Origin of the sequence: Streptomyces sp. NPDC002181 (genome assembly GCF_042890485.1) — a bacterium.
Classification (GTDB): Bacteria; Actinomycetota; Actinomycetes; order Streptomycetales; family Streptomycetaceae; genus Streptomyces.
This window is the reverse complement of sequence record NZ_JBIASC010000007.1, coordinates 171599-227070: the sequence shown is the minus strand read 5'-3', so window position 1 is coordinate 227070 and position 55472 is coordinate 171599. Positions and strand designations below refer to the sequence as shown.

Annotated in this window: 50 protein-coding genes (1 of these 50 cut by a window edge); 23 read left to right on the top strand and 27 right to left on the bottom strand. The window is 73.4% G+C overall.

Annotation, left to right across the window (positions count from 1 at the left end; translation table 11 throughout):
- Positions 1 to 66: 66 nt before the first annotated feature.
- The 7 genes from ACFYXV_RS19670 to ACFYXV_RS19640 form a co-directional block, all read right to left on the bottom strand.
- On the bottom strand, positions 67 to 2397 hold the full coding sequence (locus ACFYXV_RS19670; protein WP_389383600.1) for a serine hydrolase: 2331 nt from the start codon (positions 2395 to 2397) through the stop codon (positions 67 to 69).
- 180 nt (positions 2398 to 2577) lie between these two features.
- Positions 2578 to 3615, bottom strand: a complete 1038-nt coding sequence (locus tag ACFYXV_RS19665) for an FUSC family protein (protein WP_389383599.1) — start codon at positions 3613 to 3615, stop codon at positions 2578 to 2580.
- Positions 3616 to 3772: 157 nt separating this feature from the next.
- Positions 3773 to 4582: a class I SAM-dependent methyltransferase gene (locus ACFYXV_RS19660; protein ID WP_389383598.1), complete on the bottom strand. Its 810-nt coding sequence runs from the start codon at positions 4580 to 4582 to the stop codon at positions 3773 to 3775.
- Positions 4583 to 4689: 107 nt separating this feature from the next.
- On the bottom strand, positions 4690 to 5901 hold the full coding sequence (locus ACFYXV_RS19655) for an FAD-dependent monooxygenase (RefSeq protein WP_385470128.1): 1212 nt from the start codon (positions 5899 to 5901) through the stop codon (positions 4690 to 4692).
- The gene (locus ACFYXV_RS19650) at positions 5898 to 6503 is read right to left on the bottom strand and encodes a chorismate pyruvate-lyase family protein (protein ID WP_389383597.1); all 606 of its coding nucleotides are present in this window, start codon (positions 6501 to 6503) and stop codon (positions 5898 to 5900) included. Before ACFYXV_RS19650 ends, ACFYXV_RS19655 begins: the two co-directional genes overlap by 4 nt.
- 106 nt (positions 6504 to 6609) lie before the next feature.
- Complete coding sequence (locus ACFYXV_RS19645; RefSeq protein WP_389383596.1) at positions 6610 to 7392, bottom strand: AAA family ATPase; 783 nt, start codon at positions 7390 to 7392, stop codon at positions 6610 to 6612.
- 62 nt (positions 7393 to 7454) lie between these two features.
- On the bottom strand, positions 7455 to 7889 hold the full coding sequence (locus ACFYXV_RS19640) for a hypothetical protein (RefSeq protein ID WP_389383595.1): 435 nt from the start codon (positions 7887 to 7889) through the stop codon (positions 7455 to 7457).
- A gap of 261 nt (positions 7890 to 8150) precedes the next feature.
- Here ACFYXV_RS19640 and ACFYXV_RS19635 point away from each other — a divergent pair, with 261 nt between their 5' ends.
- Complete coding sequence (locus tag ACFYXV_RS19635; protein ID WP_389383594.1) at positions 8151 to 8294, top strand: hypothetical protein; 144 nt, start codon at positions 8151 to 8153, stop codon at positions 8292 to 8294.
- Positions 8295 to 8358: 64 nt separating this feature from the next.
- On the opposite strand, the gene ACFYXV_RS19630 is transcribed toward ACFYXV_RS19635, so the two are convergent.
- On the bottom strand, positions 8359 to 8811 hold the full coding sequence (locus tag ACFYXV_RS19630) for a nuclear transport factor 2 family protein (protein ID WP_385470138.1): 453 nt from the start codon (positions 8809 to 8811) through the stop codon (positions 8359 to 8361).
- 160 nt (positions 8812 to 8971) lie between these two features.
- Here ACFYXV_RS19630 and ACFYXV_RS19625 point away from each other — a divergent pair, with 160 nt between their 5' ends.
- Positions 8972 to 9544 (top strand): TetR/AcrR family transcriptional regulator, encoded by a 573-nt coding sequence (locus ACFYXV_RS19625; protein WP_385470140.1) that lies wholly within the window; start codon positions 8972 to 8974, stop codon positions 9542 to 9544.
- 65 nt (positions 9545 to 9609) lie between these two features.
- Here ACFYXV_RS19625 and ACFYXV_RS19620 read toward each other — a convergent pair whose 3' ends face one another.
- Entirely contained in the window at positions 9610 to 10725 is a 1116-nt protein-coding gene (locus ACFYXV_RS19620; protein ID WP_389383593.1) for a serine hydrolase domain-containing protein, read from the bottom strand.
- 235 nt (positions 10726 to 10960) lie between these two features.
- Between ACFYXV_RS19620 and ACFYXV_RS19615 the strand changes: the two genes are divergently transcribed.
- Positions 10961 to 11695, top strand: a complete 735-nt coding sequence (locus ACFYXV_RS19615; RefSeq protein ID WP_383349181.1) for a helix-turn-helix domain-containing protein — start codon at positions 10961 to 10963, stop codon at positions 11693 to 11695.
- Positions 11696 to 11787: 92 nt separating this feature from the next.
- On the opposite strand, the gene ACFYXV_RS19610 is transcribed toward ACFYXV_RS19615, so the two are convergent.
- The 6 genes from ACFYXV_RS19610 to ACFYXV_RS19585 form a co-directional block, all read right to left on the bottom strand.
- Positions 11788 to 12594 carry an alpha/beta fold hydrolase gene (locus tag ACFYXV_RS19610; protein WP_389383592.1) on the bottom strand — a complete coding sequence of 269 codons (807 nt, stop codon included), beginning with the start codon at positions 12592 to 12594 and terminating at the stop codon, positions 11788 to 11790.
- A 28-nt stretch (positions 12595 to 12622) separates the two neighbouring features.
- Complete coding sequence (locus ACFYXV_RS19605) at positions 12623 to 13294, bottom strand: DUF4097 family beta strand repeat-containing protein (protein ID WP_389383591.1); 672 nt, start codon at positions 13292 to 13294, stop codon at positions 12623 to 12625.
- A 344-nt stretch (positions 13295 to 13638) separates the two neighbouring features.
- A complete protein-coding gene (locus ACFYXV_RS19600; RefSeq protein ID WP_389383590.1) occupies positions 13639 to 14451 on the bottom strand; it encodes a thioesterase II family protein in 813 nt (270 codons plus the stop codon).
- A complete protein-coding gene (locus ACFYXV_RS19595) occupies positions 14451 to 14825 on the bottom strand; it encodes a VOC family protein (protein ID WP_385470150.1) in 375 nt (124 codons plus the stop codon). The genes ACFYXV_RS19600 and ACFYXV_RS19595 overlap by 1 nt, the downstream gene beginning before the upstream one ends.
- A gap of 167 nt (positions 14826 to 14992) precedes the next feature.
- Positions 14993 to 15469, bottom strand: coding sequence for a carboxymuconolactone decarboxylase family protein (locus ACFYXV_RS19590; RefSeq protein ID WP_385474418.1), 477 nt, complete (start codon positions 15467 to 15469; stop codon positions 14993 to 14995).
- The gene (locus ACFYXV_RS19585; protein ID WP_389383589.1) at positions 15466 to 16185 is read right to left on the bottom strand and encodes a class II aldolase/adducin family protein; all 720 of its coding nucleotides are present in this window, start codon (positions 16183 to 16185) and stop codon (positions 15466 to 15468) included. Before ACFYXV_RS19585 ends, ACFYXV_RS19590 begins: the two co-directional genes overlap by 4 nt.
- Before the next feature lie 150 nt (positions 16186 to 16335).
- Between ACFYXV_RS19585 and ACFYXV_RS19580 the strand changes: the two genes are divergently transcribed.
- From ACFYXV_RS19580 to ACFYXV_RS19560, 5 genes are all read left to right on the top strand, one after another.
- Entirely contained in the window at positions 16336 to 16719 is a 384-nt protein-coding gene (locus ACFYXV_RS19580; RefSeq protein WP_383349184.1) for a MerR family transcriptional regulator, read from the top strand.
- 68 nt (positions 16720 to 16787) lie between these two features.
- Positions 16788 to 17528 (top strand): SAM-dependent methyltransferase, encoded by a 741-nt coding sequence (locus ACFYXV_RS19575; protein WP_389383588.1) that lies wholly within the window; start codon positions 16788 to 16790, stop codon positions 17526 to 17528.
- A 108-nt stretch (positions 17529 to 17636) separates the two neighbouring features.
- Positions 17637 to 18896 carry an FAD-dependent oxidoreductase gene (locus ACFYXV_RS19570; protein WP_389383587.1) on the top strand — a complete coding sequence of 420 codons (1260 nt, stop codon included), beginning with the start codon at positions 17637 to 17639 and terminating at the stop codon, positions 18894 to 18896.
- Positions 18893 to 20113, top strand: coding sequence for a cytochrome P450 (locus tag ACFYXV_RS19565; RefSeq protein ID WP_389383586.1), 1221 nt, complete (start codon positions 18893 to 18895; stop codon positions 20111 to 20113). Before ACFYXV_RS19570 ends, ACFYXV_RS19565 begins: the two co-directional genes overlap by 4 nt.
- A 149-nt stretch (positions 20114 to 20262) precedes the next feature.
- Entirely contained in the window at positions 20263 to 22137 is a 1875-nt protein-coding gene (locus tag ACFYXV_RS19560) for an ABC transporter ATP-binding protein (RefSeq protein WP_389383585.1), read from the top strand.
- Here the strand turns inward: ACFYXV_RS19560 and dacB are convergent.
- Positions 22116 to 23774, bottom strand: a complete 1659-nt coding sequence (gene dacB, locus ACFYXV_RS19555) for a D-alanyl-D-alanine carboxypeptidase/D-alanyl-D-alanine-endopeptidase (RefSeq protein WP_389383584.1) — start codon at positions 23772 to 23774, stop codon at positions 22116 to 22118. The two genes, ACFYXV_RS19560 and dacB, sit on opposite strands and share 22 nt — an antisense overlap.
- 164 nt (positions 23775 to 23938) lie before the next feature.
- Positions 23939 to 25021 carry an alpha/beta hydrolase gene (locus ACFYXV_RS19550; protein ID WP_389383583.1) on the bottom strand — a complete coding sequence of 361 codons (1083 nt, stop codon included), beginning with the start codon at positions 25019 to 25021 and terminating at the stop codon, positions 23939 to 23941.
- Positions 25022 to 25165: 144 nt separating this feature from the next.
- Here ACFYXV_RS19550 and ACFYXV_RS19545 point away from each other — a divergent pair, with 144 nt between their 5' ends.
- The gene (locus ACFYXV_RS19545) at positions 25166 to 25633 is read left to right on the top strand and encodes a hypothetical protein (RefSeq protein WP_389383582.1); all 468 of its coding nucleotides are present in this window, start codon (positions 25166 to 25168) and stop codon (positions 25631 to 25633) included.
- Between the two features lie 9 nt (positions 25634 to 25642).
- On the opposite strand, the gene ACFYXV_RS19540 is transcribed toward ACFYXV_RS19545, so the two are convergent.
- Positions 25643 to 26035 (bottom strand): nuclear transport factor 2 family protein, encoded by a 393-nt coding sequence (locus tag ACFYXV_RS19540; protein ID WP_383349135.1) that lies wholly within the window; start codon positions 26033 to 26035, stop codon positions 25643 to 25645.
- 110 nt (positions 26036 to 26145) lie between these two features.
- Here ACFYXV_RS19540 and ACFYXV_RS19535 point away from each other — a divergent pair, with 110 nt between their 5' ends.
- From ACFYXV_RS19535 to ACFYXV_RS19510, 6 genes are all read left to right on the top strand, one after another.
- Positions 26146 to 26589: a MarR family winged helix-turn-helix transcriptional regulator gene (locus ACFYXV_RS19535; protein ID WP_385474393.1), complete on the top strand. Its 444-nt coding sequence runs from the start codon at positions 26146 to 26148 to the stop codon at positions 26587 to 26589.
- 42 nt (positions 26590 to 26631) lie between these two features.
- Complete coding sequence (locus tag ACFYXV_RS19530; protein ID WP_389383581.1) at positions 26632 to 27384, top strand: hypothetical protein; 753 nt, start codon at positions 26632 to 26634, stop codon at positions 27382 to 27384.
- 141 nt (positions 27385 to 27525) lie between these two features.
- On the top strand, positions 27526 to 28257 hold the full coding sequence (locus tag ACFYXV_RS19525) for a VanZ family protein (RefSeq protein WP_389383580.1): 732 nt from the start codon (positions 27526 to 27528) through the stop codon (positions 28255 to 28257).
- A gap of 9 nt (positions 28258 to 28266) precedes the next feature.
- Complete coding sequence (locus ACFYXV_RS19520; RefSeq protein ID WP_389383579.1) at positions 28267 to 29028, top strand: response regulator transcription factor; 762 nt, start codon at positions 28267 to 28269, stop codon at positions 29026 to 29028.
- On the top strand, positions 29021 to 30100 hold the full coding sequence (locus tag ACFYXV_RS19515; protein WP_389383668.1) for a sensor histidine kinase: 1080 nt from the start codon (positions 29021 to 29023) through the stop codon (positions 30098 to 30100). Before ACFYXV_RS19520 ends, ACFYXV_RS19515 begins: the two co-directional genes overlap by 8 nt.
- 157 nt (positions 30101 to 30257) lie before the next feature.
- Positions 30258 to 30656, top strand: coding sequence for an ATP-binding protein (locus ACFYXV_RS19510; RefSeq protein ID WP_385474385.1), 399 nt, complete (start codon positions 30258 to 30260; stop codon positions 30654 to 30656).
- 8 nt (positions 30657 to 30664) lie between these two features.
- On the opposite strand, the gene ACFYXV_RS19505 is transcribed toward ACFYXV_RS19510, so the two are convergent.
- A complete protein-coding gene (locus ACFYXV_RS19505) occupies positions 30665 to 31327 on the bottom strand; it encodes a DJ-1/PfpI family protein (protein WP_389383578.1) in 663 nt (220 codons plus the stop codon).
- A gap of 120 nt (positions 31328 to 31447) precedes the next feature.
- Positions 31448 to 31816 (bottom strand): nuclear transport factor 2 family protein, encoded by a 369-nt coding sequence (locus ACFYXV_RS19500; protein WP_389383577.1) that lies wholly within the window; start codon positions 31814 to 31816, stop codon positions 31448 to 31450.
- A gap of 71 nt (positions 31817 to 31887) precedes the next feature.
- Here ACFYXV_RS19500 and ACFYXV_RS19495 point away from each other — a divergent pair, with 71 nt between their 5' ends.
- The 5 genes from ACFYXV_RS19495 (at position 31888) to ACFYXV_RS19475 (ending at position 39032) form a co-directional block, all read left to right on the top strand.
- Complete coding sequence (locus tag ACFYXV_RS19495) at positions 31888 to 32763, top strand: LysR family transcriptional regulator (protein ID WP_385474381.1); 876 nt, start codon at positions 31888 to 31890, stop codon at positions 32761 to 32763.
- A gap of 55 nt (positions 32764 to 32818) precedes the next feature.
- Complete coding sequence (locus tag ACFYXV_RS19490) at positions 32819 to 33727, top strand: aminoglycoside phosphotransferase family protein (protein WP_389383576.1); 909 nt, start codon at positions 32819 to 32821, stop codon at positions 33725 to 33727.
- Positions 33728 to 33916: 189 nt separating this feature from the next.
- Positions 33917 to 34699: an SDR family NAD(P)-dependent oxidoreductase gene (locus ACFYXV_RS19485; RefSeq protein ID WP_385474377.1), complete on the top strand. Its 783-nt coding sequence runs from the start codon at positions 33917 to 33919 to the stop codon at positions 34697 to 34699.
- A 114-nt stretch (positions 34700 to 34813) separates the two neighbouring features.
- Positions 34814 to 37717: a BTAD domain-containing putative transcriptional regulator gene (locus tag ACFYXV_RS19480; RefSeq protein ID WP_389383575.1), complete on the top strand. Its 2904-nt coding sequence runs from the start codon at positions 34814 to 34816 to the stop codon at positions 37715 to 37717.
- 121 nt (positions 37718 to 37838) lie between these two features.
- On the top strand, positions 37839 to 39032 hold the full coding sequence (locus tag ACFYXV_RS19475; RefSeq protein WP_389383574.1) for an FAD-dependent monooxygenase: 1194 nt from the start codon (positions 37839 to 37841) through the stop codon (positions 39030 to 39032).
- Between the two features lie 261 nt (positions 39033 to 39293).
- Here ACFYXV_RS19475 and ACFYXV_RS19470 read toward each other — a convergent pair whose 3' ends face one another.
- Positions 39294 to 40367 carry an alpha/beta fold hydrolase gene (locus ACFYXV_RS19470; protein WP_389383573.1) on the bottom strand — a complete coding sequence of 358 codons (1074 nt, stop codon included), beginning with the start codon at positions 40365 to 40367 and terminating at the stop codon, positions 39294 to 39296.
- 122 nt (positions 40368 to 40489) lie between these two features.
- Here ACFYXV_RS19470 and ACFYXV_RS19465 point away from each other — a divergent pair, with 122 nt between their 5' ends.
- On the top strand, positions 40490 to 41224 hold the full coding sequence (locus ACFYXV_RS19465) for a TetR/AcrR family transcriptional regulator (protein ID WP_385474369.1): 735 nt from the start codon (positions 40490 to 40492) through the stop codon (positions 41222 to 41224).
- A 184-nt stretch (positions 41225 to 41408) separates the two neighbouring features.
- Here the strand turns inward: ACFYXV_RS19465 and ACFYXV_RS19460 are convergent, their stop codons facing one another.
- From ACFYXV_RS19460 to ACFYXV_RS19440, 5 genes are all read right to left on the bottom strand, one after another.
- Positions 41409 to 41624 (bottom strand): acyl-CoA carboxylase subunit epsilon, encoded by a 216-nt coding sequence (locus tag ACFYXV_RS19460; protein WP_385474367.1) that lies wholly within the window; start codon positions 41622 to 41624, stop codon positions 41409 to 41411.
- Positions 41621 to 43285 (bottom strand): acyl-CoA carboxylase subunit beta, encoded by a 1665-nt coding sequence (locus ACFYXV_RS19455; protein ID WP_385474365.1) that lies wholly within the window; start codon positions 43283 to 43285, stop codon positions 41621 to 41623. Before ACFYXV_RS19455 ends, ACFYXV_RS19460 begins: the two co-directional genes overlap by 4 nt.
- Positions 43286 to 43589: 304 nt before the next feature.
- Positions 43590 to 44423, bottom strand: coding sequence for a 4'-phosphopantetheinyl transferase family protein (locus ACFYXV_RS19450; RefSeq protein WP_385474363.1), 834 nt, complete (start codon positions 44421 to 44423; stop codon positions 43590 to 43592).
- A gap of 92 nt (positions 44424 to 44515) precedes the next feature.
- Entirely contained in the window at positions 44516 to 46270 is a 1755-nt protein-coding gene (locus tag ACFYXV_RS19445; RefSeq protein ID WP_389383572.1) for an acyl-CoA dehydrogenase, read from the bottom strand.
- Between the two features lie 275 nt (positions 46271 to 46545).
- On the bottom strand, positions 46546 to 47442 hold the full coding sequence (locus ACFYXV_RS19440) for an acyltransferase domain-containing protein (RefSeq protein ID WP_389383571.1): 897 nt from the start codon (positions 47440 to 47442) through the stop codon (positions 46546 to 46548).
- Positions 47443 to 48104: 662 nt separating this feature from the next.
- Here ACFYXV_RS19440 and ACFYXV_RS19435 point away from each other — a divergent pair.
- Both ACFYXV_RS19435 and ACFYXV_RS19430 read left to right on the top strand, forming a co-directional pair.
- Positions 48105 to 48386, top strand: coding sequence for a PqqD family protein (locus ACFYXV_RS19435; RefSeq protein WP_385835651.1), 282 nt, complete (start codon positions 48105 to 48107; stop codon positions 48384 to 48386).
- 129 nt (positions 48387 to 48515) lie between these two features.
- Positions 48516 to 51188 (top strand): BREX system ATP-binding domain-containing protein, encoded by a 2673-nt coding sequence (locus ACFYXV_RS19430; RefSeq protein ID WP_389383570.1) that lies wholly within the window; start codon positions 48516 to 48518, stop codon positions 51186 to 51188.
- Positions 51189 to 51341: 153 nt separating this feature from the next.
- On the opposite strand, the gene ACFYXV_RS19425 is transcribed toward ACFYXV_RS19430, so the two are convergent.
- Positions 51342 to 55472 carry the 3' portion of an SDR family NAD(P)-dependent oxidoreductase gene (locus ACFYXV_RS19425; RefSeq protein ID WP_389383569.1) on the bottom strand. Its footprint extends 12513 nt past the window's final position, so the window shows 4131 of its 16644 coding nt (coding positions 12514-16644); the start codon falls outside the window, past its right edge; it ends in the stop codon at positions 51342 to 51344.

The following is a 55472-nucleotide window of genomic DNA, read 5'->3' as shown; positions in this document are numbered from 1 at the left end:
GCGACGCCGATGCCCGGTACGGGATGTCTTCCGTACCGGGCATCGGTGTCGCGGGGGCGCCGTGGGTCAGCGCAGGCGGGTGACCCGGGTGGTGAAGGAGGGCTCGGCCAGGCTGGTTCCGAGCGCCACGGGGACGCTCTTCGCGCCCTCCCCCGTACCGACCGTCAGGGAGCCGACCTCGGTGCCGGCCTTCGCGGCGTGCGGGGTCCCGGAGGCGCCCGGGTTCAGGGTGAGCTTCAGCTGCTGGCCCGGTACGCCGATCACGTTCAGGTCCTTCGTGGCGACCAGCGGGGTACGGCCGCCGAGGCCGTCGTCCACGTGGCCGACCGTCTGGCCCTTGCGGACTACCGGCGCCGCGTCGAGCGCCTGCCGCACCGACTCGATGATCTTCTTGCTGTTGGCCAGGACGAGCTTCAGGCTGTTCTCGCCGTTGAGGTCCGGGCCGTCCGCGTGCTGGTCCATGAGCGTGCCGAGGATCAGCGGGGTCTCGTCACCGACCGACTTGTACGCCGCCCACATCAGCGTGCCGCCCGCGGGGGTGCTGGAGCCGGTCTTGATGCCGCGGATGCTCAGGCCGTTGGCCGAGAGCAGGGTGTTGTTGTTGATGAGCGCCTTGGACACCCCCTTGATCTCTTCCCTCGGCAGCGCGACCACCGAACGGAACGCCTCGTCCTTCATCACGGCCTCGGCCAGCTTCAGCTGGTCTGCGGCCGTGCTGACGGTCGCGGAGTCCAGACCGCTGGGGTCCGTGTACGTGGTGTTCTCCATGCCGAGTTCCTTGGCCGCGGCGTTCATCTTCGCGACGAAGGCCGCCTCGGAGTCGGCGCCGGCGTCCCAGCGCGCCAGCAGCCGGGCCACGTTGTTGCCCGACGGGATCATGAGCATCTTCAGCATGTCCTGCTGGCTGAACTTCGTACCGGCGACGAGCCCCTCGACCCGGGACTCGTTGTCCGAGTTGCCGTCCGCCACCGCCTTCGCGTCGACCTCGATCTGGGGGCCGGCCTCGCCCTTGCGGAGCGGGTGGCCCTTGAGGATCACGTAGGCCGTCATCACCTTGGCGACGCTCGCGGTCGGGACGGGCTTCTGCTCGCCGAAGCTGCCGATGTCGCCGGTGCCGGGGACGCGTACGGCGCCCTGGCCCTTGGCGGGCCAGGGTACGGAGAACTGTCCGTCGAGGGTGTGCGTCTGCTCGGCCGCGACGATCCGGGGGGCGGGCAGCGGGCGCAGCAGCTGCCCGCCGATGGCCGCGCCGGCGAGGAGCAGGAGTATCGGGGTCCAGATCTTCACGCGCCGCACGGCGGTGCGGCGCGGGGTCTCGGGCGGGGGCGGGTTGTTGGTGAGCTCGGCCAGCAGATCGAGCGGGGGCCGCGGCGGAACCGGCACCTCACGGGTGGGCTCGACGACGCCGGGCGGCACGGCGGACCCGGCGGGGGCGGCCGGGGTCGGATGTACGGCCCGGGGGGCGGCCGGGGTGCGGACCGAGGTACGGCCCGGGGGCGCGGGCGGGGTCCGCTCCGGGGCCGGGGCAGGGGCCGGGGCCGAAGTCGTGCCCGGGGTGGGGTTCTTCGGTACGGCGCGCGGCCAGGGGGACTTCTCCGCCGGGGCGTCCAGGTCCTTCAGGGCCACGAACTGGCTGGTGCGCTCCGCGTCGGTCTCGTCGTCCCGTGCCCAGGACGGCACCGGCCGGTCCTCCGGGTCCGCGTCGGCGTCCGTGCCCGCGTCGGCGTCCGGACCCGCGTCGGCGTCCGGACCCGCGTCGGCGGACTCCTCGGGCGCCTCGTCATCCTGCTCGGGCGCGTCTTCCTCCCGGCCGTCACCGCCGGCCGTCGCGGTGGACTCGGCCGGCTCCCCGTCCGTGACCGCCGCCCGGGGATCGGCCACCTTCCCGCCGGCTTCCTCGGCCTCGGAGTCGTTCTCGGCCTCCACCGCCTCGGGTGCGTGCCTGGCCTCCGTCTTCGCCGCCGGCTCGGCCGGGGCGTCCTCGTCTTCGGAGCCGGCTTCCGCCGCGGCGTCGGCCTCGGCCTCGGTCTCGGTCTCGGCGTCCGCGGCAGCCACGGGTTCGGCCGACGCGTCCTCCTCGGGCGCATCCTCCTCGGGCGCGGTCTCCCGGGTGCTGTCCGCCTCAGGGGCGGTGTCGGGCTCGGGCTCCGGCTCGTCCTCCGACTCCTGCTCCGGCTCCTGCTCCGGCTCCGGCTCCGGCTCGGCCTCCGACTCCTGATCCGGCCCCGGCTCGGCCTCCGCCGCCGGCTCGGCCGGGGTCTCGGGCTCCGGGTGTTCCGCGGTGTTCGAGCCGTCGGCCTCGGGAGGCGTGCTCTGCGTTCCCGGGAGCTCCGTCCCCTCCGCCTCCGCAGACTTCGGAGTGTCCGGGGAACCGCCCGCCACCGCTACCGCCTTCATTCCTGCCCCGCCTTGCACTCACCCCCGGCCGACCCGGCCGGTTCTTGCCGATTCCGTCAGGCGGGGCCTCCGCAGAAGCCCCGCTGACCGGCTAGATGTACGCGGTTCCCCGTCCGTTCCCGGAACCCGATCCTGTGACAGTCCGGTCATACTCCGGGCGGTCGGGGTCGTTCGTACGGTTCACACCGGCGGTGTCCCGCCGTGCGGGGCCTGGTCGGCGAGGGCCTCGTGGGTCAGCTGGAGCCCCGCGCGCAGTACGGCCTCGTGCCCGGCGGGGTGGGCCGCGCGGTGGGCCAGGTCGAGGGCGCGGGCCCGGTCGAGCTCCGCGGTGAAGTCCTCGCCGCGCAGCCCGTCGTCGAGGGCGGCGGCGGTCGCCCGGACGAGCGGCGCGAGGGCGCGCAGGGCGGGCTCGGGGGCGCCGGACGCGCAGCGGGAACGCTCGCGCAGTTCCTCGTTGAAGTACTGGAGGGTGAGGGCGGTCCGGACCGCGAGCACCAGCCGCCCGTCCAGTCCGTCGGGCGGCAGCCGGCCCGCCCGGCGGCCCGGCACCGGCCGGCCGGCCGCCGCCCGTTCGAAGGCGTCCCGCGCGGCCTGCGGCCGCAGCCACATCCGCGCCTGCTCGGGCAGCGCCGACGGGCCCTGCGTCACCAGGCCGCGCTCCAGCCGGCCGGCGATCCCGTCGAGCAGCTCCCGTACGTCGGCCCGGTAGCCGTCCAGCCCGGACGCGGCCGACCGGTACGGGTCCGGCGGCCACAGCAGCGGCCCGAGCAGTACGACCACGGCGATGCCGACGAGGCTCTCCTCCAGGCGGGCCAGCGGGTATCCGGGGACGGCGGTGGCGTACACCATGAGGGCCGTGATGAGCACCTGCTGGTTGGGCGCGCCGGGCCGGCCCATCAGGTACATGCCCGCGCAGCCGGTGACCAGTACGGCGGGGAAGGACCAGGCCGGGTCCTGCAGCCAGTGCAGTACGACGGTGCTCAGCACCACGCCCACGACCACCCCGGCCAGCCGTTCCCACCCCATGCGCGGCCAGGCGTACACGTCTTCGCGCAGGATCAGCACCGCCGGCAGCGCGGCGGGCACCGGCACCGTGCTCGTGCCCCACCACCGGCACAGGTACCAGGACACCGCGGCGCACAGGACCACACGCGCCCCGGCCCGCAGCCGCACACTCGGCCGCCAGGCGGCGTACGCGACACCAAACGAACCGGACATGCCGGACATCGTAGGCGCTCGGCCCCATGCCTCCGCCGACATCGCTCCGGCCGGCCGGCCCGGCCCGGCGCCGGCGCGTCACCGGGGGACGGCTAGGTCGTCGTCGGAGCTCCGCCGGTGACGCGCCGTCATCGGTACGCCCTCCAGAGCCTGTTCCTCAAGGTCTGGCCTCCTGCGTCCCGTTCCATGCGGTCAGCTGGAAGAGCCGCGCGGTGTGCATGTAGGGCGGACGTGCACTGGTGGCGAGCTCCAGCCGCTCAAGGTCGGCGTAGAACTCCGGGTCGTACTTTCGCGCGTCGTCGGTGATGTAGTCACAGAAGCTGCGGATGCCGTAGTGCTGCACGTCGAGACAGCCGAGGTTTTGAAGAAGAGGGGTGATCTCCTCGGCCGTATGGAGCGTCAGCGTTGAATCGAACATCTGGGTCCGGAGGTGATCGGTGCCGAGCGCGGCCAGCGCGGCGGCCGGGTCCATCTCGCGAACGGCGACGTTCAGGGCCGCCGAGTGCCGGTTGATCGCCATCACCGAGAACAGCCCGCCGCGCTTCAGCGGAGCGAGAACGGTGGCGAGTGTGCCCGGCACGTCGTCCACGTACTGGAGGAGGTTGTGGCACAGGACCACGTCGAACTCCCCGTCGGCGAGCTCGGCGGGCAGAGCGGTCACGTCGGCCTGCACGCAGGTGATCAGCTCCGTCAGACCCGCCGCCGAGGCCCGCTCGGTCGCGGCAGCGAGCATGGCGGGCGCATGGTCGACGATGGTGACGTGGTGCCCGCGGCCGGCGAGGCGCATGGCGTCGCCGCCGTCGCCGCCGGCAACGTCGAGTACGCGCAGTGGCCCGCCACCCAGGCCGTCGATGTGACGGGCCAGGTTCGCCTCGGCGATCGCGTAGCGCAGGCGGCCCCAGGGGGCGTCCTGCCATTGCTGCCAGGTGGTCATCGCGGCGTTGAACTTCTCCGGAGCTTCAGACATCTGGTGACGATAGCTCGAACAGCGTCCCGCACCGGCCCGGCGCCGGCGGGCCCCTGGGCTCAAAGAACCAGCGGCCCGCCACCCGCTGCGAGACAACAGGGAACGGGCTAAGGGGCCGGCACCTGTCCGGGGCGGAGGTGGCCCGCCCCGCCGTAGGCGCGGGCGAAGGACTCGCCCTCCCGGCCCGGAGCCGCCAGGCGGGCCACCCGTTCGCGGCGCAGCCGCAGGCCGAAGGCGGACTCCGCCGCGTCTCCCGGCGGCAGGTGCAGCAGGTCCAGCAGCCGGTCGGAGAACTCCTGCGTCGTCCACGCGGCCTGGTGGCGGCGCCGGTCGTAGCCGGCCAGGGCCTCCTCGTCGACGGCGCCGGCGCGGTCGCGGCCCAGCAGGGTGTCCGCGAGATCGGCGACGTCGGCCACCGCCAGGTTGAGCCCCTTGGCCCCCGAGGGCGTCAGCACGTGCGCCGCGTCCCCGGCCAGCAGCAGCCGGCCGGCCCGTACGTGCTCGCGGACCCGGCCGCGCAGCCGCAGCATGCCGACCTCGGTCACCGCGCCCGGCTCGGGGTCCCCCGCCGCCAACTGCAGGCGCAGCGACAGCTGCTCGCGGATGCGCGCCTCGGTCCAGTGCGCGAGATCGGCCTCCGGCGGCACCTGGAGGTAGAAGCGGGCCAGCCGGGGCGTGCGCGGCATCATCCCGGCGAAACCCGCCTCGTGGAGCGCGTACCGGATGCCGTCCACGGGACGGTCCACCTCGGCGAGTACGGTCAGCCAGTCGTACGGGTACCGCCGTTCGACGGCTCCGGCGGCGTCGGCGGGGAACGCCCGGGCGACCGTGCTGCGCGGGCCGTCGCAGCCCACGACGTACTCGGCCTCCAAGGCGTCGTCCGGGCAGCGGACGAGCGGGCGGGGGCCCGAGGTGTCCACTTCGAGGGCGGGGCAGTCGAACCGGACCACGCCGCCGGCGCGTTCGTACGAGGCGATCAGGTCGCGCACGAGGAACTGCTGCGGGTACACCCAGTGTCCGGCTCCGCCGGAGAGGTCCCCGTAGGGGATGCGGATCCGCTCCCCGAGGCAGACGAACTCGCACCAGTCGTGCCGGCCGCCCTCGGCCAGCAGCCGGTCGGCGAGCCCGTGCGCGCGCAGGTACTCGACGACCCGGTGTTCGATCAGGCCCGCCCGGGCCTGCTGTTCGACCTCGGACCGGCTGGAGCGTTCCCGGATCTCGACCGGGACGCCGGCCCGGTGCAGCACGTTGGCCAGGACCAGTCCGGCCGGTCCGGCGCCGACGATGGCCACCTGTACGTGGCGGCGGGGCGCGGTCACGACCGGCCCGCCGGGGCCAGGGGGGCGCGCAGGGCGGCGGGGACGACGTCCGGGTTGAACAGCTCGGTGATGGTGGCCAGCGGCTGCTCGTCGTGCCACAGGAGGTACGCCTTGTAGGCCGCGGGCACGCCTCCCCAGGTGTGCAGGCCGACTTCGACTATGGTGCGGCGCCATCCCGTTCCGACGGCCTGGAGCATCCGGCCGATCGGCGCCGTCGGGTCGGTGAGGCACTGTTCGGCAGCCGCCGACAGGCTGGGCCGGGCCAGGACCACGTTGCGGGAGAGGTCCGTCCCGTCCGAGGCCGCCAGTACGGAGCGCCGCTCCAGCAGGACCTCGTCGGGCCCGGCCTTCAGCAGCTCCGCCGTGCCCGCGGGAGCCTCGCAGGCACTGACGGGGCGGTGGCTCATGCGGCGGACCGAGACGGCGGAGCCGACCCACGCCTCCAGCAGGGGCGTGGTCAGCCCGTCGGTGCCGAGCAGCAGCCGCGTACAGGTGTGGGCGAACCGGTCGAGCTCTTCGCCGGTCTCCCCGGTTCCGGTGGCGGCGAAGCCGTCCGGGAGGGCTTCGGGGGACCGTGGGGATGGCAGCGTGAGCGTGGGCATGGCACCTCAGGTCAGTGTGTGGGAGGACGTGGGCGTGATCACGATTCTGGTACGCCGCCTCCGCCTGCCGGCAGGTGCCCCCCCCTTCCCGATCGCCCAACTCCCTTCAGAGGGAGGGAAATCGCTCCCTCTCGGCCGGTAGGCGCGGCTCCGCTTCTGCTCGATCCGCTGCGGGACCGACCGCCTGGGGCTCGGTGGCCGTGTGCGGCGCCGGGGGTGGGGGCGGGGTGAATTCGACGGCCGACAGGCGTTCGCGGGAGACGTGGTCGAGCAGGACCACCGAAGCCGCTTCCCGAACGGCGGCCGGGCCGTCGAGGCGGAGGGTTTCGAGGAGTCGGGCCAGGCCCCGCCGGTGGCGGGCGAACACGCGGCGCGAGGCCCAGCGGGCCCGCGCCCGCTGGCCGGCCAGCGCCTCGGCGGCTCCGACGTCCAGCAGGACGACGTGCAGTTCACGGCCGCGGCGCCCCGCCGTCCAGGAGAGCCATCGCCGCATCCAGGTCCGGCTGCCGCAGTCGTGGACCAGCAGCGGCCCCCCGGAGCGGACTGCGGCGTACAGCCGATGGAAGTGGCGCAGCCGCGCCCACGGGCGGTACACCGCGTACGGCAGCCATGCGGGCATGACCGTCTCGCAGGCGACGTGGGAGGCCCGGGGGTCGACGACGGGCGCCACGGCCGACCAGCGGCGGAGCAGGGTGCTCTTGCCGCTGCCCGGCAGTCCGGACACCACCACCACGGCGCCCGCCGGGTACGACATCAGGACCGGTCCGCCACCCTGTCCCCGCAGGTCCACCAGCCCGCGCGGGGACATCACCGGTGGGGCCGGCGCCCCGGCGCCTGCGCCGACGGCCTTCGCCCGGTCCCTCACGTCCACGGCGAACACGCCGCTCACCCCTCCCTGTGTGCACCCGACAGGGAGCAATCGCCGTACGTCTGGCCCGTGCGAAGGGCCGCTCACGCCTCCCTGCGGCGGCGCCGGGCCGCGAACACGATCGCGACGACGACGGCAATGACGAGCAGGACGACGAGCACGGTTCCGATGAGAGCGGCGGTGCCCAACTTCTTGAAGAAGCTCTTCTTCTTGCTCTTCTTGCTCTTCTTGTCCTTGCCCTTGTCCTTCTTCTTGTCGCTGTCGACGAGGGTGGCGGAGTCGGCGGCCGAGTGCCGGAGACCGGCGGGGGGCGCAAGGGCCGGTGCGCCCTGGGGCGCGAGCAGCACCGCGGCCGCCGGTGCGGTCAGGGCCTGGGCTTGGGTCTGGGTCCGGACCTGGGCTTGGGCCTGGGCTTGGGCCTGGGCCTGGGCCTGGGCCTGGGCCTGGGCCTGCGGGCTCAGCAGCAGTCCGGCCAGCACGAGTACTGGTATGGCACGGGAGATCCGGCGACTGTTCACTTGCTTCTTCTCCTCTGGCCCGTTGTTGCGTCCACGATCATCGCAGGCCGGTCCGCCGCCCTTTACAGCGGGCTTACATCCATCCGGCGCCGAGACGAGCATCCCGCCGCGCCACCCTCACGTCCATGCCGGCGGGGGAACCGGCCCCGGCCGCCGACAGTGTCTGTGACCGCAGGCATGGGCCGGGGGACACGGGGTGGGCATGGGTACGAGGATCCATCGTCCGGGGCGGCCGGAGGACCTTCCGGACGCGGCCCTGCTGTGGGCGCGCTGGGCCGCGTTCGCCGTGGCGACCCGGGACGCCGAGGGATCGAGTGCGTCTACTGGTTCGAGGACGGTTCCTGGCACCGCGCCCCGTACCCCGACGACCTCGCCGCGATGACCGCCCTGGTGCGCTGGAGCTGACGGCCGCCGCGGCCCGCCCCGGCCCGGCGGCCGCGGCCGGGACCGCGGCCGCCGGGCCGGGGGCCTACTCCTCCCGCTGCCCTGCCTCCAGCGCCTGCACCAGTCGGGGCAGGTGGCCGCCCGCCATGACGAGGGCCAGGTGGTCGTGGTAGTCCCGGCTGGAGACGATCAGACCGTCGCGGACGCGCAGGACCTGGATGTTGGCGGCCTCGAAGGTCCGTCCGGTCACCCGGTGGCGGACCTTGTAGTCCCACTCGGCGACGACCACCTCCGGGTCGTCGGTCTCCCGTACCACGACGTTCTCCGGGGTCAGTTCCACGGGCGAACCGGCCGCTACCGCCGCGAAGCGCTCCTCGACCACGGCGCGGCCCTCGAACCGGCGCGGCCCGACCGGCTCGAAGACGGTCTCCACCACGGCGTCCTCGGCATAGAGCTCGGCCAGCTCCGAGTACCGCCCCTCCCCTATACGCTCCAGCAGCGTCCGGGAAACCTCTCGCGGTGACAGCGTTTTGGGCATGGTCGACCTCCGGTGGGATCGGTCACTAGAATCGGACTAGCGGCTCCGTTTTCGACGATACGGACTGGCGACTCCGGTTGTCCAGTGATCCGCCGCATCCGGCATCCGGCGTCGGTGACGGCGTCGGGCGGCAGGGCAGGACAGGGAAGGCGGAAGAGGGATGAGTGGCGCTCAGGAACGCCCGCTGCGGGCGGACGCGGCCCGCAACCGGGCCAGGTTGCTCGATGTCGCCACGGAGGTGTTCACCACGCGCGGCGTCGGCGTACCGACCGAGGAGATCGCCCGGGCCGCCGGGGTCGGCGTCGGCACGCTCTTCCGGCACTTCCCGACCAAGGAGGCCCTGCTGGAGGCGGTGATGGTGCGGCGGCTGGAGGAGATGGCGGCCCTGACCGCGCGCCTGGCCGACCGGACCGATCCGGCCGGTGCCTTCTTCGCCTGCTTCCGCCTGGTGGTGGAACAGTCGGCGGGCAAGAACGAGTTCGCCCACGCGCTCGCGGCGGCCGGTGTGGACGTGCACGCGGCCCTGCGGGCGCCGACCGAGGAGATCCAGGCCCGGCTGGCCGGACTGCTGTCCGGGGCGCAGCGGGCCGGGGCGGTCCGCCCGGAGCTGCGCCTGCCGGAACTGTTGGCCCTGCTGGTCGGTACGGGCACCATGCTGGAGCAGCTCGGCGAGGACCCGGCAGCCCGGGAGCGCATCTTCGAGGTGGTCTTCGACGGCCTCCGCCCGCACTGACCGGCCCCGGCCCCCGTGATCCGCCGGGGCCAGGCCCGGGGTCAGGCCCGGGGTCAGGCCCGGGGTCAGGCCCGGGGCCGGACGGGGGTGAAGACCTGCTTGACCAGGGCATCCAGGGCCCGGGGGAAGGACTGCGCCGGGTCGGTCGGTGAGTCACCCGTGGTCAGGCCGGCGGTCAGGGTCTTCGCGCCGTCGGGCGTGCTGTACATCAGGGCTCCGTAGCCGCCGGGGGCGCCGCCGTTGTGGTGGTAGACGGTGCCGCCGTGGTCCGGGCCGAGGTCCTGGACGAACAGGCCGAGGCCGTAGCCCAGTTCCCCGTGCGGGGTGCGCATCTCGGCCAGCAGCGGGGCCGGCAGCAGCTTGCCGCCGTTCAGCGCGGAGAAGAAGACGTGGAGGTCCCGGGTCGTCGTCATCGCGTCACCGGCGGCGAACAGCATGGAGGGGTTCTGCCGGGAGACGTCGGCCACCTTCCACTCCCCGGCGTCCTGGTAGCGGTAGTAGCCGTGCGCGTGCGGTTCGGGGAGCTCGGATTCGCCGGCGCCGAGTACGGTGTCGCGCAGTCCGAGGGGCCGCAGGATGCGGTGGCGCACCTCTTCCCCGTACGAGCGGCCGACGGTCCGCTCGACCAGCAGGGCGGCGAGGGTGTAGTTGGTGTTGGAGTAGCCGAAGCCCGCCCCCGGCTCGAAGCGGGCCGGCTTGGACAGCGCCAGCGCCACGAGCTCGCTCGGGTCGTAGGCGTGCAGGCGGTTGTCGAACCACTCCTTGCCCGTGGCGGGTATCCCGGGCACGACCGTGCCGTCCTCGTGGTACTCGCCGGTGTAGCTGAACAACCCGCTGGTGTGCCGGAGCAGCATCCGCGCGGTGATCCGCCGGTCGAGTCCGAGCTCGGGCAGGTGGTCGGCCACGGGGGCGTCCAGCGCGATCCGCTCCTCGGCCACCAGTTGCAGCACCACCGTCGCGGTGAAGGTCTTGGCGACGCTGCCCGCCCAGAAGTGCCCGTCCGCCGGCGGCTTGGCGCTCCCGCCCAGTGCGCGCACTCCGGCGCTGCCGACCCACTCGCCCCGCTCGTCGTGCACCCGCATCTGCACTCCCGCGAAGCCGGCGTCGACGAACGCCTCGATGGCCTTCTGCAGTTCCGGACGTTCCGGGTGTTCCGGTGCGGCGGTGTCGAACTTCTGCATGACGGGCTCCCGTTGCTTGCGACTGTGGTTTCTGACAGAGGAAACGCTACGTAGCGTTCACATAATGCGCAACGTGTTCGTTGCGCATGGATGGCATATATACAGCTCAGGCACTGGACATCGTTGCAACGGTTCCGTTTTCAACGCAACGTCAGATATCGCATTCGTTGCGTTGGATGAGCAGTGAACGCTATGCTGGAGGCACCGAGGAACCGTGGTGGAAAAGGAGGCCGTGATGCCGGGAGGCAGGCTCACCCAGCAGGAACGCCAGCAGATCGCGCTGGGGGTGGCCGACGGGCTCGCCTACGCGGAGATCGCCAGACGTCTCGAACGCCCCACCTCGACGGTCACGCGCGAGGTGATGCGCAACGGCGGCCCCACCGCGTACCGCGCCGACCTGGCCCACCGCGCCACCGAACGCCGCACCCACCGGCGCCGAAAGGCCGCCCCCCAGGGACCGGGGACGTCCGCGCAGGCCCACGGCCGCGACGCCGAGGCGGTGCGCGAGTACGAGGAGGTGTTCGCCACCGTCTTCATGCAATCGGGGCTGCCGAAGATGACGGCCCGGGTCCTGGCCGGCCTCTACACCACCGACGCCGGCAGCCTCACGGCCTCCGAGCTCGCCGCGAGCCTCCAGGTCAGTCCGGCCTCCGTCTCCAAGGCGGTCACGTTCCTCGAAAGCCAGGGCCTCATCCGACGCGAGCGCGACGAACGCCGCCGCGAGCGCTACGTCGTGGACGACGACGTCCTGTACCAGTCGACGATGGCCAGCGCCCGCGCCACCGCCCACCTCGGCGACATCGCCCGGCAGGGCGTCACCGTCCTGGGCCCCGACTCCCCGGCCGCCGCCCGCCTGGAGAACATCGCCCGCTTCGTCGACTTCATCTCCGAGAGCATCACGCGCGCCGCGGACCATGCCCGCGAGATCCTGCACACGAAGCCCGAACCGCCCTCGGACGACAAGGCCTGAGCGCGGGGCCGACGCGGTCGGGCACCTGCGCGAAGGCTTCAGCGGATTCATCGGGTACAGCGGGGTCAGCGGCTCCCTCGGGGTCAGCGGGGTCAGCGGCTCCCGCGTTCGAGGGCGGCGACCTCGCGCACGGAGTCCGCGATGGCCCGGAAGTCCTTCTTCAGGATCGCTCCGTGGTTGCTGTCGACCTTCGCGCCGAGCCGGATGTTCGGGTTGCGCTCGAAGACCGGGGCGAGCCCGGCGCGGATCTTCTCCTGCTCCTCGCCCTTGCTCCCGAAGGAGGTTCCCGAGGCGAGCACGTACCGCACCGGGACGGTGATGCCGTCCAGGACGGGGCCCAGTTCGCGCTCGCGGGAGAGCCTGCCGAGCTCGATGTTGCTGTCCGCCTGTTCCTCCGCGGTCATCCGCGGGGTCAGGCCGGTCGGGCGCAGCAGCGGGGCGAACCAGCCGATCCGCCGGAAGAGCTTCCGGATCCGCTGCTCCATGGCCTCGTCGAGCCAGTCGTACGGGGCCGCGCCGTCGACCAGGACCGCGCCGAGGGCCCGGCCCGGATTCCGGCCGGCCCAGTGCGCGGCGACGACCGCCCCGTAGGACCAGCCCACCACCAGCGCCCGGTCCACGCCCCTGGCCGCGAGGACGGCGTCGACGTCGCGGACCGCGGCCTCGAAGGAGTAGTCGGCGGAGCGACCGGACTTCTTGCCGCGGGCGCGCTCGTCGTACGTGATGTGCCGCCAGTCCGGGCCCAGTTCGGTGATGACCCGCCGCCAGTAACCCTGGGTGGCGAACTGGCCGTTGAGGTAGAGCACGGGGATGCCGGGACCGCCGGTGTCGGTGACGGCGAGGGCGGTGTCGTCGACCGACACCATGCCGGCCCATGCCGGAGTGCTGTTCTTCGCCATGACGGGTGCTCCTTCGAGGGGTGTCGGGTCAGAGGGTGCGGGCGGTGATGTCGCCGTAGGCCGTGGTGGCCCGGATGTTCAGGGCGGCGGTGGCGGCGTCCGCGTTGCCGAGCGCGTTGTGGATCCGGCCGTACGCGGTGCCGGCGTCCAGGGCGGCGGACACGCCGCGGGCGGCGCCGACCTCGATGTCGCCCGACTGGGTGACCAGTACGACCGCGCCGCGCACGGCCTCGTTGATGCGCAGGTCGCCCTTCTGGGTGCTGATGTCGGCCGGGCCGACCAGGCGGCCGATGGCCACGTCGCCGGCCTGGAGGACGATGCGGGCACCGGCGGCCTCGTCGATCTTGACGAGGCCCTGTGCGCCCTCGAAGGCGATCTCGCCGAGCCGCCCGACCCCGCGGAACTCGACCGCGGCCGTCTTCGCCTCGACCCGGGAACCGGCGGGGAGTCGGACGGTCACCTCGACCGACCCGGAGGGGCCGAACATCCGGTGCTCGGCGGCCGGGGTCCCGATCCGCAGGACGCCGTCGGCGTACGAGACCTCGACCTCCTCGGCGGCCTTCACGTCGCGGCTCTTCGAAGCGTTCGCGGGCCGGACCTCGACCACCGTGTCGGTGCGGTCGGCGGCGATGAGCTGGATGCGTCCCGCGGCGACGTCCAGGACGGCGGCGATCGGGGCGGCGGTTTCGAACTTCTGCATGACGGGCTCCCGTTGCGTGCGATTGCTGTTTCCGATGAAGGAAAAGCTACGTAGCGTTCACGAATCCCGCAACGAGTTCGTTGCGTCGCATTGACATCAATGCAGCTCAGAGCCGCAATATCGTTGCAACGGCTATGCATTTAACGCAACGTCAGTCATGCATTCGTTGCATTGGATGGTGAGTGAACGCTATGCGCGGGGCCCCGGGCCGAGCCGCAGCGGCTGCCGCGCGCGGCGCGACGCCTCGCCCGCGCACAGCCGCCGCGAGGCGGGACTGCGCGCGGGCGAACGCGGACGGACGCGGGCGTACGCGGGCGAACGCGGGCGGACCCGGTCCGCTTCGGCTACGGAGCCGGCCTGCCGGCCGGGGCGCCCAGGGCCCCGGCCACCAGGGCCGTCAGCTGCTCCTCGCGCCCCTGCAGGTAGAAGTGGCCCCCGGGGAACACTCGCGTGGTGAACTCCGCCGTGGTCAACTCGCCCCAGCCCGCCAGCGCCTCGGGCGGGCAGCCGGCGTCCCCGTCTCCGCCGAACGCGGTGACCGGGACGTCCGTGCGTGCGCGCTCGCGGACCCCTCGGTAGTCGGTCAGCAGGCGGAAGTCGGCGCGCAGCGAGGGCAGCAGCAGCTCCCGCAGCTCGGGTATGTCGTACACCTCGGGCTGGGCGCCGCCCTGCCGGCGGCTGTAGGCGATCAGCGACTCGTCGTCCAGCGCGGGCAGGTCCTCGTGGTCGCGGTGCGGGGCCGAGGCCCCCGAGACGAACAGGTGCACGGGGGCGGCGTGCGGAGCCTGCCGGCCGAGCCGCACGGTGGTCTCGTACGCGACGAGCGCGCCCATGCTGTGTCCGAAGACGACGGTGGGCAGTACGGGCAGTTCGGCGAGGGCCGCGGCGGCGGCGCCGGCGCTCTCCTCCATCGTCTCGCTGCACGGCTCGGCCAGCCGGTCCTGGCGGCCGGGGTACTGGACGGCGAGCAGTTCGACCGCCGCCGGGAGGTGCCGGGCCCAGCCCTGGTAGGCGGTCGCTGCGCCCCCCGCGTGCGGCAGGCAGACGATGCGGGCGCGGGCGGGCTGCGGGGACGGCGCCCCGGGGACGGTGAGGCGCTTGAGCCACCGCGATCCCCCGGTGGCGGCGCCGCCCGCCACAGGATCGGCGTGCCCCATCAACCGAGCTCCCCGCGCTCCACGCAGAACTCGTTGCCCTCGGGATCGGCGAGGACGACCCAGCCGCCGCCGTCGGGGCGGGTATGGTCGGCGACCAGTCGGGCGCCGAGGGCCTGCACGCGGGCCACTTCCTCCTCGCGGGTGCGGCCGTGCGGCTTCAGGTCGAGGTGGATGCGGTTCTTGGCCTCCTTGCCCTCGGGGACCCGTACGAACAGGAGGGTGGGACCGCCCTGCGGGTCCTCGATGACCGCTTCCGGGTCGCCCGGCTTGTCGTCGTCGGCCAGGGGGCGGCCCAGCAGGCCGCTCCAGAACAGGCCCAGGTCGTACGGGTCGCCGGTGCAGTCGAAGGTGATCGTGCGGATGCTCGGGTACATCGTGCTCTCCGTGGCGCTCGGGGTGGATCGGGCGTCCGGCCCAGCACCGGACGCCTCCTGGAACCCCCTAGGATGCCCCGGCCGGAAACCCGGCCCGGGCGTGGGGGGGCCGGTTGCCCCGCGCCGGGCGGGGGCTCTCTCCCCTTGCCTGCCACGGGAGTTGGGCCTCAGAGCCGCTTGCCTGACTGAGCTTCGGCTTCCGCTTCCACGTGTGCTTCCCCGTGTGCGTCCGCTTCTGCTTCTGCTTCCGCTTCTGCTTCGACGAGTCCGGCGATCGTCTCGATGCCGAGGGCGTACGCCGGGACCCCCGCGGTGATGAGCGCGGTCTCGGCGACCCCGATGAGGTCGGCGACGCCGGCGCCCGCGTGCAGCGCTCCCCGGGCGTGGATCCGTGCCGGATCGGCCCGGCCGAGGGCCAGGAGCTGCCCGAAGTGGACGAGTTGCTGCACGCGCGCCCCGAGCGCGTTGTCCGTCAGCACGATGTGCCGCAGCTCGGCGAGCGCCTCCTCCGTGTGGAGCCGGCCGTGGGCCAGGGCCAGGCCCAGGCGGGCCTCCACTCCGGCCGGGACGGCGCCGAGCGTGGTGCGGTGCCGGTCGCGTACGGCCTCGGCGCGACGGGCGAGGTCCTCGTCCGTCCCCGTCACGACGCCACCCGCGCGATCGACGCCCGTACGCTCTCCAGCGCGCCCGCGGGGAAGTCCACGGCCCCGCCGATCGCGGCGGCGGAGAGCTCCGCCTCGGCGCTCTCCTCGATGGCCACCACGAGGTGGGCGGTGTCCGCCGGGTCGGGGCCGAACACCAGCAGGCCGTGGTTGGCCAGCAGGACCGCGGCGGTCGTCGGGCTCTGCGTCAGGGCGTCGACGACGCCCCGTACGGATACGTCCGACCCGCGCGGCCCCCACGGCACCACCGGCACGTCCTCGGCCTGGCCGAAGCGCAGCATGGGCTCGGTGCGGCAGGGCAGCGGCCGGTGGGCCACGGCGAAGGCCGTCGCCGAGGGCGAGTGGGTGTGGATGACCGAGCCGGCCTGCGGGCGGGCACGGTAGACGGCGCTGTGCATGGCGATGATCTCCGTGCTGACGGAGCGCAGTTCCCCTTCGAGGACCTGCCCGTCGAGGCTCACGGTCGCCAGGTCCTCGGGCCGCAGATCGCGGACGAAGCCCGGGGTCAGCATGAAGCGCTCTGCATCGAGCCGGACGCTGAGGTTGGCGTGGCCGGAGTGCGACATCACCCCGGCCTCGAAGAGCCGCCGGGAGGCCTCCACCAGCTGGTGTGCCTCGTCCCGGACCGGGCGTACGTCCGTGGTGGCGGCCGTGGTCGCAGTCGTGGTCGTCGTCGTGGTCGTCGTGGTCGTGGTCATGTCCTCGTCTCCCCATGCCGTGGCCGGCGGCCCCGGATGGGCGGCCGTCCCGTACGCGGCCCACTCTTCAACTTGAACTAAGGTTCAAGTCAAACGTCGGCGCACAGAGGGCCGGCGACCAGGGCGGAAGGGGCGGGGGCGGACGTGCTCATGACCATCGGGCAACTCGCGGAGGCCTCCGGGGTGCCCGCTTCGGCCATCCGGTACTGGGAGCGCCACGGGCTGCTCCCCCAGCCCGAGCGGCAGAGCGGGCAGCGGCGCTATCCGGCGGGCGCCGTGGAGCGGATCGTGCTGCTGCGCAAGTGCCAGCAGGCGGGCCTGACCCTGGCCGAGATCCGCGAGCTGCAACAGGACCGGCCGCGCCGGCAGGCGATGATCCGTACGAAGGTCGCCGAGATCGAGCAGCGCCTGGTCGACCTCGACCACGCCCACCAGCTGCTGACCCACGCCCTGCAGTGCAGCAGGACCGACATCGTCGGCTGCCCGAACTTCCGGGAGCAGATGGCCGCGTGGCGTGCGCCCTCCTCCCCCTGACGGTTCTGGCCGAAGGCTCCTTGAAATCGAAGTGCGCTCGGCGGGTTCCGCTGAGAGGCTGCCCCCCAATGAACCGTGAACAGATTTCCGAAATCGCCCACAGCAACCACCCGATCAAGGCCCCGCTCGACGACGAGTCCGTACGCCGGCTGCTGGACCGCGCGCTCCCGCGCGGCGACGAGCGCGTCCTCGACCTCGGGTGCGGCAGCGGAGAGTGGCTGCTGAGGGCGCTGGCCGCCAAGCCGCTCGTACGCGCCGAGGGCGTGGACATCTCCCCCGAGGGCCTGGCGCTGGCCGGGAAGGCGGCGCGCGAGCGCGGCCTCGAGAAGCGCCTGACCCTGCACCGGACGGAGGCCGAGGCGTTCACCTCCGCGCACCCGTTCGACCTGGTCCTCAGCGTCGGGTCCACGCACGCCTTCGGCGGGCTGCTCCCCACCCTGGCGGCGGCCCGCGAGCACCTGGCCCCCGGCGGCCGCGTCGTCATCGGCGACGGGTTCTGGGAGCGCACGCCCTCCCGGGAAGCCGTCGACATGCTCGGCGAGTTCGCCGACCTCGCGACCACCGTGGACCGGATCGCCGCCGACGGCTGGACCCCCGTCGAGGGGCACGTCAGCTCGCGGGCCGAGCTGGACGCGTACGAGTGGTCCAACTGGGGGTCGCTGGCCTCGTGGGCGCTGGACCACCCCGACGATCCGGACAGTTCCCACGTGCTCGACACGGCGGGCACGCGCCGCTCCGAATGGCTGCGCACGTACCGGGAGAGCTGGGGTTTCGTCACCCTGGTCCTGCGCCGGACGCCCGGCCGGTAGTACCGGCTTCTCCCGCGCGGCGCGTCTTCGCCGTTGACGTCCGCGACGCCGCGGGTGCGGTATACGTCCTGAGGGGCTTATCCGATGCCGGCGAAGGGAGTGGTTGCCGTGGAGCGTACGGCCTGCTGTGTGGTGGGAGGCGGGCCCGCCGGAATGGTGCTGGCCCTGCTGCTGGCCCGGGCGGGGGTGGAGGTCACCGTGTTGGAGAAACACGGTGACTTCCTGCGCGATTTCCGCGGCGACACCGTGCACCCGTCGACCCTGTCGCTGCTGGACGACATCGGCCTCGCCGAGCGGTTCGCCCAGCTGCCTCAGCGGCGGGTGACCTCGGTGCAGCTGCCCATCGGGCCCGACCGTTCGCTCATCACGGTCGGGAACATCGCGGCGCTGCACGGCAAGTACAACTACATCGCGATGGTGCCGCAGTGGGACCTGCTCGACCTGCTCGCCGACGAGGCGCGCAAGGAGCCGGCCTTCCGGCTGCACATGAACACCGAGGCCACCTCCTTCCTGATGGAACGCGGCCGGGTCGCGGGCGTGAAGTACCGCACCGCGGACGGAACCACCGGTGAGCTCAGGGCCACGCTGACCGTGGCCTGCGACGGCCGCGGCTCCTTCGCCCGGGTACTGCCCGAGCTGGGGCTGGAGAGCTTCCCGTGCCCGATGGACGCCTGGTGGTTCCGGCTGCCGCGCCACGAGAGCGACCCGAGCGGGCTCGTGGGAGGTCTGGGCGAGCGGTTCTTCAGCGCGCTCATCGACCGGGGGGACTACTGGCAGTGCGCGGGGCTCATCCCCAAGGGGACCGACGCCGAGCGCCGCGCGGAGGGCCTGGACCGGTTCATGGCCCAGTTCACGGACGCCGTCCCGTGGCTGGCCGACCGGGCGCACTCCGTCGCCTCCTGGGACGAGGTCAAGCTCCTCGACGTCCGGCTGGACCGGCTGCGCCGCTGGCACCGGCCGGGTCTGCTGTGCATCGGCGACGCCGCGCACGCGATGTCGCCGGTCTTCGGCATCGGCATCAACCTGGCCGTGCAGGACGCGGTGGCCGCCGCCCGCCACCTGGTGCGCCCGCTTCGCGAGGGGACGGTGGGGCTGCACGACGTACGCCGCATCCAGCTCCGCCGCATGCCCACGACAGTGGCCACCCAGGGCATGCAACGCCTGGCACACGCCCAGGTCATCGGGCCGCTGATGGCCGGCGAGGCCCCGTTCGGCCATCCCCGGCGGACGAAGCGGCTGACCGAGCTCGTCACCGACTCGCGGTGGCTGAACCGGGTCCCGGCCTACTTCATCGGGTACGGGGCGCTGCGCGAGCGGCCGCCCGCGGAATCGCTGCGCGGCGGCTCCGCGGTGCGGGAGGTGTCATGAGCGAGGGGCAGACCCTTCTCCCGTACGACGACCCGGCCTTCCTCGCGGACCCGTTCCCGCTGTACCGGCAGCTGCGCGAGGACGGTCCGGTGCGCCGGGTCGTCATCGCGGGGGCCCTGGAGGCCTGGCTGGTCACCCGCTACGAGGACGGGCTCGCGGCCCTGTCGGACGCCCGCCTCAGCAGCGACGTACGGGACGCCGCGGACACCCGGCTCCTGGAGCAGCTGCCCGGCACGGAACGCGAGTCGATGCTCGGCAACATGCTGCGCAGCGATCCGCCCGACCACACGCGGCTGCGCCGGCTGGTCTCCAAGGCGTTCACCGCCCGCCGGGTGGCCGAGATGCGGCCGCGCGTCCAGGCGGTCACGGACCGGCTGCTGGACGCGGTCGTTGCGGCGGGGAGCGCCGACCTCGTCGCGGACTTCGCGCTGCCCCTGCCCGTGACGGTGATCAGCGAGCTGCTCGGCGTACCGGTGGACGAGCGGCACGAGTTCCAGCGCTGGACCGACCGCATGCTCATGCGGGGTGCGCAGCCGCCGGACCCCGCCGTGGTGAACGAGGCCTGGCGGCACATGCGCGCGTACGTCACCGGGCTCATCGGCGCCAAGCGGGAGGAGCCCGGCGAGGACCTGCTCAGCGCCCTGATCACCGCCCGGGACGAGGAACAGCGGCTCTCGGAGGACGAGCTCGTCGCAATGGTGTTCCTGCTGCTGGCCGCCGGCTACGTCACCACCGTCAACCTGATCTCCGGCGGCATCGCCATGCTGCTCGCCCACCCCGACCAGCTGGACCTGCTGCGCTCCGACCCCGCCCTGCTGCCGGGCGCGATCGAGGAGTTCCTGCGCTACGACGGCCCGGTCAGCCCCGGCATCGCCCGCTTCGCGCGGGAGGACGTGGAGATCGCGGGCGTGCGCGTCCCGCGCGGTGCGACCGTGCTGATCGGCTCGGCCGTCGCCGACCGCGACCCGGGCCGGTTCCCGGACCCCGACCGCCTGGACATCACCCGGGCGGACAACGCCCACCTGGCGTTCGGGCACGGCATCCACTACTGCCTGGGGGCTCCGCTGGCCCGCCTGGAGGGGCAGATCGCCATCGGCACCGCCCTGCGGCGCCTGCCCGGCCTCGCCCTCGCGGTCCCGCCGGCGGAGATCCCCTGGCGCCCCGGCGGCCTGCGCGGGCCGCTGGCCCTGCCGGTGACGTTCACGCCGGGAGGCTAGGCCGACGGTTGCCACCGACAGCTGTCACCGACGGTTGCCACCGGCGGTTGCCACCGTTGGTCGTCACCCACACGGAAAACGCTTGGACGGCACGAAGGGCGTCGCGGGAGACTGCGGGTTCCGTAACCGAGCGACTACGTAGGGTGGCCATGAAAGCGTCCGCATCACGAGGGGGTCCGCCAGGCAAGGGGCCGGTGGTCCTCGCACTCCGCTACTACGGACGGGAGTTGGCACGGATGCGGTGGCTGACCGCGCCCGCCATGCTGCTGCCCGCCATCGGCAACATCGGCATCAGCTACATCGCCCCGCTGGTCGTCGCCAAGCTGGTCGGCCGCATCGCCGACGACACGGCCGGAGCGGGCACGGGTACGGGCCTCGGCGTCACGCTCCCGTACGTCCTGGGGTTCGGCGCCGTCCTGCTGCTCTCCGAGGGCGCCTGGCGCCTCGGCCTGCACTGTCTGAACCGGGTCGACGCCCTCGGCATCGAGCGGCTGTACGTCACCGGCATGGACGAACTGTTCGCGAAGGACGCCGCGTTCTTCCACGACAACTTCGCCGGGTCGCTGACCAAGCGGGTGCTGAGCTTCGCCTCCCGGTTCGAGGAGTTCGTCGACGCGCTGACCTTCTCGGTCGTGGGACGGTTCGTACCGCTGCTGTTCGGGTCGGTGGTGCTGTGGCGCTACGAACCGCTGCTCGTCGTGGCGCTCCTGGCCATGATCGCGGTGACCGGGGGCTGCGTGTTCCCGCTCGTACGGCGCCGCCAGGCGCTCGTCGACCGGCGCGAGGAGGCGATCGCGCGGGTGTCGGGGCACGTCTCCGACAGCCTGATGAACATGGACACGGTCCGCGCGTTCGCCGCGGAGGAGCGCGAGGCGGCCGAGCACCGGTCCCGGGTCGCCCAGTCGCGCGCGCTCACGCTGCGGTCCTGGGACTACGGCAACCTGCGCATCGACACGGTCGTCGCGCCGATGTCGGTGGTGACCAACGCGCTGGGGCTGCTGATCGCCGTCACGGTCGCCGGGCGCGGCGGCGGGGGCGGGCACGGGGTGGAGGCGGTCGTGGTGGCGTTCACGTACTTCTCCAACGCCACCCGGATCATGTTCGAGTTCAACCAGATCTACCGCCGGCTGGAGAGCTCGATGACGGAGGCGGCGCAGTTCACGCAGCTGCTGCTGACTCCGCCGACCGTACGCGACCCGCAGTCCCCGGAGCCGGCGCCCGAGCCCGCCCGGGCCGGCGAGGTCCGCTTCGAGAAGGTGGACTTCGCCCACGCGGGCGCGGAGCCCCTCTTCGAGGGGCTGGACCTGGACGTGCCCGGCGGGGCGAAGATCGGGCTCGTGGGCCGGTCCGGCGGCGGCAAGACCACGCTCACCCGGCTGCTGCTGCGGATGACGGACATCGACGGGGGCCGGATCATGATCGGCGGCCGGGACATCACCAGGCTGCGCCAGCGCGATCTGCGCGGCCTGATGGCGTACGTGCCGCAGGACCCGGCGATGTTCCACCGCACCCTGCGGGAGAACATCGCGTTCGCCCGGCCCGGTGCGAGCGAGGCGGAGATCCGGCGCGCGGCGGAGGCGGCGCACGTCACGGAGTTCGCCGACGCGCTGCCCGACGGCCTCGACACGATGGTCGGCGAGCGCGGGGTCAAGCTCTCCGGCGGGCAGCGCCAGCGGGTGGCGCTGGCCCGGGCGATCCTGCGCGACGCGCCGATCCTGCTGCTGGACGAGGCGACCAGCGCCCTGGACTCCGAGAGCGAGATCCTCGTACAGGAGGCGCTGTGGCGGCTCATGGAGGGGCGGACGGCCCTCGTGGTCGCGCACCGGCTGAGCACGGTGGCCCACATGGACCGCCTCGTCGTGCTCGACCGGGGCCGCATCGTCGAACAGGGCACGCACCACGAGCTGCTGGCCTGCGGGGGCACGTACGCGAAGCTGTGGCAGCACCAGTCGGGCGGCTTCCTCGACGAGGCCCCCGCACCGGCCTCACCCCCCTCACCGCGTCAGGGGGATTCCTGGAGGTAGGCGGCGATGAGGGCGAGGTCGTTGGAGACGGAGAGGATGTCGTCGAGGTCGGCGGTCGGGGTGGCGGCGCCGGTGACGCCCGCGTAGAAGGGGTCGAAGCGGCCGCCGCCCTTGTCGAGGTAACCGGCGATGGTGATGCCGCCGACGGCGAAGCGGTCGTTGAGGGTGTCCCCGCCGACGGCCGCGCCCGTCTTCGCGAACACCTTCCCGCGCGCCGGGCAGCTGCGGCAGTTGTCGGCCAGCAGGCCGTCGACGCCGAGGACGGGCAGGGCCTCCCGGAAGAGGCGCGCGTCCGGGGTGCGCTGCCAGTACGCCAGCATCTGCACGAGCGCCTGCGGCGTGGCCCGGTCGTTGGGGTTGCCGCCCCGGCCGTCCATGAGCTCCACCTGCCTGCGGTCGACGCCGGCCCGGTCCAGGAAGGCGGCGAGCACCGGGAACCCGTCCTCGCACTGAGTGCTGCCGGCGGAGACGGCCATCAGGCAGACGCCGAGGTTGGCGCCGAGGTTGTGGCTGACCTTGAGGATGAGTTTGGCGTACTGCTCGTACGGGGGCGAGGTGTACGCGGCCACGCGCGGCCGGCCGTCGTAGTCGCGCGGCAGCCGGCCCGCCGGGTTGGGGCCGGCCGGATCCGCGGTGACCCGTACGCCGGCCCGGGCGAGGGCCTCGATGAGCGCGCTGCGGCCGAACGCGGCCGGATCCGTGACGGGCGCGGTGCGCAGCAGCGGCCGGGCGTCCGCGGCGATGGTGCCGGAGAGCCGGATCCGGGCGCCGCCGTCGGCGGTGGTCACGGTGATGTTCGTGGGCTTTCCGGCGGCGACGGTCTTGACCGTGGAGGTGACGGCGTACGGGGCGACCTTCGGCCGCCAGTCCAGGCGGGCGTCGGCGCCCGCGCGGTCCCCGGGCATGGTGAGGAGGTCGATGAGGTTGTCGTTGACGATCAGCGGGGTCGGGGTGGGGTCGAGGACCGGGTCGGGGGCGAAGAGGCGGCTGTCGACGATGACGTCGCCGTCGACGCGGGTGATGCCGGAGTCGCGGACCTGGCGGGCGAGCTGGTCGATGCCTGCGAGGGGGTTCTCGGGGGTGAGGGTCGCGCCGGGGAAGTCGTTGGCGTAGGTGTGGTCGAGGTCGGTGTACGCGACGGTGCCGTCGGGGCGGGTGCGGCCGCCGAGGGTGAGGTCGCCCTGGGCGACGAGGTCGAGGTCGCCGGTGAGCGTGGAGCCGGTGGCGCCGGTGCGCTGTCCCACGGCGTAGACGGGGGTGACGAAGCGGTGGTCGGTGCCCAGGGTGCGCCAGGTGCCGGAGACGGGGAAGAGCTTCGCGGTGGAGCCGGGGATGAAGAACTGCCCGGGGAAGAGGCTGTGCAGCACGCGTCCGTCGGCGGGTTCGGTCTGCAGGAGCCCCCACTGGGCATGCCGGTACTCGGGCTTGCCCATGATCTCGGTGATGCGCGGGTCGAGCGCGGCCTGGGCGGGCGAGGGGGTCGGCACCGGGGACGGTGCCGGCGTCGGCGTCGGTGCCGGTGCCGGTGCCGGTGCCGCGCGGGCGCCCGTACCGGAGACGAGTCCGAGGAGCAGGAGGGCCGCGCAGGCGGCGGCCATCCGGCGGCGCGGCGCCGCGGCGCGTATCGGATGTCCCACAGCGCGCTCCGTTCGTCGCGGCTGCCATCTCCCGAGGCCTGCGAACAGCGTGTCACGCCCGCAACGGCCCCGCACGTCACCCGTGGGTCGTCGGCTCGCGGTGGCGTCTCATGGCCCTCGTGACTCTCATGACCAGCACGTTCATGCCGCTGACACGCGCCCGGTCACGCACTGCCGGGCAGGCGCGGAAACGTGCTCTCTCCCTGCCTCCGGGGCGCCGGGGCGGTCGGACGGTGGTCGGTGAGGAGGCGGTGGAGCCAGCGGGTGCGGGTTTCGCGGGCGGCCCGGGTGAGGGCGGCCTCGGGGGCCAGGCCGTCGAAGCCGTGGTACGCGCCGGGCCAGACGTGGAGTTCGGCTTCGCCGCCGGCCTGCCAGAGGGCGTTCGCGTACGCCACGTCCTCGTCGCGGTAGATCTCGGCCGAGCCGACCTCGATGAAGGCCGGCGGGAGTCCGGAGAGGTCCGTGGCGCGGGCGGGGGCCGCGTAGGGCGGCAGGTCCGCGGCGCCGTGGCGGTCGCCCAGCAGGGCCTTCCAGGCGGTGGTGTTGGAGCTGAGGTCCCAGACGCCGAGGCCGGCCATCTGGTAGCTGGAGAACGTGGTGCCGCGGTCGTCGAGCATGGGGCAGAGCAGCAGTTGGCCCAGGGGTACGGGGCCGCCGCGGTCGCGGGTGAGGAGGGCGAGGGCCGCGGCGAGGCCGCCGCCGGCGCTCTTGCCGCCGATGACGATGCGGTCGGGGTCGATGCCGAGCTCGGCAGCGTGTCCGGCCGCCCAGAGGAGGCCGGCGTAGCAGTCCTCCAGGGGCTCGGGGTAGCGCGCCCGCGGTGCGAGCCGGTACTCGACGGAGAGGACGGCCAGCTCCAGGGGGAGGGCCCATTCGCGCAGGATGCGCGGGAGCACGGACCAGGCGTTGCCCATGACCATGCCGCCGCCGTGCATGTAGTACAGGAGGGGCAGGGGCCGCCCCGCGAGCCCGGAGGGGCGGGCGCTGACGAGCGTGACGTCGGGGGCGTCCAGGGGCCCCGGGACGCGGAGCTCCGCGACCTCGAAACGGCCGCCGGCGCGGAGGTCCCCGGCCGTCGGGCGGGGGCGGGAGGCGGCGTCCCGCTCCTGCCGGGCCGCGAGGTTCTCCGGGGTGATCGGCGCCCGCGACTGCTCGTCCAAGGCATCGAGGGCGACGGCCAGTTCGGGGTCGAAGGGCGGTACGGGCATCCCCGTCGGCGGCTGGTTTCCTCGTCCGGTGCGACCCATGCGCGTATCCCATCACGCCGTCAGGCGATTGCCGTCGCCCGGCACATGACAGCTGTCATACGGCACGGGTGACCCGGGGCTCTGCCCCGAGGTCCCACGCCCCGGCCAGACTGTGATCATCACACCGACCACGGGGGAAGCGGCATGACCATCCTGAAGAAGAAGACCGAGGACGCACCGGCCGAGGCGATCGGCGCCGGCGTCGGCGCCATGGCACCGGCCGACTACCGGCTGCCGCTCTGGTTCTTCGGCTTCGAGGGCGTGCTCGCGGCGGCCTTCGACATCCTGAAGGCCTTCCCTTCGGCCTGGCCCGTGCTGCTGGTCCTGCTGGCCGTGAACATCACCGTCTCGCTGACGATGATGCGCAGCCGGATCCGGCTGGCGAAGGCGCTGTGGCGCGGCAAGGACACCCGCAAGGTCGCCTTCGCGCTCATCGCCCTCCGGGTCGGCAGCCACTTCGCCCTGAACGCCGTGGGCCTGGCCGTGACCTCGACCCTGGGCCACGTGTTCTTCGCGGTCGTCATGAGCGCGATGACGATCGGCATGCTCGCCTACTCGCAGGAGACCGCCATCCGCGCCCTGACCCGCTCGGCCGCGGGGGCCGGGGCCTGACGACACCCGCTAGCGCGCGCTGCCGATGTTGCGGTCGGCGGCGGAGCCCTCCAGCATCAGGGTGGTCTCCTCGATGCGCTCGAAACGGCCGTCGGGGGCGAGGTCCGCGAACACGTAGACCTCCATGCGCACGGTCGAACCGTCCTTCTTGGTGATGTGGGCGGTGTGCCGGTCGGCGTACTTGCTGCCGTCGTACAGCTCCTCGTGCACCACGACGTGGCCGTCGGCCACCACGCCGCGCACGTGGGTGATGTGCTCGATGAACCCGGCGCGGTCGGCCCACTCCCCGTCCGTACGCTGGCGGTACTCCGGGGTGAAGTGGCGGTCCGCGGCTTCCTCGACGGTGATGTCGCGGTTGAAGATCAGGTCGTTGAGGGCGGCTTCGATACCGGTGCGGTTCATGGGGCGTCCTTACGGTGCGGTGGAATGGAGAAGGAGAAGTGCGTGCGCTTCGCACGCTTCTCCTTGACTGTAACACCAACAGCGTGCGCAGCGCACGCTATTCTTTTCCCGTGGAGAACGAAGCAGGTCACGAGATCGCGGACGCGCTGGGCATGCTGCTCCGGCGCAGCACGCGCACGCAGCTGCACCGGCGGCTCACCGAGGGCATGGGCGAGGGGGTGGACGAGCTGACGTACCCGGTCCTCAGCACCCTGGCACGCACCGGCCCGCGCAGCGCCGCCGACCTGGCTCCCGAGGTCGGGGTCGACCGCTCCGGCGTCACCCGACGGGCCTCCCGGCTGGAGGCCGCCGGCCTCCTGCGCCGCGAACCGGACCCCGCCGACGGGCGCGCGTACCTCCTCGTCCTCACCGACCAGGGCCGGGCCGCGGTGGCGCAGCTGCGCACCCGCCTGGCCGCGCACATCACGGCGAGCCTCGCCTCGTGGCCGCCGGGCGAGGCCGAGCGCTTCGCCCACGACCTGCGCCGCTTCATGACGGAGGGCCCCTTCGCGTAGGCCGTTTCGTTCGGATCTCGGAAGGCTCGTCATACTTCTCGGATGGAGATGCAGGCCGTGGAGGCGGCGCGGCGTTGGCTGGCTGATCAGGGTGTCCGCCAGGTGTGCGACGGGTGGGTGAGCGACGGGCAGCCGGAGATCTCGCTCACCGCCAACCAGGTGGCTCATTCCTGGGCCGGCGATGTGTTCGCCGAGGACCTGGACGCGGCCGACCAGGTGCGGTTGGCCTTCGGGCTGCTGGATCTCCTCGACGAATACTGGGTCACGTGCGAGATCCGGATGGCGAACGAGAGTGCGGAAGGCCCCTTGCCGGCCGACGTGCTGTGGGAGGGCTACCGCCGGCGGCTGGAGGTGGGCCGAGAGGTCGAGGCAGTCACCTACTCGCTGTGGGTGGACTGGTTCGAGGACCACACCACGTCCGCGACGGCCTTCGCCGAGGTCCTCGGCAACGACATCGACCGAGTGGTGGCCGGGCAATCGGAAGCCCTGCTCCGCCGAGCCCGTCGGGTTCTGGAGTGCTCGGGCCCGGTGGACTGGGCGGTAAAGGAGTCGACTTACCGCACCGCCGTCCGGCTTCCCGCCCTGCATCCGGCCCTCTTCCGCGGTCTTCTGACGAGTTTCCACGACGCCTACGGCGCACTGGAACCGGCTGCCGCACTGGCCCTCCTCGACCGGCTCGATCTCCCCGTGGGCACCCGGCACCTCGCCGAACTGCGTCACGTACTCGCCGCAGGGCACGAGAACCACTACCGCAGCGCCGGGGCCTGGGACGACGCGGTCCGCTCCTGCGCCTGAGCCGTGTGCTTCACAGACCGGGAAAGACGTCGGCGACGTGGAGTGGCGCTGCCGGGCGGTGAGCCCGGCCCGCGCCGTGTATCGCGGGCTTATCGGAAACCGCATACGCCGGCGCAACTGATCTTCGTCTCCCATGGGGGCATGAACCACAACGCCTCCCCGCCGGCGCCCGCCCGCCGCGTGCGCGGGGTCCTGCTGCCCTGCCTCGCAGTCCTGGGTCTGGCCTGCGTCCTGTTCGTGCTGCGCGGGCCGCTGATGATGTCCGCCCCGAGGTGCATGGCCGGGCGCTGGCACGGCTGCTACGACACCTTCAACGGGGTCGTGCTCATGACGCTGGTCACGCTGCCACTGGCCGTGGGGGCGGCATGGGCCCTGGCGCGCGTGCGGCCTGCCGGGGGCGGCGCCGGCGGCCCGTCGGCGTGGCGGCTTTCGCTGGCCGAGGTGGGCATGGTGCACGGGACGGTGCCGTTCCTGTGGCTGACCATGATGCCGGGCGCGGCGCCCGGCATCGCCCCCGCCCGGGTGAGCCTGGTACCGCTGCGGGACCTGGTCACGATGGGGCCGCTCGGGATCGCCGGCAACCTGCTGGTCTTCGCCTCGCTGGGGTTCTTCGCCCCGGTGCGCTTCGCGGCCCTGGCCTCCCTGCCCCGGATCCTGGCGCTCGGGGCGGGCTGCTCGGTCCTGGTCGAGAGCGCGCAGTACGTCCTGCGGCTGGACCGGGTGTCCTCCGTGGACGACGTACTGGTCAACGCGGCGGGCGCCGTACTGGCCGGCCTCGCTTCGCGCCGCTGGTGGCGCGCGCCTTCGCGCACGTCGGCGCATACGTCCGCACACACGTCCACGCATACGTCGGCGAGACGTCCCGCTGCTTAGGCTTCGGGCATGCGCGTACTGATCGTGGAGGACGAACCCTATCTGGCCGAGGCCGTCCGTGACGGTCTGCGGCTGGAGGCGATCGCCGCCGACATCGCCGGCGACGGAGACTCCGCCCTGGAACTGCTCGGGATCCACTCCTACGACCTCGCGGTCCTCGACCGCGACATCCCCGGCCCCTCCGGAGACGAGGTCGCCCGGCACATCGTCGCCTCCGGCAGCGGCATCCCGATCCTCATGCTCACCGCCGCCGACCGGATCGACGACAAGGCCTCCGGCTTCGGGCTCGGCGCCGACGACTACCTCACCAAACCGTTCGAGCTGCGGGAGCTCGTGCTGCGGCTGAGGGCGCTCGACCGCAGGCGCGCGTACGCCCGGCCGCCGGTCCGCGAGATCGCGGGCCTGCGGCTGGACCCCTTCCGCAGGGAGGTCTTCCGCGACGGGCGCTACGTCGCTCTCACCCGCAAGCAGTTCGCCGTGCTGGAGGTCCTCGTCGCCGCCGAGGGCGGGGTCGTCAGCGCCGAAGAGCTGCTGGAACGGGCCTGGGACGAGAACGCCGACCCCCTCACCAACGCCGTGCGCATCACCGTCTCCGCGCTGCGCAAGCGGCTCGGCGAACCGTGGGTCATCGCCACCGTGCCGGGTGTCGGCTACCGCATCGAGACCGGTACGGGCACGGGCGGTACGGGCACCAGCCATACGGGCACGGGCGGTACGGGCACCAGCCGTACGGGCACGGGCGGCTCCGGTCCCGGCCGTGCGCGTGGATAGGCGCCCCGGGCTCAGCGCCCGGCTGAAACTCACCCTCAGCTACGCCGGGTTCCTCGCCGTCGCCGGCACCCTCCTGCTGGCCGTGGTGTGGGCGTTCCTGCTGCGCTACGTACCCGACAACTCCCAGGGTCTGCTCGGGATCTCGCCCAACCGCTACCTCCTCGTGCACACCTTCGCCCCCGCGGCGGCGGTGGCGATGGCCTTCCTGCTCGTGTTCGGTCTGGTCGGGGGATGGATCCTGGCCGGCCGCATGCTCGCGCCGCTCACCCGGATCAGGGACGCGGCGCGGACGGCCGGGACCGGATCGCTGTCCCACCGGATCCGGATGAAGGGCCGCCAGGACGAATTCCGCGAGCTCTCCGACGCGTTCGACTCGATGCTCGGGCAACTCGAATCCCACGTCGCCGAGCAGCGGCGCTTCGCCGCCAACGCCTCCCACGAGCTGCGCACCCCCCTCGCCATCTCGCGCACGCTCCTCGACGTCGCCCGCAAGGACCCCGCGCGGGACCGGGACGAGCTCATCGAGCGGCTGTCCGCGGTCAATGCGCGGGCGATCGACCTCACCGAGGCCCTGCTGCTGCTCAGCCGCGGCGACCGCGGCAACCTCACCCGGGAAGACGTCGACCTCTCCCTCCTCGCCGAAGAAGCCGCCGAAACGCTGCTCCCCCTCGCCGAGCAGCGCCGGATCACGCTCGACGTCACCGGCGGGGCGGCCGTGGCCGACGGCTCCGCGGAGCTCCTGCTGCGGATGGTGACGAACCTCGTCCAGAACGCGATCGTCCACAACCTCCCCGCCGGGGGCACCGTGACGGTGCGCACCGAGGCGGACGGGGGCACGAGCGTCCTGCGGGTCGAGAACACGGGCCGCCCGCTGCCGCCGCAGCTGGTGCCGACCCTGACCGAGCCGTTCCGGCGCGGAACGGACCGCGTACGCACCGACGAGCACGCGGGGGCCGGCCTGGGCCTGGCCATCGTGCAGAGCGTCGTCCGCGCCCACGACGGGACCCTCGACCTCGTCCCGCGCCCCGGCGGGGGCCTCCTCGTCACGGTCCGGCTGCCCGGCACGCCGTAGCCATCGCGACCCACGCGGCCCACGCGGCCCACGCGGCCGAAGGTACGAGGCACCGGCGCCCGGGATCGGCCGTCCGGGCGGTGTGACCATGACGGCGGCGAACCTAGCGTGGAAGGACCGCAAACCGCAGGGGGGCCTGCTGGGATCGGAGGCACTCGTGCCCGCTCACCGCGTCGACATCGTGCTCCCCACCACGCCCGAGGCCGCCCGCTCGGCCCGGCGGGCCCTGTCCGAAGCCGTCAACGGCAGCGCCCTCGCGGACGACGCCCGCCTCCTCGTGACCGAAGCCGTCAGCAACGCGGTCCGGCACACGGTGAGCACCCACATCCGCATGGTGGTCGACGTCGAACCGGGGAGCGACCGGCTGCTGTGCGCCCTGCGCGACGAGACCCCCCACCTGGGCCCCGCGAACCCGGCGCCCGCGGGCAGCGCGCAGCGCGAGTCCGGGCGGGGGCTCGGGCTGATCGCCGCCCTCAGCCAGTCGTGGGGCGTGGCCACGGACGGCACCGGCAAGTGGGTCTGGTTCTGGCTCGGCGCCTCCGCGAACCGCGCCTGAGGCCCCGGTCAGCCAGGTACGGACGCGGATGCGGACGCGAGCGCAAGCGCGGGCGCGGGCGCTGAAACGAGCGCGGGCGCGGGCCCGCCGATGGCGCGCAGCGTGCGCTCCACCGTCTCCCGCTGCTCGCCCACCGGGGCGGCGTAGGCGATGGCGCCGCGCGCGGCCTCCTCGCCGAGCGTACGGGTGATCGTCCACGCGGCGAGGTACTGCGAGGCCAGGCAGCCGCCCGCCGTGGCGATGTTGCCCTCGGAGTGGAACGGCGCGTCCAGCACGGTGACGCCGCAGGCCTCGACGTACGGGCGGCTCGTCAGGTCCGCGCAGGCCGGCATCCCGGCGAGCAGCCCGAGCCGGGCGAGGACGAGCGCGCCGGAGCACTGCGAGCCGATCAGCTGCCGCGCGGGGTCCAGGGGCAGCTGGGCGAGCAGCCGGTCGTCGGCGACCACGTCGCGCGTCCTGACCCCGCTGCCGATCAGTACGACGTCGGCGTCCGGGATGAACTCCATGGGCCGCTGGCCGGTGACCTCGACGCCGTTCATCGACGTGACCACGGGCGTCGGCGTGGTGATGAAGGCTTCCAGGCCGTCCTTGCGGCACCGGTTGACCAGGGCCGACGCGATGAAGCTGTCGAGCTCGTTGAACCCGTCGAAAGTGACCACCGCTACCTGCATCCCGACCTCCTGAGCATGGCGTTCGAAGCGCCAGCCTCTCAGGTGCGCGGGGACGGGTCACGGGCCAATGCGCCGGCATTGGCCCGCTCACTGCGGAGCTCGCCGGGGGTCCGGCGCGGCTCAGACCTGGTCGGCGAATCCCGCCAGCAGCCCGCGGGGGTCGAAGGTCACCCGGATCCGCGTGATCCGGCCGTCCGCCACGTGCATCCAGTTCGCCGTCGGCGCGGGCGGCGCGATGCCGGTGCGCAGGTCGAACCAGGTGATCACCTCGTCGCCCTCCGCCACCCGCACCTTCACGTCGATCTTCTCCAGCACCCGCCCGAGACCCTTCAGTCCGGCCAGTGCCTCCTCCGCCCCCTGCGCCGTCCCCAGCGCCCCGACGAAGTCGACGTCCTCGGCCAGCAAGCCGCGCATCGTCTCGAAGTCGCCCGCCTCCCAGGCGGTGAAGTAGCTCTCGGCCAGTTCTCGCGCAGTCCTCGTCGTCGTCATGGCTCCATCGTGCCGACCGCACCTGCCATCCGTCCAACAGATGGATCCGATGGCATCTATCATCATCAGATATGGAGATGCACCAGCTGCGCTACTTCGCCGCCGTCGTGGACGAGGGCACCTTCACCGGCGCCGCCCAGCGCCTGCACGTCAGCCAGTCCGGCATCAGCACCCAGGTGGCGAAGCTGGAGCGCGCGCTGGGCCAGCAGCTCCTCGACCGCTCCGGCCGTCAGGTACGCCTCACCCCGGCCGGCGAGGCCGTGCTCCCCCTCGCGAAGAACGCCCTCGCCACCCTCGATGCCATCCGGCACACCGCCGCGGAGTTCGCCGATGCCGTCCGCGGCCGCGTCCGGCTCGGGATGGTCATGGGCTGCGCGATCCCGCCCTTCCTCGACGCCGTCGCCGACCTCGGCCGCACCCACCCCGGCATCGAACTCAGCCTGCACGAGGGCTACTCCGCCGACCTCCAGTCCCAGGTCCTCTCCGGCTCCCTCGACCTGGCCCTGATCGGATACGCGGGCGAGGTCGCGACCGGCCTGGAGGCGAGCGTCGTCATCGACGAGCCGATCGCCGCCGTCGTCCCGGCCGGGCATCCCCTCGACCTGTCTCGGCTGCCGCTCACCCGCCTCCGGGGCGAGAAGATCCTCTGCCTCTCTCCCGGCACCGGCATCCGCGCCGCGTACGAGCAGTCCTGCCGCAGGCTGGGCCTCGACCCGCGCGTGGACATCGAGGCCGCCTCCCCGGCCGCCCTGCTCCGCCTCGCCGAGCGCGGCGCGGGCGTCGCCGTCCTCAGCGCCTCCTCCACGCAGGGCTCCGGCCTGCGGGCCGTCCCGCTCGCCGACGCCGCCATCCGTGCCCGGCTGGGCCTCGTCACGCGCCACGACCCGCGCTCCCCGGCCGTACGCCTCCTGCGGACCAGGCTCCTCGCCGCACTGCGGGCCGAGTAGACGGCCGGGGAAAACCCTTGGCAGGGCCGCCTGTTCGGCGGGTACGTTCCCCGCCATGTCCGATACGCACACGAAGATGCACGCCGACGAGGTCGACATCGACGAGGCCCTCGTCGAGCGGCTGGTCGCGGCGCAGTTCCCGCGGTGGGCCGGGCTGCCCGTACGGGAGGTGCGTTCGGCCGGCACGGACAACGCCATGTACCGGCTGGGCGAGGACATGAGCGTACGGCTCCCCCGCATCCCCGGTGCCGAAGGCCAGGTGGCCAAGGAGCAGCGGTGGCTGCCGCACCTCGCACCGCACCTGCCGCTGGAGGTACCCGTCCCGCTGGGGCAGGGGGTCGCGGGCGAGGGGTATCCGTTCGCCTGGTCGGTGTACCGCTGGCTCGACGGCGAGAACCTCTTCGACGAGCCGCTCACCGAACCACACGAAGCGGCGGCCGGGCTGGGGAACTTCGTCACGGCGCTGCGGCGGATCGACACCGCCGGCGGGCCGCGGTCGTTCCGGGGCGGGCCGGTGGGTACGGCCGACGCCGCGGTGCGGGCCGCGATCAGGGACCTGGGCGCCGACGGCACGCTGGACGCGCAGGCGGCGACCGCCGCGTGGGAGGCTGCCGTTCGCGTCCCGCAGTGGGAGGGCGCGCCCGTGTGGCTGCACGGCGATCTGCTGCCGGGGAACCTCCTCGGCCGACGCGGCCGGCTCAGCGCGGTCATCGACTTCGGCGGCGTGGGCGTCGGCGACCCGGCGTGCGACGTGATGGCGGCCTGGACCCTGCTGTCCGCCGACACCCGCGGGGTGTTCCGCGAGGCGGCGGGCGTGGACGACGCGACGTGGGCCCGCGGGCGCGGCTGGGCCCTGCGCTTCGGACTCACGGCGGAGCACCACTACCGCGTGACCAACCCCGTCCTGGCCCGCGTCGCCCACCGGGCGACGGCCGAGGCGATCGCCGATCACCACCGCGGCTGAGGTCGGACCCGCCGCCCGGGTCGAGCGCTGCCGACTCGAACCTCGACGTGGTGACCCTCGAACCTCGGCGCCGTCACCGCTCCGGCCGTCGTACCGGTGAGTTCGCGGTGAGCGGCCGGTGAGCCGTCTTCGCGACGGTGGGTCCAGCGCCGGATCCACCGCGGACCGGCCACGGGGCAGGGAGTGGCGATGAAGGTTCTGACCGGCAAGACGGCACTGGTGACGGGCGGTTCGCGGGGAATCGGGCGGGCGGTCGCGCTGCGGCTGGCGGCCGAGGGCGCGCTGGTCGCCGTCCACTACGGGGGGAACGAAGGGGCGGCCGGGGAGACCGTGGCGCGGATCGAGGAGGCGGGCGGCCGTGCGTTCGCGATCCGGGCGCGGTTCGGCGAGGAAGGTGCGGTGGACCGGCTGTTCGAGGAGCTGGCCGCGGGGCTGGCACGGGCCGGGTGCGAAGGGGCCGGACTGGACGTCCTGGTCAACAACGCGGGCATCAGCTCGGGCCACGCGATCTCGCAGGTCACCGCGGCGGAGCTCGCCAGGCTGCTGGAGATCAACGTCGCCACCCCGTTCTTCGTGATCCAGCGCGCGATGGCGCTGCTCAACGATGGCGGACGCATCGTCAACATGGGCTCGACGGCCAGCCGGTTCGCGGTCTCCACCCAGATCGGCTACACGATCAGCAAAGCGGCGCTGGAGTCCATGGCGCCGTCCCTGGCCAACGAGCTGGGCCGTCGCGGCATCACCGTGAACACCGTCGCGCCCGGCGCGGTGCGCACGGACATGACCGCGGGCCACACCGCCATCCCCGAGGTGGTCGCCGGACTGGAGTCGATCACCGCGCTGGGGCGGCTGGGCGAGCCCGAGGACATCGCGGACGTCGTCGGATTCCTGGCGGGCCCGCAGGGCCGGTGGGTCACCGGCCAGACCATCGACGTCTCGGGCGGGACGTTCCTCGGCCCGATCGCTCCCTGATCCCGGCCCGATGGCTCAATGACGTCGGCCCGATCGCTCGGTGACCTCGGCCCGATCGCTCCGTGACCTCGGCCCGACCGCTCAGCGATCACGTGCCGGTGGATAATCACCGGCATGCGGTTCGGAATCCTCGGCGAGACCAAGGCGTGGCACGGCGACGGCGGCGAGGTGCCGCTGGGCGGTCCGGCCCGCCGGGCGCTGCTCGCGCTGCTGCTGGTGCGCTCCGGAGAAACCGTCTCGTCGGACCGGCTGGTCGACGAGATCGACCCCGCCCGGGTCCTGTCGGCGCATTCCCTCCAGTCCCAGGTTTCCCGGCTCCGTACGGCGCTGGGCACCGGGGCGGTGATCGAACGGGCCGGAGCGGGCTACCGGATCGTGGTCGATCCGGACGACGTGGACGCTTCCCGGTTCGAGCGGCTGGCCGGGGCCGGCCGGGCGGCACTGGCCGACGGCGACGCGGCGCGGGCGCTCCCCCTGCTGCGCGGGGCCCTGGAGCTGTGGCGGGGACCGGCGCTCGCCGGCCTGCCCGAGAGCGAGACGGCCCGGGCGACCGCCGCACGGCTGGAAGAGCTGCGGCTCGGGGTGCTCGAAGACCGCATCGAGGCCGGGCTCCGGCTCGGCGAGCACGCGGTGGCCGTACCCGAGTTGCGCGAGCTGGTCGGCCGGCATCCGCTTCGGGAGCGGCTGGCCGGGCTGCTGATGCGGGCACTGTTCGCGGCGGGCGGGCAGGCCGAGGCCCTGGTGGTGTTCGAGCAGGTCCGCAGGCACCTGGCAGAGGAGCTGGGCGCCGACCCGTCTGCCGAACTGACCGCACTGCACCGGGAACTGCTGAGCGCCGACCCGGCACCGGCGCCCGCCGCGCCGCCCGCCCAGCTGACGAGCTTCGTGGGCCGCGCCGACGAGGTGACCGAGGTCGCCGGGCTGCTCCGGGTGGCCCGGCTGGTCACCCTGACGGGGCCCGGCGGCGTCGGCAAGACCCGGCTGGCGGCCGAGGTCGCGGACGCCGAGGGGGCCGCCGACGAGGTGTGCTTCGTGGAACTGGCCCCGCTGCGCGACGGAGCCGGGCTGCCGCAGGCCCTGCTGGGCGCGCTCGGCCTGCGGGAGAACGGTCTCCAGATGGACGGCGGCGCGAAGACGCCGGTCGACCGCCTGGTCGCGGCGCTGTCGGACCGGGTGCTGCTGCTCGTACTGGACAACTGCGAGCACGTCGTCGACGAGATCGCGCGGCTGGCGGCGCGGCTGCTGTCGTCCTGCCCGCGGCTGCGCGTGCTGGCGACGAGCCGGGAGCCGCTCGGCATCATCGGCGAGCACCTGTTCCCGGTGCGGCCGCTCGACGCCGACGCGGCCGTACGGCTGTTCACCGAGCGGGCCGCAGCCGTGCGGCGGGGCTTCACCGCGGACCCCGGGCTCGTACGGCGGATCTGCGCTGCGCTCGACGACCTCCCGCTGGCCATCGAGCTCGCGGCGGCGCGCTCGCGCACCCTGGACGTCGAGGACCTGGCCGGACGGCTGGACGATCTACTCGGTGTCGCCGCCCGCGGCAACCGTACGGTCGACGAGCGGCACCGCACGCTGCGCTCGGTGGTCGCGTGGAGCTGGGACCTGCTCTCCGGGCCCGAGCAGCGGGCGGCGCGGCGCTTCACGGTCTTCGCCGGGGGCGCGACGGCCGAGTCCGCGCTGCGGGTGTGCGGCGCCGACGGCGAGACGCTGGAATCGCTGGTCGACAAGTCGCTGCTGGAGTTCGCGGGCGGCCGCTACCGGATGCTGGAGACGATCCGCGCGTACGGTGCGGAGCTGCTCGACGCGGCGGGCGAACGCGCGTCCGTGCGGCGCGCACACGCCCGGCGCCTCCTGGAGCTGGTACGGACGGCCGACCCGCACCTGCGGCGGGCCGAGCAGCTGGAGTGGCTGCCGGCCGTGGCCGCCGAGCACGGCGACCTCATGGCGGCGCTGCGGTGGGCGGTCGAGGAACCGGACGTGGCCACAGCCCTCGAGCTGTTCGCCTCGGCGGTCAACTACCTGTGGATCCGGGGGGCTTCCGGGTCGGCCGCCTCGCAGGCGGCCGCCCTGCTGGCGGCGGTGGGCGAGGCGGTCCCGGAGGGACTGGGCGAGGAGTACGCGGCGTGCGCGCTGCTCGCCGGGGCCGCGCCGACGCCGGATGACGCCGGTCAGCGGATGTGGCGGCGCCATCGCACGGCGGCCGCGACGGCGCTGGCGGCAGCGTGGTCCGGCGGCCGGCCGGGCCGCTACCCGGCCGTCCTGCTCCTGTGGATGATGCGGAACGCGATGGGACCCGATGCGGAGGACGCGTTCGCCCTCCTCTCGTCCCAGCGTGACGGCGCCGAGCCGTGGGCCCGGGCCGCCGCCCACTACGTGTCGGGATTCGGGCGCCTCGGCGAGGGGGACCCCGCGGGGGCCGAGCACGCCTTCGGCGAGGCCTTGCGGGTATTCCGCTCGCTCGGTGACCGGTGGGGCACCGCACTGGCCCTGGACTCGCTCGCCGGGGCGGCGGGCGCCCGCGGCGACCGCGCGCGGGCGGTCGCGCTGACCGACGAGGCGCTCGTGCTCACCGAACTGCTCGGCGCCCTGGAGGACAGCGCCGACCTGCTGGTCAACCGGGGGGACCACCTCGCCGGCGACGACGCGGCCGCGGCCCGCGCCGACTACGCGCGGGCCGCCGCGCTCGCCCGCCGCGCCGGCAGCTCCACGTATCTGGCGGCGGCCCTGCGCGGCCTCGGCGACATCGCCCTGGACGAGGGCGGCCCGGCCGAGGCCGAACGGCTCTACGCGCAGGCGCTGGAGCGGATCGACCCGCACTGGGTCAAGAGCCTGGGGACCAGGCTGCGCACGCTCATCGGGCTGGGCCGCGTCGCCGGTGCCCTCGGCCGCGACGCCGAGGCGCGCCAGCGGTACCGGGAGGCCGCCGCGGCCGCGGAGGGGATGGGGGCACCCGCAGCGGAAGTGCTGCGGATCCTGGGACTGTCCGAGGAGGTCGCGCACGCTGTGCTGAGCGCGTGACACCGCCGCGGTGACGTGAGCGCGGTGAGCGCGGAACGCCCGGTGAGCCCGGTGAGCGACCGGTGAGCCCGGTGAGCGCGCGGTGAACGTCCGGTGAGCGGCCCCGTACAAGCTCTGCGGCATGACGAACCTCAAGGTCCTGATCTCCGGCGCCTCCGTCGCCGGCCCCGCGCTCGCCTACTGGCTCCACCGGCACGGCTTCCAGGCCACCATCGTGGAACGTGCTCCCGCGCTCCGCGAGGGCGGCTACGCGGTCGACTTCCGCGGCGAGGCCCACCTGACGGTCCTGCGCCGCATGGGCATCCTGGCCGACATCGAACGCGCCCGCACCGGCGTGGGCTCCATGACGTACGTCAACAGCGCGGGCAAGCGCCAGGCCGAACTGCCCGCCGACCTGTTCGCCGGGGACATCGAGGTCCTCCGGGGCGACCTGGCCCGGATCCTGTACGACGCGACCAGGCAGCACACCGAGTACGTCTTCGGCGACTCCATCACCTCGCTCACCGAGGACGCCCACGGCGTGCACGTGACCTTCGAGCGCGGCGCGCCCCGCCGGTTCGACCTGGTGATCGGCGCGGACGGGCTGCACTCCAACACCCGCCGCCTGGCGTTCGGGCCGGAGGAGCGGTTCGTCAAGCACCTCGGCGTCAACTGCGCGATCTTCACCACGGCCAACCACCTCGGCCTCGACCACACCGGGCACGCCTACCGCACCGCGGGCAGGCTCGTCGCGATGTACAGCGCCCGCCACAACGAAGAGGCCAAGGCGGTCTTCTACTTCGCCTCGCCGCAGCTGGACCTGGACCGCCGCGACGTGGCGGGGCAGCAGGCCGTCCTCGCCGAGACCTTCGCGGGCAACGGCTGGCAGAGCGACCGGTTGCTGCACGACATGCGGTACGCGCCCGATTTCTACTTCGACTCGGTCGGCCAGGTCCACATGGACAGCTGGTCGCGCGGCCGGGTCGCGCTGCTCGGCGACGCCGCCCACTGCCCCTCCTCCCTCTCGGGCATGGGGTCGGGGCTCGCCCTGGTCGGCGCGTACGTGCTGGCGGGTGAACTGGCGGCGGCACACGGTGACCATCGCGCGGCGTTCGGGCGGTACGAGGAGGAGATGCGCGAGTACGCGCTGGGCTGCCAGAAGATGGGCGACGGCGTCGCCAGGCTGATGGTCCCCGGAAGCCGTGCCCTTGCCGCGGTCCTCAACCGCTACTACAAGATCATGCCGTACCTGCCGGGAAAGAACATGGCCGCCAGGATCGCCCGCAAGACCGCGGAGAACATCTCCCTGCGCGACTACGGCCGGGTCGCCCGCTGACGAGTCCGGCGTCACGATTTGTTTCGCGAGGCGATCGGGGAAATCGGATCCGCCCCCTACGGCCTTCTTATGGGAGGGAAAAGCCCGCGGAACGGCCGGAACGAGCGGGTTCGAACGGCCCGTTCTTTTCGCCGGGGCAGTGGAGATCAGCTCGGGCCGCGCACGAGGACGCGTACGGCGCCACTCGTGGCCGGCGGGGATTCACGGCCCCGTCCACGGGCCGCGCGCGCCTCTCCACCGGGGTGCGGGCGCCCGCCCGGATCAGACGCCGGCGGGCTGGCGGGCACCGGTGACCACCGGACGCACGCGGGTCAGCATCAGGTGCAGGAACCACTGCGGATCGCGGTAGCAGGCGAAGTGGCTGGTGTTCCCGATGAGCGCGAACTCCTTGAGCGGGGCCTGTACGTCGTCGAAGAAGTTCCGGGCGCGCTCCGCCGGGGTGATGACGTCGCGGTCGCCCTGGAAGATGAAGAAGGGCAGGTCGAAGCGGGTGCCGTCGGCCCAGTCGTCGGCCGCGGCGACGTCGGCGAGGATCTGCTCGGAGAACTTCATGGCCTTCGCGAAGCCACCCAGCTCGCGCAGGGTGTGCAGCGGGGAGAACCACAGGGAGCCCATCACGACGCTCTTCATGGTGCGTGCCGTCAGGGGGTCGCTGGTGGCCAGCATCCTGCTGTACGCGGCGCGCTGTCCGGGGGTCCACCAACGGGAGTCGGGGCCCATCCGCTCAAGGGCTTCGAGCTGCTTGCGCCCGCCCCCGGCACGCAGGCGCGCCCGCAGTCCTTCGTACACGGAGGTGTCGCGGCCCGCATCCTGGATGTTCTGATCGGTGCCTACGTAGGCCGAGTACCACTGGGGGTACTCGCGGGCGAGGCGCAGCCCGAAGACGCTGCCGAAGGACTGACCGAGGAGCACGACCTTGTCGACACCGAGCCGCTCACGGACGTACCGGGTGACCTCGACGGCGTCCTGGTACATCCGGGCCACGGTCATCTCGCCCTGGCCCTCGGGGCCGGAGCGGCCGAAGGTCTTGCCCGCGCCGCGCATGTCCCAGCGGACGAGGGTGAAGTGCTCCTCCCAGGCCCGCGTCCGCGTGCCGAAGATCGAGTTGGAGGAGCCGGGGCCGCCGTGCAGCTCAAGGACGACCGGGTTGGCCAGGTTCTCGCCGCGGATCGAGATCCACTGCTCAAGCCCGCCGATCCGGACGAAGCCCTGCTCGTCGATGCCGTTCGCGGTGTCGATGCTCAGCAGCCGGGCGCCCTGGACGCGCCGCAGTGCGCGGTGCCCCAGCAGGGCGGCCGCAGGGGCGGCGAGAAGGGCGGCGGACGTGGCAAGCATGGTGTCGAGCATGGTGGACCCCCACTTACTGTTTACGACTTAAGCGATTACGTTTACGGTATATACGGTTTCCCTGGGGCGTCAACCCGGCAGGCCGAAAACCAATCTGAGAGCAGGGCTGTATGACCAGAAACAGGGAAGAGAAGCGCGACGCGGCCGTCAGCCTGGCGCTCCTGTGGAACGAGGCAGGACAGCCCAGACGCGGCCCGAAACCCTCGTTGAGCGTGGAGCGCATCGTCAGCGCGGCGCTCGACATCGCCGACAAGGAGGGACTGGACGCGCTCTCCATGCAGAGCGTCGCCGCGCAGCTCAGCGTCACGACCATGGCGCTCTACCGCTACGTCCCGGGCAAGGCGGAACTGGTCGACCTGATGGTCGACGCCGCCATCGGGCCCGCCCCCAAGGTCACCGACGTACAGGGGGGCTGGCGGCCCCAGCTGACCGAATGGGCCCGGCAGTGCTGGGCGCTGTACCAGCGCAGGCCGTGGATCGTCACCGCCACCGCCATGCGCCGCCAGCTGATGGGGCCTCACCAGCTGGCGTGGCTCGACTCCGCGCTGGCCGTGCTGTCACAGACCGGGCTGTCCTTCGCGCAACAGCACGACATCTTCCTGCTGGTCATCGGGCACGTCCGCAATCTGACCCAGCAGCGCATCGACCAGGACGAGGACGGCGACCAGGAATGGAACCGCCTGACGGGGGACGTCCTGGAGCGGCACGGACACCGCTTCCCGGCGCTGACGGCGGCCATCGCGGCGGTCGGCCCCGAAGCCTTCGTCCCCCAGGACGACGACCCCCTCGACTTCGGGCTGGAACGCATCCTGGACGGGGTCGCCGTGCTGATCGACCGGTCCTGAGGGCCGGGGCCGGCGGCCGCCGCCGTCCGTCCCTCCGGCCGTCCGTCCCTCCGGCCGTCCGTCCGTCCGTCCGTCCGGAAAACGCCGCGCCGCCCGGGGCCATGGGCCAACCGGGCGGCGTGCGGGAGCGGGACGGGACGGGACTGGATGGACGGAACGGGACGGGACGGGACGGGACGGCGGGTCAGGAGGCCCAGGCGCCCGGCGCGATGAAGGAGGGGTGGCGGCGCGGGGGAAGTCTGCGCACCCGGGCCTCACCCTGCGGGTCGCTCGCCTCGTGGGACGTGCGGCTCCGCGCGGAGAGCAGGACGGCCAGGGCCGCGACCTCCTCGGCGGTCGGGTTGCCCTTGGTGATGCGGATCGCCGCCAGCGCCAGGGCGGTCCGGTCGTCGGCGGTCACAGGGGCACGTTCCCGTGCTTGCGGCTCGGCTGCTGCGTGTGCTTCGTACGCAGCATGTCGAGCGTGGAGATGAGCCGCGCGCGCGTCTCGGCCGGGTCGATGACGTCGTCGACGAGGCCGCGTTCGGCCGCGTAGTACGGGTGCATCAGCTCCGTCTGGTACTCCTTGATCTTCTGCGCGCGCGTGGCGTCGGGATCGTCCGAGGCGTTGATCTCGCGCCGGAAGATGACGTTCGCCGCTCCCTCCGCGCCCATCACCGCGATCTCGTTCGACGGCCAGGCCAGCGCCACGTCCGCGCCGATGGAGCGGGAGTCCATGACGATGTACGCACCGCCGTAGGCCTTGCGCAGGATCAGCGAGATCCGCGGGACCGTCGCGTTGCAGTACGCGTACAGCAGCTTCGCGCCGTGCCGGATGATCCCGTTGTGCTCCTGGTCCACGCCCGGCAGGAAGCCGGGCACGTCGATCAGCGTGACCAGCGGGATGCTGAACGAGTCGCAGAACTGGACGAAGCGGGCCGCCTTCTCGGAGGCCTGGATGTCCAGGACGCCCGCCAGGTGGGCCGGCTGGTTCGCGACGATGCCGACGACGTGGCCGCCGAGGCGGGTCAGCGCGCAGACGACGTTCTGCGCCCACTGGGCGTGGACCTCGAAGTAGTCCCCGTGGTCGGCGACCTCCTCGATGAGGTCGCGGATGTCGTAGCCCTGGGTGGGCTTGGCCGGGACCAGGTCCAGCAGGCTCTCGCACCGCCGGTCCACCGGGTCCTCCAGGTCGCCGGCGGGGGCGAGTTCACGGTTGTTGGAGGGCAGCAGGGACAGGAGGTGGCGTACGTCCTCCAGGCAGCTCTGCTCGTCGTCGTACGCGAACGCCGCCACACCCGAGGCGCCGGCGTGGCTGTCGGCCCCGCCGAGGTGCTCCATCGTGACGGCCTCGCCGGTCACGGCCTGGACCACGTCCGGGCCGGTGATGAACATCTGCGAGGTGCCGCGCACCATGAACACGAAGTCCGTGAGGGCGGGCGAGTACGCGGCGCCGCCGGCGCAGGGTCCCAGGATCACGGAGATCTGCGGGATGACGCCGGAGTTGCGGACGTTGCGCTGGAAGATGCCGCCGTAGCCGGCGAGCGCGGTGACGCCCTCCTGGATACGGGCGCCCGCGCCGTCGCACAGGCCCACGATCGGGGCGCCGGCCGCCTCGGCCAGGTCCATCAGCTTGTGGATCTTCTCGGCGTGCGCCTCGCCCAGCGCGCCGCCGAAGATGCGGAAGTCGTGGGCGTACGCGAAGACGGTGCGGCCGTGGACCTTGCCCCAGCCGGTGACGACGCCGTCCGTGTGCGGCTTCTTGTCCTCCAGGCCGAAGCCGGTCGCACGGTGCTTGCGGAGCTGCTCGACTTCGTTGAACGTTCCCTCGTCGAAGAGCAGTTCGATGCGCTCACGGGCCGTCAGCTTGCCCTTCGAGTGCTGGGCGGCGGTGGCGCGCTCGCTCGGGCCGGCCTCGGCCAGCGCCCGTACCGCGTGCAGTTCCGCGGTGCGCTCCCGCAGGGAGGCGAAGCGGGTCTCCTCCCGGCGCGGGGAGATCGCGGCCGCGGGCCGGGAATCCGCAGCGGTTCGGGAGTCCGGCGCGAGTACGGTCTCCAGTGGTCTTTCCTCGACGATGCTCATACGGGCCCTTTCGACACAGAGGCACCGGGTCCGGCCGGTGTCGCGTCGCCCAGCATCGACCCGGACGCTACAGCCGGACTCGAATTACGCACGGGGATCCGTACGGGGCCGCTCGCGCCGCAGGCCGGACGGGGTTTTCCGGACATGCCCGTGCCTCGCCGCGCGGGCGTGGGCCGGGGCAGCGAGGCACGGGGAGCGGCATGGCGCCGGTGGGGGGGCCGGCGCCGTGCCGCGGGTCCGACTCTCCCCCGGACCACTCGGGGCTGCCTACAGCGGCAGCCCAACAGCGGTGGCGCGGGCGGGGTCAGGACCGGTCGAGGAGGCCTGCCACCGTCGCCATGAAGCCCTCGTCGAGCATCGTGGAGACCGCGGTGTCACGTGAGGTGCCCAGGCCGGTGTCGTGACAGGCGACGCTGACGAGATAGCGGTCCAGCACCGGGTACGTGCCGAACGCCCACTCGCCGCGGGCCGCGGGCGTGCCGTCCGGGGCGAGCAGGCCCGCGCCGCCCGCGCTGCCGGTGGCGAAGCCGAACTCGGAGAAGCCCAGCCGCAGTCCCTGGCCGAGCGCCTTCGTGTAGGCCTCCTTCAGGGTCCACAGCCGCAGCATCGCCGCCGGCTGCCGCGCTTCGGGCAGTGACGCGAGCTCGGCCTTCTCCGCCGCCGTGCACACCTGGTCCTGAAGGAGGTGGAAGGAGAGCCTGCGGTCGGCGGGTTCGGTGTCGATGCCGATCCTGCCGGTACGGCTGATGCCCACGGCGATCAGGTCGTCGGTGTGGGTCAGGCTGACGTCGATCTGGTCGAAGCCGCGCAGGTACGGCCGGCCGCCTATCTTGTAGGCGAGGTCCAGGTCGGCGGGGTCGACGCCGAGCGCGGCCGCCGCCGTGTACTTGACGGCCAGCCGGGAGGCGACGAAGCGGTAGCGGACCGTCGGGTCGGTGGTCTGCCGGTAGCGCAGCCAGTCCCGGCCGAGCAGCGGGCGCAGCGCCGGTTCCGCCAGCGCCGCGGTGAGCCACTCGCCCCAGGTGGTGAACACCGAGGCGTTGCCGCGCAGGGCCATCCCCTCCCGCACCTCCTTCCAGGGACCGGCCGGCCCGGTGACGTGGACCGGCGTGGTGATGCGCTGCGCGTCGTCCGCCATCGGCTGCCTTTCCCTGGCGCTGGAGGTGCTGGAGGTGCTGGAGGTGCCGGCTGCGTTCCGCGGGTGGCCGTGCCGGTGCGGGGCGGCCGAGGTCACTGCGCGAGTTCCGTCGCGTCGAGGTCGCAGCTGCGGCCGGTGCGGTAGCGGCTCATCAACTCCTCGAGAACCTGATCGAGGCAGCCGTCGGGGAGTTCGGGCACCGGGATGCCGAGCCTGCCGCCGATCCGGGAGAGGGCGAGCACCGCCCAGGCGGGGGCGGCCAGGAAGGGGTCGCCGCCGTCCTGGCCCTGCCAGATGCCGAGGACCGAGGCGGCCGCGAGGACCAGGGCGTAGCGGTCGCTGAGCACGCACAGGGCGGGGTCGGACAGGGTGGCGCGGCTGCCGTGGGCGGGGATGGCCCGGCAGCGTTCGCGCAGGGCGCGCAGCTCGGTGACGAAGGCTTCGGCGAGGTCGGCGAGGGCGGTCAGCTGGCCCCCGACCCCGCGCACCTCGGCCAGCCGCGCGGCGGACTCGACGAGCGATGCGGCCAGGAAGTCACCGCCGTCGGCGATGCCGAGCAGCCGGTAGTCGAGGGCGGGCAGGTCCGCGCCGGTGCGGAACAGCTCGGGCGGCGGCGCCTGCTCGCGGAACCACGCGCGTTCGGCGAGTGCGCGCAGCTGGGGGACGATCACGGCCTGGCAGGAGGCGGTGCCCGCGTGACCGAGTCCGGCCACGGGCAGATCGCGGCCGAGCTTGTCGAGGGCGCCGTACTCGGGGGTGCCGCGCTGGTACCCGCGGGCACCGAGAACGGTGGCGAGTTCCTCCAGGTCCTCCCGGAGCAGGTCGGGGACCACGTACTTGACCGCCGCGGCCAGCACGTGGGTGCGGTCGGGCAGCAGGCTCAGCGCGCGCAGGCTGACGGTGGCCATGCTGTCGCAGGCGAGCATGTCGGCGAAGACCCCGGCGAGCGGCTTGTGCCAGCGGCGGGCCAGGGGACGGCTGCGCCCGGCGGTGGCGGCCCGTACGGCGGAGTGCAGAACGGTGTCGACGGCGGCGACGGCCGTGGAGGCGATGACGCAGCGGTTGACCTGGTACGTGCGCAGCGCGAGGGCCACGCCTTCGCCGGGGCGGCCGACGAGAGCGTCGGCGGGGACCGCGCAGTCGGTGAACTCAAGCCCGGAGAACAGGCCTCCGCGCATGCCGGTGGTGGGGACCCGCGGCAGGTGGGTGATGCCGCCCTCGAGTTCGTCCGGGTGCACGAGCAGCACGGAGTGGCTGTACGGGGTACGGGCCGGGTCGGTGCGCGCGTAGACGACGTACGCCTGGGAGCGGGCGGCGTTGATGATGACGTCCTTGCGGCCGCCCAGCTCGTAGCCGCCGCCGGGTGCGGGGACGGCGGTGAACTCGTCGCGCAGGATGTCGTTCGCGTGCGCCAGCTCGTGGTGGACGATCGAGGCCCGGCCGCCGCCGAGCAGCAGGTCGGCGGTGGACCTGCGCTGCTCCGGCGTGCCCGCCGCCCAGACCGCGGAGGTGGCGAAGAGCGAGGTGATGCCGAAGCCGAAGCCGAGGGCGAGGTCGCGGCGGAAGACGGGGCGCAGCACCTTGGCCAGGTGGTCGGCGCGGGTGAGGCGGCCACCGTACTCGGCGGGAACGAACTCGGCGCCGAGCCCGGCCTCGGTGAGCAGCCGTTCGGTGGCCTCGGGAGGCTCGCGCCGCTCGTCGGCGGCGAAGAGGGCACCCAGGCCGTGGGGGTTGGCGGGGTCGTACGGGTCGCCGAGCTGCGCCTCCAGCCGGGCCGCGCGGCGCAGCGGGGCGGTGGCGCCGACGTGTCCGGAGGCGGTGTCCGCGTGGATTCCGGTGGTGGCCATGGTGGCGGGATCAGCTCCTTCGTCGTGGGACTCGCCGTTGCTGGTGGCCCGGGGCTGGTCCGTCCGTCGTGCACGGGTGTCCAGCGTCACGGGATCCGCTCGACGGTCGCTTGAGCCCTCGTACAGCCGGGGCCTTGAGTCGCCGGAAGGCACCGCTCGCGGGCGCGGCCTGCCTGCCTGCCTGCCTGCGCCGGCCGGCCTGCCTGCGCCTGCCTGCGCCTGCCTGCGCCTGCCTGCCGTGCCCGGACTTCTGCGACCGACTGCGGCGCCCGGCCTCATGGCGGTGCGGTCTCGGCGAAGACCACGGGCCAGGCGATCGGGTGGCCGTGGTGGTGGAGGCGGCCGAGGCTGGTCAGCACGGCGTGTACTTCGCTGCCGGGGGCGGTGTCGCGCGCGTCGGGCCCGCAGAGGTGGGTGCGGGGGAATCCGGCGGTTTCGAGGGCGCGCTGCGCGGCCGCGGGCGAGGGTGCCGCCCGGGCCCGGCTCAGGAAGTGCTCGGGGGTGACGGCCCGCTCCCCGGGGCGGGGGCCGAGCAGTTCGCCCGTCGTCGCGCAGACCAGCGTGCGGGTGGGAGCGCCGAGGCGGCAGGCCCTGGCCACCCGCAGGAATCGCCTCTCGGAGGCCGCGCGGGCGGTGTGGGGCGCGTCGTGTGGGGCCAGCCGGCCGCGGACCGTCACCATGCGTGCCGCGTCGTCCAGGTCGAGCACGCCTGCCACGTGGGCCGCGGAGATCTCGCCGACCGCGTGCCCCGCCACGGCCCGTGCCTCCACTCCCCAGGCCTCCCACACCCGGAACAGGGCGATGTGGTGGGCGAACAGCGCGGGCTGGGCGAACGCGGCGTCGCGGATCAGGGCGGAGTCCACGCCGTCGCGGGGGGCGAACACGACGGCGGCCAGCGGCAGCGGCAGCCAGGCGTCCAGTGCCTCGGCCACCTCGTTCCACGCCTTGGCGAAGGGGCGGCAGGTGCCGTAGAGGTCCCGGCCGGAGCCGGGGAGCAGGGGGCCGCGGGCGGTGAACAGGACGGCCTGGCCGGGCGTCCGGTCCGCCGCCGCACCGGGCGCGGGGGCGGCCCGCCCGGCCGGCCGGGGTACGGCAGGGGAGCGCCGCGCGGCTCTCGGCAGCGCGGGGCCGGGCCCTGCGAGCAGGACCTCCCAGGAGCGTTCGTCGGACACCGGGCGCCTCCACGGTCTCGTACCGGTCCTTCGGGGCAGCGGACCCGTCGGTGCACCGTGCGGGGTCGGCTCGCTGACGACGGTCACCGTGCTCGGCCCTGTTCGGCTCTGCTCGGGTGCGGGGCAGCGGGGGTACGGCTGCCGGAACGGCTGTAGTCGGAGGTGGCGACTGCCGGGCACACGCTGCACGGCCCGGCTTGAGGAACCTTCGAAAGCCGCTCAAGACTCGCCACAGGAACGGCGCGGGGCCCGACGTACCAGAGCGTGCCACGGGGACGCGGCCGGAGCGGGGCGCCGTCCCGAATGACGCACCGGTTCGGCGGCTCCCGATAACCGGATGAAAAGCGTCTCCGGTCGAACGAAACCGACCGCGGCGGACCCTCCTCCTGAAGGGCTTCGATATTCGGCCAACTATCGGAGGAACGGGTTTGGAGCCTCGTCCCCCTACGCCCTGGGGGACGCGTTCGCCCACCTAAGGGGTGTCCCGAAAGGGCAACCCCAGATTGCCGCTGCCGTCATGGATCTGGGCCGCATTCCGTAATAGCTTGAGACGCACTCGATCGGCTGAAGAGCCGAGGACGACTGAAGACGGCCGGTCAGGAAATCCCAGGTGACCGCGTCACTTCCCAGGTGACTCCTGGGAGCCGGCACTGGAGGTATCTGTGCGCGTTCGACCGGTGCCGGGGCTCAGTGTCGCCGTCGATGCGAACGGGCGCATGGAAGTCCTGGCGGAATCCGCAGACGGGACGGAACGGTTCTACTGCGGTCCCGTGGGAACCGCCATGTGGATCGTGCTGCGCCAGCACGACGGAGACGTGGGCGCGGCAGCCGACGCCTTGGCCGGCCTCTGGGAGACCGCTCCCGCCAATGCCCTGGCCGACCTCGAGATCTGGGTCGAGGAAATGCGCGATGCGGGGCTCATGCGCAGCGAACCCGGTCCCTGAACCCACCCCCTACTCCCCCGGACCGGCCGCCCGTGCCCCCGGGTGCTCCGTCATGGCTCGACCACCCCTGTAGGAAGCTGCTTCAGCCTGATTCAGGTTAGGGGTGGACCTTTCACTACGGGGGCAGGTATGTCGTTGGTGGGCCGAGCATCGGTGATCGCAATTCTGGACACGGCTCTCGCGGACTGCATGTCCGGCGAGTCCCGCATCGTACTGATCGAGGGCGCGACGGGATCCGGCAAGAGCACCCTCGTCGACACCGTCGCCGAGCGGGCCCGCGCCGCCGGAGCCGTCGTACTGAGCGCGGTCGCCTCGCCCGCCGAGCAGGAGGTGCCGCTGGGCGTCCTGGGGCAGCTCGTCAACAGCGAGCAGTCCTTCACGTCGCCGGAGCTCGCTGCGGACTCCCCGGCGCCCTCGCGCGTCGGGGCCATGCAGGCGTTCTGCGCACAGCTGCGCGAACTGAGCGAGGCCAGCCCCGTGGTCCTGTGCATCGACGACGTGCAGCACGCGGACGAGGAGTCCCTGCGGTACCTGCAGTACGTGGCGCGGCACGCGCGCTCGGCCCCGGTCCTGATGGTCGTCACCGGTGCGCCGCACGCCGAGGCCCAGGATCCGGTGTTCACCACGGAGCTGATGCGGCAGCCGCACTTCCGGCGGATCAGGCTGGGGCTGCTGTCGGAGGCCGAGGTGTGCGCCGTGCTCGGCGGGCAGCACGGCGGAGTCCGGCCGCGGCCGGAACTCGCGGCGGACCTCCACCGGATGAGCGGCGGGAACCCCCTGCTGCTGCGCGCCCTGTTGCAGGAGCTGCAGGAGCTGCAGGAGCTCCGGGAACAGCGCGGCCACCGGGGTCTCGGTAACGACGACGGGGCTCGGCCGGCGGACTCCGCCGGGGACCGGTTCCCGGCACCCGCCCCCGGAGGCCCGTTCGCCGAGGCCGTGGCCACCTGCCTGCACCGCACCGGTCCGACCGCGACCGGGCTGGCCCGGGCGGTCGCACTGCTCGGCGAGCTCGCCTCCGTGCCGCGGATCATCCGGCTGCTCGGCGTCGGCTCCTCCTCGGCCCAGCGGGGTCTGGCCGCACTGGAGGCGGCGGGCATCCTCGACGGCGTCCGGTTCCGGCACGACGGCGCTCGGAGCGCGGTCCTCGACGGCACCGGTCCCTCGGCCAAGGCGGATCTGCACCGCCGGGCCGCCGCGGTCCTGCGCAAGGACGGCAGTCCGGCGACCGCGGTGGCCGGGCATCTGCTCGCCGCGTCGGCCGACGGGGCGCCCTGGTCCGCCGGGGCCGCGGACATCGAGGTGCTGCGCGACGCCGCCGAGGACCTCCTGGTGTCGAACGACGCGCCCAAGGCCCTGCGGCTGCTGGAGCTGGCCCACGAGGCGGGTGCCGACAGCCCGTTGCGGGGCGCCATCCGCATTCGGCGGGCCCAGATCACCTGGCGCTACGACCCCGTGGCGGCCGAGCGGCAGGCCGGCTCGCTCCTCGACGACCTGCACTCGGACCGGCTGGACGCCGAGCACGTGCAGCCGCTGGCCGGCCTGCTGCTGGCCCAGGGGCGGGTGGCGGACGCGGCGCGGCTGCTGAAGGGATCCGAGGGAACGGGCCACGAACCGGGCACGTCCCCCCTCGACACGCTGCTCGACACCGGCGTGGCCGCCAGCGAGCGGCTGCTGCAGTCGGCGAGGCTGACCGATGCGACCATGGCCCCCCTCACCCAGGCGCTGCGCTCCCTGATCGCGTCCGAGCACCCCGAGCGGGCGGTGCCCTGGAGCCGGAAGCTGATGGAGGAGGCCCACCGCTGCCAGGCCCCCGGCTGGAGCGCGGTCTTCGCCACCCTGCACGCCGAGTCGCTGCTGCGGCTGGGCGATCTGCGCGGCGCCCACACCCATGCCGCCATGGCGCTGGACCTGCTGCCGGAGAGGAACGGCGGTACGTTCCACTGCGCGCCGACGGCGGTACTGATCCGCGCGTGCAGCGGCATGGGCCGCTACGCCGAGGCCTCGCGCTATGCGGACCAGCAGATTCCGCAGCGGCTGCTGTCGAGTCTGCACGGGCTCGGCTACCTGCGTGCGCGCGGCCTGCACCAGATGGCGGTCAATCAGCCGCACGCGGCACTCGCCGACTTCCTGGAGATCGGCAGGATCCTGGAGAGCTGGGGGGCCGACCGGCCCGCCCATCTGCCGTGGCGTACGGACGCGGCCGAGGCGCTGCTGCGCCTGGGCAAGCCGCGCCAGGCCGAGCAGTTCGTGCTCCAGCAGCTCTCGCTGCCCGATGCGCGCCGGCCCTGGGTACGGGGGGTGTCCCTGCGGCTGCGGGCGCTGGTCTCCGATCCCAAGCAGCGGCCGGCGACGCTCAACCAGTCGATCGACGAGCTGCACCGCTCAGGGGACCGCGTGGAGACCGCCCGGTCCATGGCGGAGCTGGGCCGTGCCCTGGAGGCGGACGGGGCGCCCGCCAAGGGCAGCGCGATGATCCGCACGGCGTGGAACCTGGCCAAGGAGTGCGAGGCCACCACGCTGTGCAAGGAGATCCTGCCCGACGCACCGCTGACTCCCGTGGCCCGTGACCGGGCTCCGGCCGGTTCGGGCGGTACGAACACCGAGACGAAGCTGAGCAGTTCCGAGCAGCGCGTCGCGACCCTGGCGGCCCAGGGCCTCACGAACCGGGAGATCTCGGCGAAGCTCTACCTCACGGTGAGCACCGTCGAACAGCATCTGACGCGCGTCTACCGCAAGTTGCAGATCAGCTGCCGCGGGGACCTTCCGCTGGACCTGGAGCTGGGCAGCCGGGCCACGGTCTGACCGCCCGGGGGTATGCCGCGGCGCCCGGGAACGCCATGCGTTCCCGGGCGCCGCGGCATACCCGTGTCCGGGCTTCGGGGGCGGTGCGCACAACGCCCCGCGGCGGTGAGGTCCGGCCTCACCGCCGCGGGGCGTTCACCGTTCGCGCCCCGCTCAGGACCCGGAGGCCAGGGCGGCGCGTACCAGGGCGTCGACGTCCATGTCCTGGATGGCCGCCGTGGTCTCGTCCACGGCGGCGCTCTCGGCGGGCGCCTCCTGCGGGGCGGCTGCGGCGCCGCCGGCCAGCTTGAGCAGTGCGTCCAGCAGGCCGGACGAGCGCAACGCCGCCGGCTCGATGGAGCGCAGCGCCTGCCGGATCGCGTCGTCGTCGGCGCCCTGCGCCTCGGGAGCGGGTTCGAGTCCGGGTGCCAGCTCCTCCAGGAGGAACGCCGCCAGCGACACGGCGTTCGGGTAGTCGAACATCAACGTCGCCGGCAGCCGCACCTCCACCGCCTTCTGTAGACGGTTGCGCAACTCGATCGCACCCAGCGAATCCAGACCCAGCTCCGTGAAACCACGCTCACCCGGAACCGCCGCCACATCGCTGTGACCCAGCACCGTCGCCGCGTGACCCCGCACCAACTGCACCAGATACCGCTCACGCTCCGCACCCGACATCCCGGCGAGGCTGCGTTCGATCTCGGTCCCGTGTGTCTGCGGGGAGGCCTGGGCCGCGGCCTGTTCCCGGGCGATGCGCTCAAGTCCGGGTGCCAGCTCCTCCAGCAGGAACGCCGCCAGCGACACGGCGTTCGGGTAGTCGAACATCAACGTCGCCGGCAGCCGCACCTCCACCGCCTTCTGCAGACGGTTGCGCAACTCGATCGCACCCAGCGAATCCAGACCCAGCTCCGTGAAACCACGCTCACCCGGAACCGCCGCCACATCACTGTGACCCAGCACCGTCGCCGCGTGACCCCGCACCAACTGCACCAGATACCGCTCACGCTCCGCACCCGACATCCCGGCGAGCCTGAGCTCCACCTCCGTGCCCTCGGGCTGAGCGATCGCGGGCGCCGCGGTCACGGCCGAGGCCGTCTGCGCCCCCGGGCGGCGGCCCGTCAGGCCGCGCAGCAGCGCGGGCACCTCGTCGGTGCGCGACCTCAGGACGGCCCGGTCGATGCGGACCGGTACGAGCACCGGGTCGGCGGACCGCAGCGCCTCGTCGAACAGGGCGACGCCCTCGTCGAAGGACAGCTCGAACACTCCGGAGCGGCTCATCCGCTGGAGGTCGGCCTCGCTGAGGTCCAGGCCCTCGCCGGCCGTCCCGGCCCACAGGCCCCAGGCCAGTGAGGTGGCGGGCAGACCCGCGGCCTGCCGGTGCGTGGCCAGCGCGTCGAGGAAGACGTTGGCCGCCGCGTAGGTGGCCTGTCCCGCGGCCAGCACCTGGCCGCCGACCGAGGAGTAGAGGACGAACGCGGACAGGTCCAGGTCCCGGGTGAGTTCGTGCAGGTGCCAGGCGGCGTCCGCCTTGGGCCGCAGCACCCGGTCGACCTGCTCCGGGGTCACCGCCCCGACCAGGGCGTTGTCCAGGACTCCGGCCGCGTGCACGACGCCCTTCAGCGGGTGCGCGGCGGGGATCTCGGCGAGCAGCGCGGCCAGCGCGTCCCGGTCGGACACGTCGACGGCCGCGATCCGCACGTCGGCGCCGGACCCCTCCAGTTCCGCCCGCAGTTCGCGGGCCCCGGGGGCGTCCTCGCCGCGCCGGCTGGTCAGCACCAGGTGGCGCACCCCCTGCTCGGCCACCAGATGGCGGGCGAGGACCGCGCCCAGGACACCGGTGCCCCCGGTGATCAGGACGGTGCCCTGCGCGTCCCACGGGGACGCGGCGCCTTCGCCGGTGACGGACACCGGCGTGTAGCGCGGTACGAAGGCCTTGCCGTGGCGCAGTGCGAGCTCGGTCTCGCCGGTGGCGGCGGCCGAGGGCAGCGCCCGTACGGACTCCTCGTCCCCGTCGATGTCGATGACGGTGAAGCAGCCGGGGTTCTCTGCCTGCGCGGCGCGCACCACACCCCACAGCGGGGCCTGTGCGCAGTCGACCGCTTCGCCCACCGGGTCGGTGACGACGGCCGCGCGGGTCACCACCACCAGCTTCGACTCGGTGAAGCGGTGGTCCTCGCGCCAGTCGGCGAGAGCGGCGAGGAGGCGGGAGGTGGCCGCCCTCGCCCGCCCGGGCGTGTCCTGGCCCTCCGGGCCCGTCGCGGCGGCGACGAGGTCCGGCGCGTACAGCAGGACCGTCGGCGGCACCGCGCCCGCTTCGGCGAGCGCGGCCAGGTCGGTGACGGACCGGTGGCCCGGCAGTCCGTTCCCGACGACCACGCAGTCCTGTGCCGCCTGGCCGGCCGTCACCGGCTCCCACTCGATCCGGAACACGGAGGCCTCGCGGCTGCCGGCGCCGGCCAGCTGTCCGGCCGACATCTCCCGCTGGACCAGGCGTTCGACGGTGGCGACCGGGGCTCCGGTCGGGTCGGTGATGCGCAGGGACAGGGTGTCGGGTGCCGGTGTGGTCAGGCGGATCCGCAGCATGGCGGCGCCGGTGCTGTGCAGGGCGACGCCGTTCCAGGCGAACGGAAGGGTGGTCCGCTCGGCGCCCTCGCGCCCCTTGCGCAGGATCTGGTCGCCGTGCAGGGCGGCGTCCAGCAGGGCCGGGTGCACTCCGAAGAGCGCGGCGTCGGCCTGGGCCTGTTCGGGCAGCGCGATCTCGGCGAAGAGCTCGTCGGCGCCGAGCCAGGCCGCCTTGAGGCCCTGGAAGACGGGTCCGTAGTACAGGCCGGCCGCGGCGAGCTCGTCGTAGAGGTCGCCGACGTCCACCGGTCGGGCCCCGGCCGGCGGCCAGGCCTCCAGGTCGAGTGCGGCGGGCGCCGCGTGCGGGGCGAGGACACCGCCGGCGTTGCGGATCCACCGCGTTTCCCCGCCGTGCGGCTCCTCGGCGCGCGAGTAGACGGACACGCTGCGCCGGCCGGTCGTGTCGGCGGCGCCGACGACGACCTGGACGGCCGTGCCGCCCGTTTCGGGCAGCTCCAGCGGAGCCTCCTGGGTGAGTTCCTCGATCAGCGTGCTGCCGGTCTCGCGGCCGGCGCGCAGCACCATGTCGACGTACGCCGTGCCGGGCAGGAGCACGGTGCCGTGCACCGCGTGGTCGGCCAGCCAGGGCTGGGCGTCGAGGGCGATGCGGCCGGTGAGGACGACCCCGTCGTGCTCCGGGGAGACGACGACCGCGCTGAGCAGGGGGTGCCCGGCGGCGAGCTGGCCGAGGCCGCTCGCGTCGGTGACGGCGGCCGGCGAGTCGAGCCAGTACCGCTTGCGTTCGAAGGCGTACGTCGGCAGCGCGACGCGGCGGGCGCCGGTGCCGGCGAAGTACGCCTCCCAGTCGACGCGTTCGCCCGCGGAGTGCAGTGCGCCCAGGGCCGCCACGAGGGTCCGGGGCTCGCTGCGGTCCTTGCGCCCGGCCGGGACCAGTACGGCCTCGTCGTCGTCGAGGATCTGGCGGGCGAGCCCCGTCAGGACGCCGTCGGGCCCGAGTTCCAGGTAGCGTGCGGCGCCCTGCGCGGCGAGGGTTCGCACGGCGTCGGTGAAGCGGACCGCCTCGCGGACCTGGCGGACCCAGTAATCGGGCGTCTGCCAGTCCTGGGCGCTCTCGCCGGTGACGGTCGAGACGACGGCGGTCCGGGGTGCGTGGAAGGTGAGGCTCCGCGCGACGGTCCGGAACTCCTCCAGCATCGGGTCCATCAGCGGCGAGTGGAACGCGTGCGACACCTTCAGACGGCTCGTCTTGCGGCCCTGGGCGGCGAAGTGCTCACCGATGGCCAGCGCGGCGGCCTCCTCACCGGAGACCACGATGGACGAGGGCCCGTTGACCGCGGCGATCGACACCCCCTCGGCCAGGTGCGGGAGGACCTCCTCCTCGGTCGCCTGGACGGCGACCATCGCACCGCCCGGGGGCAGCGCCTGCATCAGGCGGCCGCGGGCCGCCACCAGACGGGCGGCGTCCTCCAGCGACAGCACCCCCGCGACGTGCGCGGCGGCCAGCTCGCCGATGGAGTGGCCCGCCAGCAGGTCGGGGCTCACCCCCCAGGCCTCAAGCAGCCGGAAGAGGGAGACTTCGAGCGCGAACAGGGCGGGCTGGGCGAACTCGGTCCGGTTCAGCGCATCCGCGTCCTCACCCCACACCACCTCGCGCAGCGGGCGCTCCACGTGCCGGTCGAGCTCGGCCACGACCGCGTCGAAGGCCTGCGCGAACACCGGGAA

Bases quoted from the DNA above. Each gene is read 5' to 3' on its own strand.
- ACFYXV_RS19670 (WP_389383600.1), bottom strand. From the start codon at position 2,397: ATGAAGGCGGTAGCGGTGGCGGGCGGTTCCCCGGACACTCCGAAGTCT.
- ACFYXV_RS19665 (WP_389383599.1), bottom strand. From the start codon at position 3,615: ATGTCCGGTTCGTTTGGTGTCGCGTACGCCGCCTGGCGGCCGAGTGTG.
- ACFYXV_RS19660 (WP_389383598.1), bottom strand. From the start codon at position 4,582: ATGTCTGAAGCTCCGGAGAAGTTCAACGCCGCGATGACCACCTGGCAG.
- ACFYXV_RS19650 (WP_389383597.1), bottom strand. From the start codon at position 6,503: ATGCCCACGCTCACGCTGCCATCCCCACGGTCCCCCGAAGCCCTCCCG.
- ACFYXV_RS19630 (WP_385470138.1), bottom strand. From the start codon at position 8,811: ATGCCCAAAACGCTGTCACCGCGAGAGGTTTCCCGGACGCTGCTGGAG.
- ACFYXV_RS19625 (WP_385470140.1), top strand. From the start codon at position 8,972: ATGAGTGGCGCTCAGGAACGCCCGCTGCGGGCGGACGCGGCCCGCAAC.
- ACFYXV_RS19620 (WP_389383593.1), bottom strand. From the start codon at position 10,725: ATGCAGAAGTTCGACACCGCCGCACCGGAACACCCGGAACGTCCGGAA.
- ACFYXV_RS19615 (WP_383349181.1), top strand. From the start codon at position 10,961: ATGCCGGGAGGCAGGCTCACCCAGCAGGAACGCCAGCAGATCGCGCTG.
- ACFYXV_RS19610 (WP_389383592.1), bottom strand. From the start codon at position 12,594: ATGGCGAAGAACAGCACTCCGGCATGGGCCGGCATGGTGTCGGTCGAC.
- ACFYXV_RS19605 (WP_389383591.1), bottom strand. From the start codon at position 13,294: ATGCAGAAGTTCGAAACCGCCGCCCCGATCGCCGCCGTCCTGGACGTC.
- ACFYXV_RS19600 (WP_389383590.1), bottom strand. From the start codon at position 14,451: ATGGGGCACGCCGATCCTGTGGCGGGCGGCGCCGCCACCGGGGGATCG.
- ACFYXV_RS19595 (WP_385470150.1), bottom strand. From the start codon at position 14,825: ATGTACCCGAGCATCCGCACGATCACCTTCGACTGCACCGGCGACCCG.
- ACFYXV_RS19585 (WP_389383589.1), bottom strand. From the start codon at position 16,185: ATGACCACGACCACGACGACCACGACGACGACCACGACTGCGACCACG.
- ACFYXV_RS19580 (WP_383349184.1), top strand. From the start codon at position 16,336: ATGACCATCGGGCAACTCGCGGAGGCCTCCGGGGTGCCCGCTTCGGCC.
- ACFYXV_RS19575 (WP_389383588.1), top strand. From the start codon at position 16,788: ATGAACCGTGAACAGATTTCCGAAATCGCCCACAGCAACCACCCGATC.
- ACFYXV_RS19565 (WP_389383586.1), top strand. From the start codon at position 18,893: ATGAGCGAGGGGCAGACCCTTCTCCCGTACGACGACCCGGCCTTCCTC.
- ACFYXV_RS19560 (WP_389383585.1), top strand. From the start codon at position 20,263: ATGAAAGCGTCCGCATCACGAGGGGGTCCGCCAGGCAAGGGGCCGGTG.
- ACFYXV_RS19550 (WP_389383583.1), bottom strand. From the start codon at position 25,021: ATGGGTCGCACCGGACGAGGAAACCAGCCGCCGACGGGGATGCCCGTA.
- ACFYXV_RS19545 (WP_389383582.1), top strand. From the start codon at position 25,166: ATGACCATCCTGAAGAAGAAGACCGAGGACGCACCGGCCGAGGCGATC.
- ACFYXV_RS19540 (WP_383349135.1), bottom strand. From the start codon at position 26,035: ATGAACCGCACCGGTATCGAAGCCGCCCTCAACGACCTGATCTTCAAC.
- ACFYXV_RS19530 (WP_389383581.1), top strand. From the start codon at position 26,632: ATGGAGATGCAGGCCGTGGAGGCGGCGCGGCGTTGGCTGGCTGATCAG.
- ACFYXV_RS19525 (WP_389383580.1), top strand. From the start codon at position 27,526: ATGAACCACAACGCCTCCCCGCCGGCGCCCGCCCGCCGCGTGCGCGGG.
- ACFYXV_RS19520 (WP_389383579.1), top strand. From the start codon at position 28,267: ATGCGCGTACTGATCGTGGAGGACGAACCCTATCTGGCCGAGGCCGTC.
- ACFYXV_RS19505 (WP_389383578.1), bottom strand. From the start codon at position 31,327: ATGCAGGTAGCGGTGGTCACTTTCGACGGGTTCAACGAGCTCGACAGC.
- ACFYXV_RS19500 (WP_389383577.1), bottom strand. From the start codon at position 31,816: ATGACGACGACGAGGACTGCGCGAGAACTGGCCGAGAGCTACTTCACC.
- ACFYXV_RS19495 (WP_385474381.1), top strand. From the start codon at position 31,888: ATGGAGATGCACCAGCTGCGCTACTTCGCCGCCGTCGTGGACGAGGGC.
- ACFYXV_RS19490 (WP_389383576.1), top strand. From the start codon at position 32,819: ATGTCCGATACGCACACGAAGATGCACGCCGACGAGGTCGACATCGAC.
- ACFYXV_RS19485 (WP_385474377.1), top strand. From the start codon at position 33,917: ATGAAGGTTCTGACCGGCAAGACGGCACTGGTGACGGGCGGTTCGCGG.
- ACFYXV_RS19480 (WP_389383575.1), top strand. From the start codon at position 34,814: ATGCGGTTCGGAATCCTCGGCGAGACCAAGGCGTGGCACGGCGACGGC.
- ACFYXV_RS19475 (WP_389383574.1), top strand. From the start codon at position 37,839: ATGACGAACCTCAAGGTCCTGATCTCCGGCGCCTCCGTCGCCGGCCCC.
- ACFYXV_RS19470 (WP_389383573.1), bottom strand. From the start codon at position 40,367: ATGCTTGCCACGTCCGCCGCCCTTCTCGCCGCCCCTGCGGCCGCCCTG.
- ACFYXV_RS19465 (WP_385474369.1), top strand. From the start codon at position 40,490: ATGACCAGAAACAGGGAAGAGAAGCGCGACGCGGCCGTCAGCCTGGCG.
- ACFYXV_RS19455 (WP_385474365.1), bottom strand. From the start codon at position 43,285: ATGAGCATCGTCGAGGAAAGACCACTGGAGACCGTACTCGCGCCGGAC.
- ACFYXV_RS19450 (WP_385474363.1), bottom strand. From the start codon at position 44,423: ATGGCGGACGACGCGCAGCGCATCACCACGCCGGTCCACGTCACCGGG.
- ACFYXV_RS19445 (WP_389383572.1), bottom strand. From the start codon at position 46,270: ATGGCCACCACCGGAATCCACGCGGACACCGCCTCCGGACACGTCGGC.
- ACFYXV_RS19430 (WP_389383570.1), top strand. From the start codon at position 48,516: ATGTCGTTGGTGGGCCGAGCATCGGTGATCGCAATTCTGGACACGGCT.